This is a genomic window from Pantoea sp. XY16, from assembly GCF_025153065.1.
Taxonomy (GTDB): Bacteria; Pseudomonadota; Gammaproteobacteria; order Enterobacterales; family Enterobacteriaceae; genus Pantoea; species Pantoea alfalfae.
Genome location: NZ_JANZNP010000004.1, coordinates 571695 through 629365, shown reverse-complemented (window position 1 = coordinate 629365; position 57671 = coordinate 571695). Strand labels below are relative to the sequence as shown.

52 protein-coding genes and 1 tRNA gene (2 of these 53 cut by a window edge) are annotated in these 57671 nt (G+C 53.6%); 28 read left to right on the top strand and 25 right to left on the bottom strand.

What is annotated here, in order from left to right:
• The 8 genes from fliM to fliF all read right to left on the bottom strand — a co-directional run.
• Positions 1 to 956 carry the 5' portion of a flagellar motor switch protein FliM gene (fliM, locus tag N1689_RS07625; protein WP_013358287.1) on the bottom strand. It extends 52 nt beyond the left edge of the window, so 956 of the gene's 1008 nt are visible here — the first part of the coding sequence; its start codon is at positions 954 to 956; the stop codon falls past the left edge of the window.
• A gap of 4 nt (positions 957 to 960) precedes the next feature.
• On the bottom strand, positions 961 to 1446 hold the full coding sequence (gene fliL / locus N1689_RS07620) for a flagellar basal body-associated protein FliL (RefSeq protein WP_013358286.1): 486 nt from the start codon (positions 1444 to 1446) through the stop codon (positions 961 to 963).
• 127 nt (positions 1447 to 1573) lie between these two features.
• On the bottom strand, positions 1574 to 2857 hold the full coding sequence (locus N1689_RS07615; RefSeq protein WP_260058427.1) for a flagellar hook-length control protein FliK: 1284 nt from the start codon (positions 2855 to 2857) through the stop codon (positions 1574 to 1576).
• Entirely contained in the window at positions 2854 to 3297 is a 444-nt protein-coding gene (fliJ, locus tag N1689_RS07610; protein ID WP_003854478.1) for a flagellar export protein FliJ, read from the bottom strand. The genes N1689_RS07615 and fliJ overlap by 4 nt, the downstream gene beginning before the upstream one ends.
• Positions 3298 to 3316: 19 nt before the next feature.
• Positions 3317 to 4687, bottom strand: a complete 1371-nt coding sequence (gene fliI, locus N1689_RS07605) for a flagellar protein export ATPase FliI (protein WP_161736210.1) — start codon at positions 4685 to 4687, stop codon at positions 3317 to 3319.
• Entirely contained in the window at positions 4687 to 5379 is a 693-nt protein-coding gene (gene fliH / locus N1689_RS07600) for a flagellar assembly protein FliH (RefSeq protein ID WP_161736211.1), read from the bottom strand. The genes fliI and fliH overlap by 1 nt, the downstream gene beginning before the upstream one ends.
• Positions 5372 to 6364 (bottom strand): flagellar motor switch protein FliG, encoded by a 993-nt coding sequence (gene fliG / locus N1689_RS07595; protein ID WP_013358282.1) that lies wholly within the window; start codon positions 6362 to 6364, stop codon positions 5372 to 5374. Before fliG ends, fliH begins: the two co-directional genes overlap by 8 nt.
• Entirely contained in the window at positions 6361 to 8082 is a 1722-nt protein-coding gene (gene fliF / locus N1689_RS07590; protein ID WP_161736212.1) for a flagellar basal-body MS-ring/collar protein FliF, read from the bottom strand. The genes fliG and fliF overlap by 4 nt, the downstream gene beginning before the upstream one ends.
• A gap of 232 nt (positions 8083 to 8314) precedes the next feature.
• Between fliF and fliE the strand changes: the two genes are divergently transcribed.
• Positions 8315 to 8626, top strand: a complete 312-nt coding sequence (fliE, locus tag N1689_RS07585; protein ID WP_013358280.1) for a flagellar hook-basal body complex protein FliE — start codon at positions 8315 to 8317, stop codon at positions 8624 to 8626.
• 212 nt (positions 8627 to 8838) lie between these two features.
• The gene (locus tag N1689_RS07580) at positions 8839 to 9180 is read left to right on the top strand and encodes a hypothetical protein (protein WP_222925473.1); all 342 of its coding nucleotides are present in this window, start codon (positions 8839 to 8841) and stop codon (positions 9178 to 9180) included.
• Positions 9181 to 9209: 29 nt separating this feature from the next.
• On the opposite strand, the gene N1689_RS07575 is transcribed toward N1689_RS07580, so the two are convergent.
• Both N1689_RS07575 and N1689_RS07570 read right to left on the bottom strand, forming a co-directional pair.
• The gene (locus tag N1689_RS07575) at positions 9210 to 9566 is read right to left on the bottom strand and encodes a hypothetical protein (RefSeq protein ID WP_222925348.1); all 357 of its coding nucleotides are present in this window, start codon (positions 9564 to 9566) and stop codon (positions 9210 to 9212) included.
• Positions 9567 to 9978: 412 nt separating this feature from the next.
• Positions 9979 to 10179: a hypothetical protein gene (locus tag N1689_RS07570; protein WP_010247636.1), complete on the bottom strand. Its 201-nt coding sequence runs from the start codon at positions 10177 to 10179 to the stop codon at positions 9979 to 9981.
• Positions 10180 to 10498: 319 nt separating this feature from the next.
• On the opposite strand from N1689_RS07570, the gene N1689_RS07565 reads away from it, so the two are divergent.
• Complete coding sequence (locus N1689_RS07565; RefSeq protein ID WP_013358269.1) at positions 10499 to 10747, top strand: hypothetical protein; 249 nt, start codon at positions 10499 to 10501, stop codon at positions 10745 to 10747.
• A 65-nt stretch (positions 10748 to 10812) separates the two neighbouring features.
• On the opposite strand, the gene N1689_RS07560 is transcribed toward N1689_RS07565, so the two are convergent.
• A complete protein-coding gene (locus N1689_RS07560; protein ID WP_260058419.1) occupies positions 10813 to 11445 on the bottom strand; it encodes a helix-turn-helix domain-containing protein in 633 nt (210 codons plus the stop codon).
• A gap of 136 nt (positions 11446 to 11581) precedes the next feature.
• On the opposite strand from N1689_RS07560, the gene N1689_RS07555 reads away from it, so the two are divergent.
• The 3 genes from N1689_RS07555 to N1689_RS07545 all read left to right on the top strand — a co-directional run bounded on the left by N1689_RS07555 (position 11582) and on the right by N1689_RS07545 (position 12711).
• Positions 11582 to 11965: a hypothetical protein gene (locus N1689_RS07555; protein WP_161736521.1), complete on the top strand. Its 384-nt coding sequence runs from the start codon at positions 11582 to 11584 to the stop codon at positions 11963 to 11965.
• 82 nt (positions 11966 to 12047) lie between these two features.
• Entirely contained in the window at positions 12048 to 12293 is a 246-nt protein-coding gene (locus N1689_RS07550; RefSeq protein WP_237566756.1) for a hypothetical protein, read from the top strand.
• A gap of 151 nt (positions 12294 to 12444) precedes the next feature.
• Positions 12445 to 12711 (top strand): hypothetical protein, encoded by a 267-nt coding sequence (locus tag N1689_RS07545; protein ID WP_013358265.1) that lies wholly within the window; start codon positions 12445 to 12447, stop codon positions 12709 to 12711.
• 38 nt (positions 12712 to 12749) lie between these two features.
• Here the strand turns inward: N1689_RS07545 and N1689_RS07540 are convergent, their stop codons facing one another.
• The gene (locus N1689_RS07540; RefSeq protein WP_003854508.1) at positions 12750 to 12989 is read right to left on the bottom strand and encodes a DinI-like family protein; all 240 of its coding nucleotides are present in this window, start codon (positions 12987 to 12989) and stop codon (positions 12750 to 12752) included.
• Between the two features lie 175 nt (positions 12990 to 13164).
• Here N1689_RS07540 and iraP point away from each other — a divergent pair, with 175 nt between their 5' ends.
• Complete coding sequence (iraP, locus tag N1689_RS07535; RefSeq protein ID WP_013358264.1) at positions 13165 to 13464, top strand: anti-adapter protein IraP; 300 nt, start codon at positions 13165 to 13167, stop codon at positions 13462 to 13464.
• Between the two features lie 192 nt (positions 13465 to 13656).
• Here the strand turns inward: iraP and N1689_RS07530 are convergent, their stop codons facing one another.
• A complete protein-coding gene (locus N1689_RS07530; protein ID WP_008926858.1) occupies positions 13657 to 13980 on the bottom strand; it encodes a DUF6388 family protein in 324 nt (107 codons plus the stop codon).
• A gap of 241 nt (positions 13981 to 14221) precedes the next feature.
• Between N1689_RS07530 and yedD the strand changes: the two genes are divergently transcribed.
• On the top strand, positions 14222 to 14695 hold the full coding sequence (gene yedD / locus N1689_RS07525) for a lipoprotein YedD (protein ID WP_260058417.1): 474 nt from the start codon (positions 14222 to 14224) through the stop codon (positions 14693 to 14695).
• Between the two features lie 75 nt (positions 14696 to 14770).
• On the opposite strand, the gene amyA is transcribed toward yedD, so the two are convergent.
• The 4 genes from amyA to fliD form a co-directional block, all read right to left on the bottom strand.
• Positions 14771 to 16252: an alpha-amylase gene (gene amyA, locus N1689_RS07520; RefSeq protein WP_253418970.1), complete on the bottom strand. Its 1482-nt coding sequence runs from the start codon at positions 16250 to 16252 to the stop codon at positions 14771 to 14773.
• 102 nt (positions 16253 to 16354) lie between these two features.
• Positions 16355 to 16720: a flagella biosynthesis regulatory protein FliT gene (gene fliT / locus N1689_RS07515; RefSeq protein ID WP_161736517.1), complete on the bottom strand. Its 366-nt coding sequence runs from the start codon at positions 16718 to 16720 to the stop codon at positions 16355 to 16357.
• On the bottom strand, positions 16720 to 17127 hold the full coding sequence (gene fliS, locus N1689_RS07510; protein ID WP_110330520.1) for a flagellar export chaperone FliS: 408 nt from the start codon (positions 17125 to 17127) through the stop codon (positions 16720 to 16722). The genes fliT and fliS overlap by 1 nt, the downstream gene beginning before the upstream one ends.
• Before the next feature lie 11 nt (positions 17128 to 17138).
• Positions 17139 to 18554 (bottom strand): flagellar filament capping protein FliD, encoded by a 1416-nt coding sequence (gene fliD / locus N1689_RS07505; protein WP_222925352.1) that lies wholly within the window; start codon positions 18552 to 18554, stop codon positions 17139 to 17141.
• Between the two features lie 336 nt (positions 18555 to 18890).
• Here fliD and N1689_RS07500 point away from each other — a divergent pair, with 336 nt between their 5' ends.
• The 11 genes from N1689_RS07500 to N1689_RS07450 all read left to right on the top strand — a co-directional run bounded on the left by N1689_RS07500 (position 18891) and on the right by N1689_RS07450 (position 34951).
• On the top strand, positions 18891 to 20090 hold the full coding sequence (locus N1689_RS07500; protein ID WP_150014882.1) for a FliC/FljB family flagellin: 1200 nt from the start codon (positions 18891 to 18893) through the stop codon (positions 20088 to 20090).
• A gap of 208 nt (positions 20091 to 20298) precedes the next feature.
• Positions 20299 to 23820, top strand: a complete 3522-nt coding sequence (locus tag N1689_RS07495) for a glycosyltransferase (protein WP_260058409.1) — start codon at positions 20299 to 20301, stop codon at positions 23818 to 23820.
• Between the two features lie 116 nt (positions 23821 to 23936).
• On the top strand, positions 23937 to 27335 hold the full coding sequence (locus N1689_RS07490) for a glycosyltransferase (RefSeq protein ID WP_260058407.1): 3399 nt from the start codon (positions 23937 to 23939) through the stop codon (positions 27333 to 27335).
• Positions 27336 to 27505: 170 nt separating this feature from the next.
• A complete protein-coding gene (locus N1689_RS07485) occupies positions 27506 to 28474 on the top strand; it encodes an HNH endonuclease signature motif containing protein (protein WP_161736513.1) in 969 nt (322 codons plus the stop codon).
• Positions 28475 to 28616: 142 nt separating this feature from the next.
• A complete protein-coding gene (locus tag N1689_RS07480) occupies positions 28617 to 29339 on the top strand; it encodes an RNA polymerase sigma factor FliA (protein WP_003854529.1) in 723 nt (240 codons plus the stop codon).
• A gap of 50 nt (positions 29340 to 29389) precedes the next feature.
• The gene (fliZ, locus tag N1689_RS07475) at positions 29390 to 29893 is read left to right on the top strand and encodes a flagella biosynthesis regulatory protein FliZ (protein WP_222925356.1); all 504 of its coding nucleotides are present in this window, start codon (positions 29390 to 29392) and stop codon (positions 29891 to 29893) included.
• A gap of 202 nt (positions 29894 to 30095) precedes the next feature.
• Positions 30096 to 31082 (top strand): D-cysteine desulfhydrase, encoded by a 987-nt coding sequence (locus N1689_RS07470; RefSeq protein WP_161736969.1) that lies wholly within the window; start codon positions 30096 to 30098, stop codon positions 31080 to 31082.
• A 111-nt stretch (positions 31083 to 31193) separates the two neighbouring features.
• Positions 31194 to 31994: a cystine ABC transporter substrate-binding protein gene (gene tcyJ / locus N1689_RS07465; RefSeq protein ID WP_031593429.1), complete on the top strand. Its 801-nt coding sequence runs from the start codon at positions 31194 to 31196 to the stop codon at positions 31992 to 31994.
• The gene (gene tcyL / locus N1689_RS07460) at positions 31994 to 32662 is read left to right on the top strand and encodes a cystine ABC transporter permease (RefSeq protein ID WP_013358251.1); all 669 of its coding nucleotides are present in this window, start codon (positions 31994 to 31996) and stop codon (positions 32660 to 32662) included. The genes tcyJ and tcyL overlap by 1 nt, the downstream gene beginning before the upstream one ends.
• The gene (gene tcyN / locus N1689_RS07455; RefSeq protein WP_260058404.1) at positions 32659 to 33411 is read left to right on the top strand and encodes an L-cystine ABC transporter ATP-binding protein TcyN; all 753 of its coding nucleotides are present in this window, start codon (positions 32659 to 32661) and stop codon (positions 33409 to 33411) included. Before tcyL ends, tcyN begins: the two co-directional genes overlap by 4 nt.
• Before the next feature lie 463 nt (positions 33412 to 33874).
• Positions 33875 to 34951: an acyltransferase family protein gene (locus N1689_RS07450; RefSeq protein WP_161736967.1), complete on the top strand. Its 1077-nt coding sequence runs from the start codon at positions 33875 to 33877 to the stop codon at positions 34949 to 34951.
• 855 nt (positions 34952 to 35806) lie between these two features.
• On the opposite strand, the gene putA is transcribed toward N1689_RS07450, so the two are convergent.
• The gene (gene putA, locus N1689_RS07445) at positions 35807 to 39754 is read right to left on the bottom strand and encodes a trifunctional transcriptional regulator/proline dehydrogenase/L-glutamate gamma-semialdehyde dehydrogenase (protein ID WP_260058402.1); all 3948 of its coding nucleotides are present in this window, start codon (positions 39752 to 39754) and stop codon (positions 35807 to 35809) included.
• Positions 39755 to 40205: 451 nt separating this feature from the next.
• Here putA and putP point away from each other — a divergent pair, with 451 nt between their 5' ends.
• The 5 genes from putP to phoH all read left to right on the top strand — a co-directional run bounded on the left by putP (position 40206) and on the right by phoH (position 46511).
• Positions 40206 to 41690 (top strand): sodium/proline symporter PutP, encoded by a 1485-nt coding sequence (gene putP, locus N1689_RS07440; protein WP_033732967.1) that lies wholly within the window; start codon positions 40206 to 40208, stop codon positions 41688 to 41690.
• A gap of 191 nt (positions 41691 to 41881) precedes the next feature.
• Positions 41882 to 42706 (top strand): iron uptake transporter permease EfeU, encoded by an 825-nt coding sequence (gene efeU / locus N1689_RS07435; RefSeq protein ID WP_033783356.1) that lies wholly within the window; start codon positions 41882 to 41884, stop codon positions 42704 to 42706.
• 54 nt (positions 42707 to 42760) lie between these two features.
• Positions 42761 to 43873 carry an iron uptake system protein EfeO gene (efeO, locus tag N1689_RS07430; protein ID WP_222925359.1) on the top strand — a complete coding sequence of 371 codons (1113 nt, stop codon included), beginning with the start codon at positions 42761 to 42763 and terminating at the stop codon, positions 43871 to 43873.
• A 2-nt stretch (positions 43874 to 43875) separates the two neighbouring features.
• A complete protein-coding gene (gene efeB, locus N1689_RS07425; RefSeq protein ID WP_161735994.1) occupies positions 43876 to 45153 on the top strand; it encodes an iron uptake transporter deferrochelatase/peroxidase subunit in 1278 nt (425 codons plus the stop codon).
• Positions 45154 to 45722: 569 nt separating this feature from the next.
• The gene (gene phoH / locus N1689_RS07420; protein ID WP_161735993.1) at positions 45723 to 46511 is read left to right on the top strand and encodes a phosphate starvation-inducible protein PhoH; all 789 of its coding nucleotides are present in this window, start codon (positions 45723 to 45725) and stop codon (positions 46509 to 46511) included.
• Between the two features lie 316 nt (positions 46512 to 46827).
• Here phoH and N1689_RS07415 read toward each other — a convergent pair whose 3' ends face one another.
• The 7 genes from N1689_RS07415 to eptA all read right to left on the bottom strand — a co-directional run bounded on the left by N1689_RS07415 (position 46828) and on the right by eptA (position 53062).
• Positions 46828 to 47385 carry a serine acetyltransferase gene (locus N1689_RS07415; protein ID WP_161735992.1) on the bottom strand — a complete coding sequence of 186 codons (558 nt, stop codon included), beginning with the start codon at positions 47383 to 47385 and terminating at the stop codon, positions 46828 to 46830.
• A gap of 486 nt (positions 47386 to 47871) precedes the next feature.
• Positions 47872 to 47959: transfer RNA gene (locus tag N1689_RS07410), tRNA-Ser, on the bottom strand.
• A gap of 271 nt (positions 47960 to 48230) precedes the next feature.
• A complete protein-coding gene (msrA, locus tag N1689_RS07405; RefSeq protein WP_013358241.1) occupies positions 48231 to 48764 on the bottom strand; it encodes a peptide-methionine (S)-S-oxide reductase MsrA in 534 nt (177 codons plus the stop codon).
• A gap of 59 nt (positions 48765 to 48823) precedes the next feature.
• A complete protein-coding gene (locus tag N1689_RS07400; protein ID WP_260058399.1) occupies positions 48824 to 49390 on the bottom strand; it encodes a flavin reductase family protein in 567 nt (188 codons plus the stop codon).
• Positions 49391 to 49698: 308 nt separating this feature from the next.
• The gene (gene pmrB, locus N1689_RS07395) at positions 49699 to 50757 is read right to left on the bottom strand and encodes a two-component system sensor histidine kinase PmrB (protein ID WP_161733181.1); all 1059 of its coding nucleotides are present in this window, start codon (positions 50755 to 50757) and stop codon (positions 49699 to 49701) included.
• Positions 50754 to 51434 carry a two-component system response regulator PmrA gene (pmrA, locus tag N1689_RS07390; RefSeq protein WP_161733179.1) on the bottom strand — a complete coding sequence of 227 codons (681 nt, stop codon included), beginning with the start codon at positions 51432 to 51434 and terminating at the stop codon, positions 50754 to 50756. Before pmrA ends, pmrB begins: the two co-directional genes overlap by 4 nt.
• Complete coding sequence (eptA, locus tag N1689_RS07385) at positions 51434 to 53062, bottom strand: phosphoethanolamine transferase EptA (protein WP_260058397.1); 1629 nt, start codon at positions 53060 to 53062, stop codon at positions 51434 to 51436. The genes pmrA and eptA overlap by 1 nt, the downstream gene beginning before the upstream one ends.
• A 453-nt stretch (positions 53063 to 53515) precedes the next feature.
• Here eptA and otsB point away from each other — a divergent pair, with 453 nt between their 5' ends.
• The 4 genes from otsB to flhC all read left to right on the top strand — a co-directional run.
• Entirely contained in the window at positions 53516 to 54304 is a 789-nt protein-coding gene (gene otsB, locus N1689_RS07380) for a trehalose-phosphatase (RefSeq protein ID WP_161733175.1), read from the top strand.
• Entirely contained in the window at positions 54301 to 55737 is a 1437-nt protein-coding gene (gene otsA / locus N1689_RS07375; protein WP_222925363.1) for an alpha,alpha-trehalose-phosphate synthase, read from the top strand. The genes otsB and otsA overlap by 4 nt, the downstream gene beginning before the upstream one ends.
• Positions 55738 to 56755: 1018 nt before the next feature.
• Positions 56756 to 57109: a flagellar transcriptional regulator FlhD gene (gene flhD, locus N1689_RS07370; RefSeq protein WP_161733171.1), complete on the top strand. Its 354-nt coding sequence runs from the start codon at positions 56756 to 56758 to the stop codon at positions 57107 to 57109.
• On the top strand, positions 57106 to 57671 hold the 5' portion of the coding sequence (gene flhC, locus N1689_RS07365) for a flagellar transcriptional regulator FlhC (RefSeq protein ID WP_033732951.1). Its footprint extends 13 nt past the window's final position; 566 of the gene's 579 nt are visible here — the first part of the coding sequence; the start codon lies at positions 57106 to 57108; the stop codon falls past the right edge of the window. The genes flhD and flhC overlap by 4 nt, the downstream gene beginning before the upstream one ends.

The following is a 57671-nucleotide window of genomic DNA, read 5'->3' as shown; positions in this document are numbered from 1 at the left end:
TGTTCGACACGGAGCGCATACTGCCCATTCATCGTGCCATATTGGCTGGTTAAGACCGGTACGCTATCGACATGGGCGATAATGCGTTCCGGCTTCTCAATCGGCAGCACATCACCGGGTTTCAGCTGCAGAATCCGTGAGAGACGCAGTGACGTTTCGGCAAAGTGAGCAATCAGTTCCAGCTCAGAGTGCTGCACCTGTTTGACCAGGTTATCGCGCCAGTGGTTATCTTCCTGACGTGAGTTTTCGAGCGGTGGATTCACCAGCAGCTCGCGCAGCGGTTCAATCATTGAAAACGGGATGCAGATATTAAACTCACCCACCAGGTTACCAATCTCCACCTGGAACGGCGTGTTAACCACGATGTCGTTCGGTGAAGTGGTGATGTTGGTGAACTTTACCTGCATCTCTGAACGTACATACTCGACGTCCAGGGGATAAATAGCCTTCCATGCGTCGCTGTAACCATCCAGCGCCAGCTTCAGCATGCGGCGGATAACGCGCTGCTCGGTATGGGTAAACTCACGGCCTTCGACTTTCGTCGGAAAACGTCCGTCACCACCAAACAGGTTGTCGACGGCGATAAACACCAGGCTGGGTGAGAACACCACCAGCGCCGTGCCGCGCAGCGGTTTCAGGTGGATCAGATTCAGGTTGGTTGGCACCGGCAGATTGCGGGCAAACTCGTGATACGGCTGAATCTTAATCGCCCCGACGCTGATGTCCGGGCTACGGCGCAACAGGTTAAACAGCGTCATACGGAAACTACGGGCAAAACGCTCGTTAATAATTTCCAGCGCCTGCAAACGCTCGCGCACCACGCGGCGCTGGGTATTCGGGTCGTAAGGACGAATATCGCCTTCCGGCCCGTTTTGTTTCTTTTCTTCTTCCGCGCTGCCACTGTCGCCGTTTAAAAGGGCGTCAATTTCAGCCTGGGAGAGAATGCTATCGCCCATTGATTCACCTCAAAATGAAGGCAGTAAACAGCACGTCGTTTACGGCCTGCGGAGGTTGACCTTTTACCAGCGGAGGTGTCAGCGCCTGTTTGATTTGTTCAACAAGCGCCTGTTTTCCTTGCTCCGTCGCCAGCGCCGCAGCACTCTGACGCGAGAGCAGCAGCAGCAGACGGCTGCGCACCTCAGGCAGATAGTCATTCATCCGACTCCGGGACTCTTCATCGGCCAGACGCAGGGTAAAGCCTACGTAAAGCACGCGGTCAGGATCGTTGTCGGGATTGACCAGGTTAACCGTAAATGTATCAAGTGCAAAAAAGACCGGAGCGGGAGGCGGTTCAACTTTCGCCACCTCAGGCTTATCGCCCTCGTGTTTATTCATCATTCGCCAGACTGCATAGCCTGCCACGCTGCAAGCGGCCAGCGTCAGAATGATCAACACTGGTATTAAGATTTTACGTTTGCTGCCTTTTGCTTTCGCGTTATCAGACATGGTGCAGTTACTTCCTGTGAATTATGGGCAAGCCTCTCGGCTCACGGGACAGATTATCCGCGTCTTAAGTCAAACCAATGGGTAGAAAAGACGCGGGTTTTACGCTTACCTTCAGCGTTAGCCGCTGTCAGGCGAAAGTGTCGACGGCGCTGTTGCCGTTAACGCGAGCCTGAAGGGCTGCGGGAACGGCGATCGGCGTAATGTCGGTGTCACTGTCCTGGGTGAGGGAGAAGCGGCCATGCTGTCCATCGCGGCGCGCCTCCTGTTGTTGCTGGAATTGCTGGCCCTGCGCGGAACTGTCACTGCTCACCTGACTCTCGCCCAGGTTGATACCGCTCTCTGCCAGCGCGCTGCGCAGCTGCGGTATCGCGGCTTCCAGTGCCGATCTGACGTGGCTATGGCTGGAAACCAGACTAATTTGTGCCTGGTCGTTGTCCAGTTTCAGGCTGATCTGGATAGCGCCAAGGTCTTCCGGATGTAAACGCAACTCCGCGTTCTGCTGGCCGTTGCGGCTGAACATCACGATCTGCTGACTCAGCGCCTGCTGCCACTCGTCGCTGCCCAGCTGTGAATTCAGCATCGGGGTGGACGGGGTGCTGCTGGTCGCAGAGGCGGTCACTGGCGCGGGCAGGCTGCTGGCACTGGCGAACGGCGTGGCGCTGATCGCGTTGTCGCTGGTGCTGGCTTTGATCGCACTCTGATCATCCTGCTTCACCATATTGCTTAGCGCCTGCTGGAAGCTGCTGTCGAGCGTCAGGCCGCTGCTGGTCGCACTTTGCGCGGCGGGCTGACTCTGACTGGCGGAGCTGTTCACCGCAGGTGAATTCAGTGCGGCACCTTTAGCATCATGCTTCTCATCTTTACCCGGCGCAGGGCTATCCGGTGGGTGGCCCTGCTGCGCGCTGTTCAGCAGTTGCGTCAGCGCGGTCTGACTTTTCCGGCCGGTGTCGGTCTGGGCAATCAGCTCACCGGCTTCACTGCTGACCGGCGTCGAAGGCGTCGCTGTCGGCGTTACCGCACCCGGTAACATGGCAAACAGTGCCTGCACATTCTGCATGTCACTGGCGCTTAAAGGTGCGGCCTCCGGCTTGTCTTTATCATCGGCTGATTTTGACCCACCTTTAATATTTTCCGGCTTAAACAGAGCGGTCAGTTCAGCAGGATTATCCAGCGCCGCCATCAGCGCATTCAGCGGCGCCTTCGGGCGGGCGTCATCGGCAGTTTCTGCTTTGACGTCAGCGGATTGCGCCGCTTTTCCCGGTTGTTTCGCCAGGCCTGCCAACTGGTTTCCCAGCGTGGTCAGAAAGTCCTGTGGCAGGGCATCAGCCCCTGCTACCAGGTCCGTCGCGCCGGATGGTTCCGCGTCGGTTTTAGCCGCCGCTTTTATGCCAATGTGTGGCAGCGTAATCATTCGCCTCTCCTCGATGCGGCCCGTTGGGCAAATTCATCCATCCGTTTCTGATCGAGACGGTTTTCCTGTCGTAATGCATTTTCCGCTGCCCGCGTTATCAGGGTTTGATAGGCGTTCAGCCGCTGCTGTTTGTCGCGCCAGTTAATCAGCGCCTGCTCCAGCCGCTGATTCCAGTTATTAAGCTGGTTGCGATGCTGCTCAATCGCTTTTTCCAGCGTCTGAATAAACTGGTGATAGTTCGTCCAGCGGGTGCTGGCGATGCCGGATGACATGTCATCGTTGAGCTTGTTGCGATACTCGTCCTGATAATCGAGCAGCATCGTCAGCTGCTCGTTAGCGGCGTGCTGGCCGCGGCGCATATCGCCTAAATAGATGGCGGCACGTTCGAGATCCTGCTCCGCTAAGTCGCGCAGCGTATCAATGGCATTTGCAGTTTTCATTGCCGTTACCTCGCGTTAATTATTGTGACGAGCCAAACAGCGCATGCAGATGCAGGCTGGCGTCGTCATAATCGCTGCGCTCAAAGATGCCCTGTTGCAGGAAGGCTTCCATCTGCGGATAGAGCCTGATGGCTTTATCGAGCATCGGATCGCTGCCGGCGGCATAGGCCCCGACGCTGACCAGATCGCGGTTACGCTGGAAGCTGGAGAGCAACTGCTTGAACTGGCGCACCTGCGCATAGTGGTTCTCATCGATCAGTGAGGTCATCGCACGGCTGATTGAGGCTTCGATATCAATCGCCGGATAGTGACCCGCTTCGCCAAGCCGGCGCGACAGCACGATATGGCCGTCAAGGATGGCGCGCGCGGAGTCCGCGATCGGATCCTGCTGATCGTCGCCTTCGGTCAGGACGGTATAGAAGGCGGTGATCGAACCGCCGCCGTCGATGCCGTTACCGGCGCGTTCAACCAGCGCAGGCAGTTTGGCGAATACAGAAGGCGGGTAGCCTTTGGTTGCCGGTGGCTCACCAATCGCCAGGGCGATTTCACGCTGCGCCATGGCGTAGCGGGTCAGGGAATCCATAATCAGCAGCACATGCTTGCCGCGATCGCGAAAATCTTCAGCGATACGGGTGGCGTAAGCGGCACCCTGCATACGCAGCAGTGGCGAAACATCCGCCGGGGCAGCAATTACCACCGAACGGGCGCGGCCTTCAGCACCCAGAATGTTTTCGATAAAATCTTTAACTTCGCGGCCACGTTCGCCAATCAGACCGACTACGATAACGTCCGCTTTGGTGTAGCGCGCCATCATGCCGAGCAGCACGCTTTTCCCCACGCCTGAACCGGCAAACAGTCCCATACGCTGCCCGCGACCGACCGTCAGCAGGGCATTAATGGCACGTACGCCGGTATCCAGCACATCAGTAATCGGCGTACGCTGCAGCGGGTTAAACGGCGGGGTGATCAGCGGTGCGCGATAGCCGGTATCCGGCGACGGCAGACCGTCCAGCGGTCGGCCGCTACCGTCGAGCACGCGGCCCAGCAGTTCCGGCCCCAGCATCAGCTGTTTGCCCGCCTGCGGGTTATCGCCATTCTGACGCGCATAGACCCGCGCACCCGGTAAAATACCGTCCACTTCTTCCAGTGGCATCATCAGCAGTTTCTGACCGTTGAATCCCACCACTTCACTTTCGATTTCGCTGATGGTTTTGCCATCGTTGCGTTCGATGATGCAGGTCGCACCCAGCGGCAGCTGTAAACCCGTCGCTTCCAGCACCAGGCCGGTCGCGCGGGTCAGGCGGCCATAACGGCGCACCGGCTGCACCTGGGCGATGCGTTTTTCAAAGGCGTCGAGTGAGCCCAGCCAGCGGTTCAGACGGGTAGTCATCAGATTTCTCCTGGCGCAGCGAGACGGCAGAGTTCCTGCCAGCGCGTTGCGACGCTGGCATCCAGATCGCCATCTTCAGCGCTGAGTTTGCAGCCGCCAGGGTGCAGGGTGCTGTCTGCGATCAGCCGCCAGCCATGCAGATCCAGCGTCGGACCTAAAGTCTGCTCAATACGCTGTAAGTCGTCCGGGTGAACACGCAGCTGTGGTTTGCCGCTGAACATCGGTTCCTGCTGCAGCAGACCCTGAATCTGGCGCAGCAGGGCGGTACCATCTACCGTGGTGGCCTGGCCAATAACCGAGCGAGCCGCTTCCAGCGCCAGCTGCATCAGACGGGCAGCAATCACGCTGTCCAGTGACTCCAGCGTGTTCTGGAACTCCGTCACCAGTTGCTGCATCCGCGCCTGAAGCGGTGCCTGCTGCTGCCGGGCATCGGCCAGTCCCTGCTGAAAACCGGCGTCGTAGCCTGCTTTCTGACCTTCAGTCATACCCTGCTGATAGCCTTCGTTGTAGCCCTGGCCCTGCGCCTCTTTGCGCATCTGCTGCTGCAGACGTTCGAGCTGCTGTTGCTGCTCATCCACGCCGTCTTCAGCTTCGTAAATTTCTGGCTGCAGCTCCGGTTCAGGCTCGTCAAAACGACCTAAATCGGTGGGCTGCCACAGCTGCCAGGGGCGGGCAGAAAATGCATCAGACATAAGTTTCCTCGCCACCACCAATCACCATCTCGCCCGATTCGGCCAGGCGACGGACCACAAGCAGGATCGCTTTCTGTTCGTTCTCCACAGCGGACATACGCACCGGACCCCGGTTGGCCAGATCGTCGCGCAGGATATCGGCCGCACGGGCTGACATGTTTTTGAGAAACTTCTCGCGCAGTGGCTGCTCGGAACCTTTCAGTGCAACCAGCAGCTGTTCGGACTCCACTTCCTGCAACAGACGCTGGATGCTGCGGTCGTCCACTTCCACCAGGTTTTCGAACAGGAACATCTCGTCGATAATTTTCTGCGCCAGTTCGCCATCGAAGTCGCGTACCGCTTCGATAACGGCCTCTTCCTGCTGCGTTTTCATCAGGTTGATGATCTCGGCTGCGGTTCTCACGCCGCCCATCTTCGCGCGCTTGAGGTTGGTGCCATCCAGCAGGCCATTCAGCACTTCGGTCAGTTCGGCCAGCGCAGCTGGCTGTACACCACCAAATGTGGCGATACGCAGCATGACATCGTGACGCAGACGTTCGTCGAACAGCGCCACAATATCGGCGGCCTGACCACGCTTGAGGTGGACCAGGATGGTGGCGATGATCTGTGGATGCTCGTCGCGGATAAGGTCGGCGGCAGCCTGCGGCTCCATAAAGTTGAGCGTTTCCATCCCGCTGGTGGTTTCGCGCGTTTCGAGAATGTCCTCCAGCAGGCTGGAGGCGCGCTCTTCGCCCAGCGCACGGGTGAGCACTGAACGCAGGTATTCGTTGGAGTTCAGGCTCAATGCAGCAAACTGCTCAGCATCGGTTTCGAACTCACGCAGTATTTCAGTCAGCTGCTTGTGTGACACCTGACGCATATTGGCCATCGCCGCGCTCAGGTGTTGTACTTCGCGCTGGTTCAGGTGTTTGAAAACTTCCGCAGCGCGCTCTTCGCCGATGGTCATCATCAGGATGGCGCTTTTTTCGGTTCCGGTCAGACTCATAGCTCTTTACTCATCCATTCGCGAATCACCAGCGCAACAACGCGCGGATCGTTTTCTGACATGTCGCGGATGCGTTGACTCATCACTTCTGCGCTCATGCGGTTGTTAGACTTACGTTCCTGATCAAGCTCATCTTTGCTGAGCTGCACATTAAAGGCTTCTTCTTCTGGCTGTTGTGCAGCGGCGCGGGCAGCAACGGCTTCGGCAGCGGCTTTCTCGGCGGCCTGCTTACGAACCAGGTGCGGACGAACCAGTTTGCGGTAGAGGATAAAGGCGACCAGGGCAATCAACAGCCACTTACCGGCGTTCATCAGCTGATCAAAGAAGGACTGCTGTTGCCAGAAGGGCAGATCGGCGGTCACTGCTTCAGTGGTGTTGAACTGCGAGTTCACCACGTTGACGCTGTCGCCACGCGTCTGGGAGTAACCCATCGCTTCGCGGGTCAGGTCTTCAATCTGCTTCAGCTGCTGCTCGTTCAGCGCAACCGCTTTGCCTTTATCATCTGCACGGAAGTTCACGACGACCGCAACCGACAGACGCTGTACGTCGCCGACGTTAACTTTGGTATGACGAATGGAGCGATCCAGTTCGTAGTTCACCGTGTCATCACGACGTGAATTAGTCGGTCCTGAGCTGGCCGGTGCGGTGCTGGTGGTCTGGTTAGCGTTATTCGCTGCGTTGTTCTGACCATTCGCGGCCTGACCGTTGGCTGCATTGTTAGTCGTGACCGGCGCGGTGTTGGCTGGCGCAGGCTGGTTAGAGAGCGCGCCTGGCACGCCACCCGGATAAGGGCTGCCCGACTGGTCACTGGTGCTGGTCTGACGCGAACGGATCGCCGTGTTCGACGGGTTAGCGTTAGGCTGATATTTCTCGTCGGTTTGCTCGCTGGTGTCGAAGTTAATCTGTGCGGTAACCTGCGCATGCACATTGCCCTGGCCAAGAATCGGATTCAGGATCGCTTCGATACGTTGCTGGTAGCGTGCTTCAACTTCAGAAGAGTACTTCAGCTGCGCGTCATTCAGATCGCGACCGGCGTTATCAGAACGGGTCAGCAGGCGACCGGTCTGATCGACCACGGTGACGTTGCCCGGCGGTAAACCGGCGACGCTGCTTGAAACCATGTGGGCGATGGCCTGAATCTGGCCTTCATCCAGCGCACGGCCAGGCTGCAGGGTTAAGGTGACAGAGGCGGATGGCGCTTTCTGCTCACGCACAAATAAGGTGGGTTTTGGCATCGCCAGATGAACGCGGGCGCTTTTGACCGGACCCAGTGATTCGATGGTGCGGGCCAGTTCGCCTTCCAGCGCGCGCTGGTAGTTAACCTGCTCGCTGAACTGGCTGATACCGAACTTCTCTTTATCCAGCAGCTCAAAGCCCACCGATCCGCCTTTTGGCAGACCCTGCTGAGCCAGACGCAGACGCAGCTCATGCACGTTCGCTTCCGGCACCATCAGTGCGCCACCGTTTTCGGCGAAGCGATAGGGGATGTTCATCTGCGTCAGCTGGGTGACGATGGCACCGCCATCTTCATCAGTGAGGTTGTTATAAAGGACGCTATAGCTGGGCTGCTTGGCCCACAGCACCATCGCGATCACGATCGCCACCACGGCAGCCGCCGCGACGATTAAAGGAATACGCGGATTTGCGCGCAGGCGAGCGAGCAGGTCACCGAAGCCTTTCTTTTCTTGTTCTGTTGTGGCGGCTGTGCTCGCATTCATGACCGATTCCTGCCTGACGTAATTGACCGGGTAAGTTGAGATGGCAAAACAGACTCCCTGACCTGCGTAGATAAAATTTCCACTTCAATGCCAGGCATTATTAGGTGATAAGCAAAATTCGATGGCTGGATAAGGTAGGTTTTTTGCTGTCATTTAGCGGCTTTGTCTCATTGACAACGTGCTAACTTTTCCTCACATCAAAAATGTCATCCTCTTTAATAAGGTATCGTTCATGTCCATTCAGGCAATTGACGGCGTACTGCAGCAGCTTCAGGCGACCTCACTGCAGGCCAGTAACCGCAGCAGTGAAGCCACTAATCAGATCGATTTTGGCGCAACCATGAAAGCGGCGCTGGATAAGATTAGCGAAACGCAGACCACCGCCCGCACCCAGGCGCAGGATTTTGAGATGGGTAAACCTGGCATCGCACTGAATGATGTGATGGTCGATCTGCAGAAATCCTCCATCTCCATGCAGATGGGGATTCAGGTCAGGAACAAGCTGGTGTCGGCGTACAGTGAAATTATGAATATGCAGGTTTAGTTGAACTGATTTCGCTGCTCAATGAGCACCTGCCTGGTGGCGGATGAGGGTTGCCAGCAATATCCCCAGTTTCTTTGCTGAGTCTATGGGCCTGCACTGGCAATCATGCAGGCGTCATTGGCTATACTGCCTCTTATTATGAGCCGTGCAGCAGTGAACTCACTTTTTGGCACCGGCGATATTTCATCACCCATCAACAGGACGCCAGCCCGATGCTAAAAAAACTTATTCTGATAACGTCATTAATCGCCTTATCAGCCCCAGCTTTTGCCGCCACACAGTGCGGGCCGTTTTACCTTAAAGCCGATAAGAGTGGCTGGTTCTCCGTAAACGAAGAACGTGCGAAGACCCAGAAAGTCACGTTTTCAAAAGAGAAGGGTGATTACGACAACGCCACGATAAAGTTGCTGGTTAAAAACAGCAAAGCGCCGGGCATGGTAGATATGGAGCAGACGACGCGCGAGGGCAAAGGAATGTTACGGGCGCAAATCGTCCGCACCAGCCAGAGTCAGATCCGCATACGGGGACTCTATGATTGCGAACCCGCTAAATAGCCTGATCTGCGACCAGCCCGGCGATGCCGCTAACGCGTTGTTTTGCACGCTGCAATCATCGCTGAAACCAGTGCGCTGATATCCGGCGCTTTTGGATCGTAGTAAAACGTCGCGCTGGTCTGATGATGACTGAACTTTGCAATTTCAATCCAGGCTACGGTTTCATTATCCTTTTCGAGGTTATATCGCTTCGTGCCATCTGGCAGCGGATCATCCTGCTCCAGGTAGGACTGCTTATTCTGTGCCACTTCGGTAAGGCAGGACGCAACCTGATAAGGATGACCGTCGAACCAGGCGGTCTTCGTTTCCGGGTGCAATCCAACTCGTCCCGTATCTACACATCCGCTCAGCAAACTTACGCTCAGAGCGATTATTAATCTATTCATGGCATCCACGCTCGTTATCATTTTTCCGGCTAATCTGCGCCCTTTAAGGCTCTGTCACGAACCTGTGATTAAGTCAGCGAGAGCAGAGGGTACAACACTCAGCGTCACCGATTCATGAACACAATACATACCTGCCTCACTTTGAGTTAACGGAGGGCGAATGGAAGGATCAATTTACGGGTTACGGGAAATGAACGAAAAATTTGCGAAGCGCTACTTCAAATTGAACCTTCGGGGTTTAATGAACAGTCTGTCAGGCGGTTTTTGCCGTAGTAAAAGCAGGAACATAACGAAACGGTGAGAAATGCTATTACGCAAAAACTTTTCTGCCCTGAAGGTGTGGCGTACTCTTTACCTGAAGCTTCCCTGAGCAACAGGAAACAGCGCGCCTGTCGGGCGCGCCATCTGCACATCAACTCGCTTTATAGGGATCTTTTTTATCATCCTGGCTGTCATCATTTTTGCGCGGCACTTCACCATGATCTTTCGGTGCGTCAGTGGCAGGGTGATCATCTTCTTCATAAGCATTGCCCGCATTTGGCGCAGCTTCGGGCAGGCTCTTGCTGACATCACCTTCTTTCTTACGTTCTTCATTTGTATTGTGCTTAAACATAACTCACTCCTTTTTTTCCAGTGCCTTAAGTCTAGACCAGCCCTGACATCCCGCCTTTACATTGGATTACAGAGCGAAAAAAAGCCCGCCAGAGGCGGGCTAATCGGAGTTTCTCTCATACTGAACACGTCATTTTTCGATGTTTGGGTGTGTGCAGCACAATCATGCTAACGGGAAAGGTCTGATGCAGAAATGGACAAACCTGTCATATCGACTGCGGCAGGTCACATTCCCGACGATAAAATCTTCGATTAATAAATTCGATTGAACTGATTAATAAAAAGCATATAGTGACCTGCGTTACCAGGAGATAGAAATTATGTTACGAGACTATTTAAAGATTGAAGCTGAAGACCAGCTAATTGAACAACGCACACTGAGTCTGAGAAATCGTGGTCAGGAAGAGGTGACGGAATGGATTATTGTCAGCCGTCAGGGTGTCAAAAAAGGCGGCGTGACCCTGTTCGATAAACTCAGCACCCGCCGCTCATGGCCAGTCAACTATCGCATTATGCAGACCGACCTGCAGGGTAAGGTCGTAGTGGATCAACTGGTCGACGCCCTGTAGTTGCATGGCTATTACTCTAACTACAGTTTTTCGCTGAAAAGCTAACCCGCACCCGGCGGGTTTTTTTATGGCTGCCGATAGCGGCGCAATTCCACCAGCGTGCCTATCAGCTTCAGGCTGTCACGGCCTGAATGCAGCTCGGGAAAGTTGATATTGACCGGTGCCAGTTCAAACTGCGTAACACCATCCTCACTGCCGCGCTGGCGCCAGGTGCGCAGCAGGACATTCTGTTGCTGTAATGCCAGTACGTAGTCACCAGGCTGAGGTGACAGGCAGGGATCAATAATCACCACATCCTCCCGCAGAATAGCGGGTGACATGGCCTGTTCTTCCACCCGGAAGGCAAAACTCTGTTTCGACAGCGCCATATCGTTGTGCATCAGCAGCTGATGCCGGACAGCACCGGCATCGTTCAGCCACTGTGCGACGTTACGCTGAGCAAGCAGCGGGATCTGGTGCAGTCCTGCCCAGCTATTTTCGCTGAAAACAGGACCATCCCCATCTATCAGATAAGCCGGTGCACAGCCCAGCGCTTCGGCAAGCCGAAGCAGGTTCTCACCGCGCGGCAGCGTCTCCTCTTTTTCCCATTGCGAAATAGCCACATGGGAGACTTTTACCTGTTGTGCCAATTGCTTCTGCGTTAATTGCAGTGATTTACGTCGGAGTCGGATGCGGTCACCCAGCGTTTCATTTTTCATCAGCTTGACTTTTTGATTGAGAGTGACTTAAGTATACTTAACCCTGGTATTTAAGCAATCTTAAATTCAGGGTTGAGGACGTGGCTGTTCTGCACGCAGTGTGTTCCAGAGACCTTACCGGACAAAGGGGTGTGGCATGGAAAGTAGTCTGATTACCAGTATGGGTGCGTTGGTTCTGGGTGGGGGGGCAGCAGCACTGTTCTGGAAACCGTTATTGGCGGGTATTGCGTCAATCGTAACCAGTAATCGAGCCGGCGGCGAAATTATTACCAGCTACAAAGAGCAGGTGGTGTTGCTGAAAGAGAGCAACCTGATGATACGGGAGGAGAACGATGAGTTACGTGAACGTCATGACAGAAATTTGCGACGTATTGCGACACTCGAAACGGATCTACGGTTAATCAAGAATGCCGTAGGTATTTTACTGGCGATGACCGAAACCGATCAGAACGATAAATTTCGTAATGAGATTAATCGGCTGATCTCAACTCTGGAGGATCGCAGCGATGACAACAATTAACAGCCTTAAGGCTCCTATGTTACAACGGCGCAAAGTTATCCTCGGCTGCATTCTGCTGAGCTGTTCGATGATTTGCATTCTGATGACAATTATTTTTCTCTACGTCAGTAACACGGCAAATAAGCGGGTTGAGGAGATCCGGGCAGATTATCGGGTCATTGCAGCGCGGCGTGATGAGCGGGTGGATTTGCTGACCAGTCAGGTTGCAGCATTACAGCATAAGCTTGATGTGATACCTGATCGCGTCGCCGACAAAACGATCACAAAAGTAAAAGAAGTCGTGATTGAGAATGAGGTGCCATCCGCGAAACCCACCGGGAAACCGTAACTTCCGATTATTCTTAGTGCGGATTCGCTATGATCGACTAGTTTTAAATCTCCGGACGACATTTTGTACCTGAACTGACGTCCGCTGATTGGCCGGTTGATGAACCGCTAAGCCTAAACACTTTTGATAACTGACCAGAAGGAAATTTAGCATGAGCGATTCAACAGAAACCAAAACCAAAAATGACTATCTGCGCGATGTGACTTCGCAGCTTAAAGAGATGCGCCACTACGCGCAGACCAACACCGAAACCCTGTCCAGCCATTGGTTAGCGTTTGATGCTGGTGAGTATAAAGATAAGACGAATGCCGACCGTATCGATGCGTTGCTGAATAAGCAGGGGAAACTGCTGGAAGATCTGGATGCCGCTATTCAGGACATCGAGATTGAAATTAATCACAGTGAGCAGGAGAGCTGATTCATCTCCCGCTGACTGATACGGTGGCCGCTAAGAGATTAGTCGGCCACCAGCCACATTTCCGCTTCGTCGAACATCTCTTCAACAATACGCGCAACTGTCGCCTTATCGTTCTTACTCAAATCAGTATCAATCGCGTTACGTTCCATCGGCTTGACCTTAACTTCGATGTCAGGAAACACCCGATGTACCCGCTTTTCCAGCTCCTCACGAATCATCTCGCGAGCACCCGGTAAACCGGCAACGTTGCGCTTGTCATAAATCAACTCAACAAACATGATGGCAATCCATTCAGGGCAAAATCGCTGATATATAATACTGTAAATAAAAACAGTAGCAAGGCAGTGCGCCTGATTTCGCGTAAATTTTTATCTCGCGAAAACCTCCATCTTCGACTAGCAAAATGCGCACGCATCGCGACATAATGCTGGCTTACTTTTCAGGAGGTCCGCGATGCGACAACTGGTCATTGATATTCTGCTAAAGCTGGCAAAGATGGACGTCGATGCAAAAGAGCTGACGGCGCAGCTTGAAGCGCAGTCCCTGCTGGTTGCAGCGCTGCTGGTGCAGGCGAAACAGGACAACTCGCTGACCATTACAGAAACGGTGCAGGATGCCATCATTACCGCTTCGCAATCGTCGACTGAGTTTCTGCAGTCGGATGTTGATCTGCTGCTGACGCATATCAATCGTCTGCTGGCGGTTGCAAGCTATGTAGAAGTGAAAGGCAAAGCCACGGAAGAGCGAGAGTAGGGCCATTTTTCAATACACCTCCGGAGAGGAAAGCCCGGCAATCTCTCCGGAGGCAGTGCAGTTGCTTTGCCCAAAAGTGCAATCATCACCTGCGGCTTAACGTGAAGGTATCGCGTTTTTGCTTTACTGCTCTATCCGATGCCGTGCGACAGTCTGAGAGGTGTCACTTATACCTCTTCAGTGCAGGGAACGTTACAGCTCGTTTTTGATGCAGAACTCTTCCCAGCTCATTCCCAGCGACTCAGCATGAGATTTGAGATAGGTCTCGATAGCCTCAGCCGCTACCGCTTTATCGGGCTCAGCGAGCTGAATAGAAAAAATCATCCCATCCAGATTCTTCTGCCGTAAAAAGGCCGCATAGATGCGTTCGGCGTGCCATTCACGCAGCTGTCGCAGCGACAGATTAGCGGCACGGGCATCGCTCTCCGTTAACTCATCCAGTGCTGACTGAAAGTCGGGATGCGCGGTAAAAAACATTTCACGTGCCTGGGCATAATAGGCTTCTGGCGTTTTCATATTTATATTCCTGAAAGGCTGATGCAGCGCGTCAGTGTATCGGGTTGTCTTCCGCTTGTCAGGCGTGCCAGAGCCCATTCAGACTGCCAGTAGCCGATTAAAACGCTGACCGATGTCCTGGCTCATGAGTAAATTCTGCTGCAATCGGCCGCTTGCGGGTGTCTGAACAGCCAGATACCTTGCGCTGCGCGGTGAAAAAATTATAACGTAGCCGCCATTGACGCGATCTTAGGGATTAAACATGAAAAAGTGGATGCTGATAGCCGCGCTGGCACTGAGTGGCTGTGCGCAAATCAACGATTATGAAAATGCGGTACAGGCGCCGGCACCGGCTGATCTGCAGGGGAACTGGCAAACCGTCGGCCCACAAAGCAGCCTGATCAGCGGACAGGCAATAGCCAGTCTGATTATCAATGCGGATGGCAGCACGCTGGATTGCCGCCAGTGGATGCGTGTGATTGCGAAGCCAGGCAAGCTGACCCGTCTGAACGGTGACTATGTCAACGTCACGCGAAAGATTCGGGTGATGCCGCTGGTCGTCGATAACAGTGAACTTAAGTATGACGGGCTGACCCTGCGCAAAGTGGCGCGTCCGACAGTAGAGTGTCAGCAGGCACTGGAAGAAGTGGCAAAACAGCCGAAAGCTGCTGTCATTCAGAATATTGAACCGCAGCTGCTGCGCACGCCGATTACTGAGCATAACGCGCAGTCCTAACCGCAGCCCATAAAAAAACCGCCCCGGCAGCACGCGAAAGCGTCCGGCAGGGCGGTTTTACGCTTATTCAGTCACTTATTCTGCTACTACCCAGACGCTGACGCTGCCACCGTTACAGGCAAAGACGGCTGTACCGTGCTCGTCAGCCGTAATGGTCTCTTCACGGTTCCCCAGATGATCGCGCCAGACCTTACCGGCAAAGCCTTCGCCCATCGGCACACTTTTCTCGCCCGCATCGCCGTTCGACATGATCACCACACAGCCTGGCTGCGTTTCGGTGCCGCTGCGGCTGAACGCCACGCAGTTAGGATGATCAAAATAGTCGGTCTGCACGCCCCAGCCATACTGCTGACGTGCCCGGATTAATCCTTCCAGTTCAGGAATGACCGGCATCTCAATTTTGTGCGTCTCGCCGTCGCCGCCCTCATCTTCATAAGTCGCCCCGAAAAGGTCAGGATAGAAAATGGTTGGCACGCCCTGCTCACGCAGCAGGATCAGCGCATAGGCCAGCGGTTTGAACCAGGCCTCAACCGGCGCTTCGAGCGACTGCAGCGGCTGGGTGTCATGGTTAGCCACGATGGTCACGGCATGCCACGGATCCGCCACCACCAGCGAGTTAGCAAAAATCTGGCTCATATCGTAGGCGCTGCCTGCGGTAGAGGCCTGATGGAAGTTCATGTGCAGTGGCGCATCAAACAGCATGGTTTTGCCTTCCACCTGATGCACGTACTCCTGCAGCTTCTCGGTTTCAAACGACCAGTATTCCGCGACGATAAACATCGGTTCTTCAGCGACGTCCTGAATATGATCGATCCACTCTTTATAGAACCAGGCCGGAATATGTTTTACCGCATCCAGACGGAAGCCAGTGCAGGGTACCTGTTCCATCACCCATCGTGCCCAGTATTTCAGCTCTTCCCTGACCGCATTGTTGCGGAAATCGATGTTGGCACCCATCAGATAGTCGAAGTTGCCCAGCTCGTTATCGACCTGATCGTTCCAGCCTTCGGCGGTGTAGTCGTTGATGATTTTGAATACGCCGTTCTCGTCCGGGTTTTCGATGTGGTCTACGCCGCTAAAACATTTGTGGTCCCAGACAAATTTCGAATACTCACCTTTCCGCGCCGGAAAGGTGAATTTCGTCCAGGCTTCACAGTCGACGACCTCATCATAAATTTCATCTCGGTTGTCCGGATTGACGCGGTTAACGCTGATCGCCTCTTTCTCGTCCGCGCCCATTTTGTGGTTCAGCACCACATCCAGCAGCACCCCAACGTTGTGGCTACGCAGGGCTTCCATGGCAGCCAGTAATTGCGCTTTATCACCATATTTGGTGGCAACGCCGCCTTTCTGATCAAATTCCCCCAGGTCGAACAGATCGTAGCTGTCGTAACCCACTGAATAGCCCCCCGACCCCCCTTTGTAGCAGGGTGGCAGCCATGCCATAGTGATACCAATTTCGCTGAGCCAGGCCGCGCGATCGGCGACTTCCGGCCACAATTTGCTGCCATCCGGGTAATACCAATGGAAAAACTGTAATAACGTTGGGTTTTGCATGTACCACACTCCAGGGGGATGATGAAAATCAAGTATGGAGTAAGCGGCAGAAAAGAGACGCCGCGCAGAAAAATAAATCTGGCGGCGTAGCAGAGCAGGGGATCAGGAGAGGGTTTCGCGCGGTACCATCACAATGCCGCCCTGGTTGGCATAGGCGGACATCACCGATTTCTGACGGCTGTTCTGACCGACCAGCGAGGCCAGCTCATCCATCCGCGCCTGCAGCAGGCGTTTTACTTCGCTTTCGTTGTCGAGAATACGGCGCAGTACCGGACGTAACTGCTCCTGCGTCTGTGATGAAGGCGATACTGCCTCTGTCGACTGGGCTAAGTCCTGCACCGCATTGACATACTCCATCTCCCGGCTGATCAATTCATCCCATTCGCCCTGTGCGGCATGACGCAGCATTCCCTGGCTGAGATCGAGTAACTGTTGGTAAACGGCAATCAGATGCGGTGCAGTAGTCATTAAACGGCGTCCTGAATCAGGTTAGGTTGAACCACTTCTTTCCACGCGTCCGCGATGTTGCGCAGCAGGCCTTCGACCTCCTCGACCGCGGCAACATCATTGTGCAGGTTGGCCTGCAACAGGCGACGCGTCATGTAGTTGTAAAGATCCAGCAGATTGTCTGCCAGCTCATCACCACGGTTTTCAGCCAGGCCCTCTTTCAGACCCGCTTCGATAATATTGATGGCTTTGGAGATGGAGCTGCCTTTGCCTTCAATATTGCCATCCTGCATAAACAGGCGGGCGCGGATTAACGCGCTCAGTGCGCCGTCGAACAGCATCACGACCAGCTGCTGCTGGCTGGCGCTCATCACGGCGCTTTCTACGCCAATTTTTGCATAGGCTTTGGTGCCTGTAGCGCTGTACATGGACACTCCTGTTATTTTTTAGACGAATCTGACGTATCGAACTGCTGTGTCAGATAGGTACTGGTCGAGTTAAGTTTACTGATAGCCATATCCAGTTGGGTAAACTGTGTTTTATAACGCGCAATATCCGCATCGATGCGATCGCTGGTGGTGTTATAAAGGGCGGTTAAGGTATTCAGTGTTTTACTGACGCCATCAGTCGCAGCCTGGACAATCCCTTTGGATGCCAGCCAGTCAGTCAGTTTGCTGTCGATTTTCGCAGTAATGCCAGTTTTACCGTCACCCACGATCATCTCTTTCACGCCCGCCGCATCTTTATCCAGGGCGGCACTCAGCTTGGTCGAATCCAGTTTTAATGAACCGGTGGTGGGATCGGTAGTAACACCAATCTGACCCAGTGATTTATAGGATGATGAGCTTTGCGCGTTGGTCAGCATCGTCTTGAGCTGCGTCTCAATCGTCCGTAACGTACTGTCACCCAGCAGGGCGCCATTACTGGAGTCCTGTGAATCCGTATTGGTATCAACCTTGGTGTATTTGGTCAGGGTGTTGAACTGATCCAGCAAGGTGTTGTATGCATCCACCCAGGCACTGATGGCGCTGGAGGCTTTTGAGGTGTCTTTGGTAATGGTCAGCGTCTGACTGCCAACCGTCTGCGCAGTCAGATTTAACGTAATCCCTTCCAGTGCATCACTGATCTGGTTGCTGCTGTTTTCAATTGCAACGTTGTTTACCGTAAGCTGAGCATTCTGCGCTTTAACGCTTTCTGTCATTACATTGCTGCTGGCGGATGCGTCAAAGCCCACAATTCCCTGCAGCGTGTTGTCACCGGTGACGGCAATCGTTGCCACCGCATTGTCGCTGCCGGTTTTATTGGCGCTCATAGAGAGTCGGAAACTGCCGTCTGACACCTTAATGATACTGGCGGTGATACCCGCATTCGCGCCATTAATAGCGTCACGCATACCGGTCAGCGAGGTCTGATCGGCCGAGAGCGTCACGCTTTTGCTGGTACCATCTTTTAAGGTAATCGCAATGCTGCGGCTGGCGACTGAGCTGTCACCCAGTGCGGTAGTGCTACTGCTCTGCACAGCTGAGGTCAAAACCTGCGCCTGCGCCAGCTGCGTTACGTTAATCGCATATTTACCGGCGACGGTGCTGCTGCCAGAGGTCGTGGCACTGAAGGCCGTGGAGCTGCTGGTTGCGGTCGTTGCGGTAAACAGGTCCGCACTGTTCAGCTTGGTGTTGGCCGTCTGGAATGTTGTCAGAGAACTTTTCAGGGTGGCATAGGCACTGAGTTTGGACGTATAAGCTGACTGCTGTTTTGAAATGGGTGTCAGTGCCGCTTTTTCCGCGGTGGTCAGACTGTCAAGCATGGTACTGAGTGGCAGGCCGGAACCCACACCGAGATTACTGATACTGGCCATGTTAATTCCTTTATAAGGTCGACAGGGAAATTGATACCTGGGTTATCGGCCTTGAATAGGTAAAGTTTAACGTTATTTGCCTTAGGGTAATGAGGTAAATAAGCACTATAGAGAAGGGTAATTCAGTGACTAGAAAATTAATGAATTAAGTCTAAAGAAGTCGGGACGGGTGGCGATAACTTAAAACGTGACAGGCTGAAGCAGAAAAATTCGCCTGGTACTAAAAAAATTCTAAAGGTTGTTAAACGGCAGACGATAACAACTTTGACGGCGCTGAAGCCGGCGGGTTGAAGCCCACACCTTAACCGAAAGACTTGATTAACAGGAAAATTTATCATGGCCCAAGTCATTAATACCAACAGCCTCTCGCTGATCACTCAGAACAACATCAACAAGAACCAGTCAGCTCTGTCTACTTCAATGGAGCGTCTGTCTTCTGGTTTACGTATCAACAGCGCGAAAGATGACGCTGCTGGTCAGGCGATTGCCAACCGTTTCACCTCTAACATCAAGGGTCTGACTCAGGCTGCTCGTAACGCCAACGACGGTATCTCTGCTGCGCAGACGACTGAAGGCGCGCTGTCAGAAATCAACAACAACTTACAGCGTATCCGTGAGCTGACTGTACAGGCTTCAAGCGGTACTAACTCAGATTCTGACAAATCTTCAATCCAAGACGAAATCAAATCACGTCTGGACGAGATTGACCGCGTATCGGGTCAGACTCAGTTCAACGGCGTGAACGTGCTGGCTAAAGACGGAAAAATGAACATCCAGGTTGGCGCTAACGATGGCGAAACCATCACTATCGACCTGAAAAAAATCGACTCCAAGACCCTGGGTCTGGATAGCTTTAACGTGAACGGTCCTGCTGGTACCCCAACTGCAGCTGGCGCAACAGAATTTAAAGCTGCTTACGGTTCTACTACCAACGTAACTGGCGCAACTGTTGCTGAATCAACTGCTGATGCCCTGTCTACCCGTCTGGGTGTGGCAACTTCAGGTGTGACTGTTGACACCGGTACTGTGTACAAAGATGACAACGGCAAAATGTTTGCTAAAGTCACTGTTGCATCAGCAAGCGCTGCTGAAACCAACAACCTGAAAGCAAATGGCTTTGATATCGCCAGCGGCGCGTCTCAGTCCTTCTTTGTCGCAGTTGACCCACAGTCAGCCGATACTGCAACGACTGCAGGCACCGCAGCGTTCAAACTGGACACCTCTAACATGAGCCTGTCCAGCCTGACTACGGGTGCATCATCAAGCCCACTGGCTAAACTGGATGAAGCGATTGCAAGCGTGGATAAGTTCCGTTCTTCACTGGGTGCGATTCAGAACCGTCTGAACTCAGCCGTGACTAACCTGAGCAACACCACGACCAACCTGTCAGCTGCACAGTCTCGTATCCAGGATGCTGACTACGCAACTGAAGTTTCAAACATGTCTAAAGCGCAGATCGTACAGCAGGCTGGTAACTCAGTGTTGGCAAAAGCTAACCAGGTTCCACAGCAGGTTCTGTCTCTGCTGCAGGGCTAATCGATTCCCTCAGAATCCACGCAAAAACCCCGCCTCGGCGGGGTTTTTTTATGGCTGGAGAATAGTCCAGCGTTGCCGTTCTGGCAGATTAGGCCCTCTTTGCTGTTTTACTTCTCCGATTGAACCCAGGCACAAAGATTATGCTAAAGCAAAATGTGCGCTGCTCTCAGTCGGTCATGACTCAGAGGAGTCAGTGAGAGAGAGTAAAATGCATCAACATGATCTTGTCAGCATCATCATTACCGCCGGCGCTTCAGCCTGGTTTACAAACGCACTCGACAGCGCGCTCAGCCAGGATTACCCGCAGATTGAAATCATTGTGGCTGATTACAGTGACGCGCCTTTTATTCATAAGAAGCTACAGGGTTATCTTGCCCGATACGGCCATCTTCTTCGCTATTTAAAAATAGATGATAGGACGGTACCGGTTTATCAGGCTGCCGTCAGCGCAGCGCGCGGAAAATATATTAAATTCCTGTCAGATGCCGATCTCCTGAAACCTGCCTGCGTCTCCACATTAGTCTCAGGCCTGATGACACAGCCTGAGTGCCGTGTGGCGGCCTCCCGTCGGGAGCGGGTAGGTCCACAGGGTGAAGTGCTGCCCGAGCTTATCTCAACATCGGCTTTGTACAGTGAAAACAGCATTATCAACGGCCAGGATTTGCTGCGTAATCAGACACTGAAAGCGTACAGTCTGCCGGGAGAAATGACCGCCGCGCTGTTTTACCGCGAAGATCTCACCAGCAGCCTTATCGATCATTCACTGCTCACCACCGGCGATCCGGCATTACAGGCGGTTCCGGCGCTGGTTATTTTTCACCATTTATTGAGGCACAGCCACCTTCTCTGGTTTGCCACGCCGTTGTGTAGCATTCGTGCTTCAGATGTGGAATTTCAGCCTCATCAGCGTGAAAGTAACGATATTTTCAGAGACGGACGAGAGGCGTTATATGAAAAGATCCGTAACGAAAGCTGGTTTAATGATGTCGACCATGAGCCACATCTGGCGCGCGTTGCTTCCACGGAGCGACCTGATCTGTTTGGCATTAAAAATCTTTCTGAAGAGCAGCAGAAGAACTTTACCTTAGACACGCTTGCGACGTGGAGAGCTTCACGCACCCTGAATCCATTGCAGCATAATATGCTGGTGGATCTTGCCGCGACGCACACGCATCCCGTCAGCGTGCTGGTCGTGATTACGGTTACAGAAGAGACCGTCACCGGTCTGGATATACTTTTGAAATCAATCGGCCAGACAGCGACAGTGGGCATCCGGTTTGAACCGGTTATCGTTGCCATCGACGTAACGCCTGACACGAACGCTGAATGCTATGCCGCAACAGAGCAGAGCCGAATCAGTGTCATCAATCAAATCATCCATGAACGTGAAGACCAGTGGATCATGTTTCTTGAGGCGACCACGATTCTGCACGCCTCCGGTATGATCGCATTGAGCAAAATGCTCCTCGTTCAAAACCATTATTTAGCACTCTATGCGGATGAATTTTTTTATATCGATAATGCACCACTCGGTGCCGCTTTCAGGCCCGATTTTAATCTTGATTTACTGCTCAGTTCGCCCAAAACGATGGCGCAACACTGGTTGTTCCGGCGAGAGCTGCTGTTAGCGGCGGAAGGACTGGATGCCGATTATCCCGCTTCAGCAGAGTTTGATCTCATTCTTAAGCTGATTGAATCTCAGGGGTTTGAGGGTATCGGTCACCTCGCTGAGCCATTGTTAACAGGCCATCTGAAAAGCAGAGATATCCTTGAAGATGTGGCGATCATTGAGCGGCATTTGCATAATCGCGGCTACCCGGATGGACGGGCGGCATTAGATAAATTCTTCAATTACCGTTTACGATACAACCATCCCAATAAGCCAGTGGTTTCAATCATCATTCTGGCTAACTGGGATCTCGCCTCGCTGATTAGTTGCGTCACGACCGTGCTGGAAAAAACCACCTGGCACCAGTACGAGATGATCATCATCTCTGATAACCAGGGGACGACTGAGCGGGATAAATGGTTGTCAGATATTGCAAAAGTTGATCCTGTCCGTATAAAAACGGCAAGCTTTAACGGCGCATTCAGCCACAGTGCTATGGCTAATCTCGCCGCTGAACAGGCTACAGGAGACTATCTGCTTTTCATGCATTGTGAAATGGCGGTCACTGACGGTGAATGGCTCGATAATCTCCTGAATCATGGACTACGGCCTGAAGTCTTTGCTGTGGGTGGAAAGCATCTCTCATCTGACAATAAGATCAGGCATGCGGGTTACGTCCTGGGGGTAAACGGTGCAGTGGGTGAAGTCTTCAGAGGTAATGACGACAAAGACGCCAACTATCTGGGGCGCATGAATGTCGATCAGAACTACAGTGCCGTTTCGGGTGATCTGATGCTGATGCGCAAATCGGTATTCGACGAGCTGGGAGGATTTGATCAGGATAAGCGCTTATATGCTGACGTTGATCTGTGCCTGAAGGCGCGGGAGCAGGGCTATCTGACGGTCTGGACACCTTATGCCCGTCTGCATCGTCCCGCAGCACGCACCAGCCCGTTCCCGGATGAAACCGTGCAGACGTCCAGTAAATTAAAACAGCTGGAAGAAGACAAAATTTATGCTGAATGGATGCCGGTCGTGGCCAGTGACCCTGCGTATAACCCAAACCTTTCAATGCGAAGTCGTCACTTCGAATTACGAAATGACGATGTTAACTGGCTGCCGGTCAGAGCAGAAAATCTGCCCACCTTTCTTGCGCATAATGCCGATATTTACGGTTGCGGACATTACCGTATTACTCAACCGCTTGAGGCGATGATAGCGGAAGGCGTTGCTCAGGGGAAAAGCGGCATGACACTGCTGACATTGAGTGAGATGGGGCAGTTCAGCCCCGATAGTCTGATTATCCAGCGCCGGTATGCACCAGCATTTCATAACTGGATGGAGCGAGTCAGTAAACTTCACAACGTATTTAAGGTGTTTGAACTGGACGATTACATCATCAATCTGCCCATGAAACATCATGGCCGTCACGCTTATAAGCAGGAGACGGCAAAATTAATACGTAAAAGCCTGAGCTTTTTTGACCGCTTTGTGGTCTCTACCGCACCACTGGCCGACGCGATGCGTGATATGCATCCGGATATCGTTGTGATGAAAAATCGCCTTCCTTCAGAGGCCTGGGGCAGCCTTCGCTCACTGCGTCAGCAGGGTAAGAAACCCCGTGTGGGCTGGGCTGGCGGTGTCAGCCATCGGGGCGATCTTGAAATGATTTTCGACATTGTCCGGGAATTTTCTAAAGACGTTGAATGGATCTTTATGGGTATGTGTCCGGATAAACTCCGTCCTTATGTGCACGAAATACACAGTGGCGTTGATCTCACACTTTATCCTGCAGCGCTCGCGTCGCTCAATCTCGATCTGGCGCTGGCACCGGTTGAAGACAATATCTTTAACGCCTGTAAAAGTAATTTGAGGTTACTGGAATACGGTGCCTGCGGAGTGCCCGTTATTTGCAGCAACGTTGCCTGTTATCGGGACGATAATCTGCCGGTTACCCGTGTTAATAACCGGTTCATTGACTGGCGCGAGGCTATCCGGATGCATCTGGCTGACCCGGATGCCAGCGCAAAAATGGGAATGGAATTGCAGGCTGAGATCCGACGTAACTGGATGCTGACCGGTGAGACCCTGCGGCTGTGGGCAAAAGCATGGCAGCCCTGATTCCTTTCGGCAGCTGTTAACCTTTCAGGCTATCTGATCAAAATTTCAGATGGCCTGAAACAGCGCAGAGCACAGAACGGTTAAGTGATTTCATCAACCTGGCGGGCGGAGTTGCAATGTCTGAATTTAAACATCCTTATTATATATTTTCACCTGATTATCGGGAGTCGTCCGGCGGTATTCAGGCTTTGCACAAACTCTGTCATCAAATCAATCTGCATGGCGGCAATGCATGGATGGTAAATAGCGATATCACCAATCCTGCCTGGAATACGCCTAAGCTGGATGTTGAAATTTATGATCAGCATAAAAAATCGGAGCTGATCCCCATCGCTGTTTATCCTGAAATTTATTCTGGTAATCCGATTAAGGCTGACGTCTGTGTGCGCTACATGTTAAATCATGAAGCGCTGCTCAATGGTAATCGTCTTAATGAAACAGAAGAGGATCTCTTTTTCTGGTATAGCTCACAGCTGATTGTGAAAGAACCTGACGTTGATTTTTTAACGATGGTAGGCCCGGATTTAGCGATGTTCTCGGATGACGGCAGAGTAAAAACGACAAAACTTCTCTATCTGAATCGGGTACCCGAAGAGAAAGTCGATTTTACTGCTTTACCCGACGATATCACGATTATATCGGTTAAAAATCCTCGTCCTCTGGCAGAGCTGGCAGAAATTTTAAAGTCGGCCACGGTGATGTACACCTTTGAATGGTCCGGAACCTGTAACCTGGCTGCATTGTGTGGGGTGCCGGTGGTTTCTCTGGTCGCCCCGGGTTATGAAAAACTCGCCATCTCCGATGCTTCGATTCGCGATATGGGTGGGGCGGGTGTCTGCTTTAGTGACGATCCCGCGGAACTGGAGAGCACGCGTGCCGGGCTTTATAACGTTCGCGACCACATGCGAAAATTTGAAGCAAATTTCTCGCAGCAGTTAACGCACTTTTTTAGTAAAACGCAGACGGCTGCAGAGAAGAAAAGTGAAGAGAAGTTTGTCTCAACGGAAAACTGGCTGGCCCATTATCCCGTGCCTGAAAAATCTCTGGCTGAGACGGATGGCGGTCTGTCCCTCAGCGTGGTGGTTCTGGATGACAACTCATCGCAGCAGGCACTTGATATTACACTCACCTCACTTCATACGCTGTGCGTGGATATTAACATCTACGCCACTGTGGAAATGAGTGAAAAGGATTCAAAACCGAATCACTTCAGCCGCTGGTTAAGCCAACTGCTGGCTGAAGACCAGAATGAATGGATACTGTTCCTCCATTCTGGCGACAGAATTTTCCCGAATATTTTCAACAGTCTCTCTCTTTTCAGCGAAAAAATCACGACCTCGCTGGCATTTTATACAGACCGTATCTGGCTGGATTCGGATGGGGAGACTTCGTCACTTTTTCTGCCCGATTTTGATCCTGATTACTTTTTAGCGAAGCCAGAGTGCTTTGCCAGGGGGGCTTTCTTCAGACGTGAATTGTGTATGGAGATAATTAAATCACGTGACATTTCACCCCGGACGGTTGAAATCGATTTTTTATTCCCACTGCTCAATGCGCGAATGATGGCTGATATTCAGCATATCCCGCTGCCTGTGTTAGAGGTGTTATCAGCAGACAATAATAATGACGAGTTAACGCAGGCTTTACTGGCAGAGCACCTGACGCTGAGAGGGTACAGCAATGCTTCAGTTGAAAAAAATAAGAACGTGTTTGCTATACATTACAATACCTCAGCAATTAAAAAGCTTACCGTCGTTCTTATCGTAGACAATGAAATTGATCAGGTTAAGCGGACGCTGTCGACGTTTGTCGACACCGTCACTGATACAGCCTATGAAATCATTTTTATCGATAATCTGTCAGAAGACGAGAGCGTCAGAGCATGGCTATCTTCACTCTCAGAAATAAATGAAGATATCTTCAGAGTCTATTTCGTTGATGAGAAAATCAGCAGCGTCAGTGCGCTGAATTATGCTCTCTCTGTGGCGCGCGGTGAATTTACACTTTATCTTTCCTGTGGGGTTTATTTTAATAATAAAGCCTGGCTGAACGCATTGCTGAACCATTGCGGGCGTTCTGAACTCCTCGCCTGTGCGCCATTTTTAACTGATAAACGTCACCACCTCTACTCCCCGGGCATTATTGATGGGACGGTACGCTGCCACTATGATCAGTTCAACGCAGCAGACGGGACGTACAGCCCGGAACAGATTGTTCCGCAACGCTATTTACTGCTCAGCAGCGAATGTATCATGTTGAGAACCGCAGCCTGCCATCAGGCAGGAGGGCTTAATGAAAAGTTCACTACCGTCCATGAGGCAGTCAGCGATCTGCTGTTAAGGGCGTCAGAAAAAGAATCTGTCATGTTAGCCGTTCCTCAGTCACGGGTATGTTGCGATGAAATCATGTCAGAAGCAGAACTTATCCCCGGCACTGCGCTCTTTACAGCCCAGTGGATCGACCGGTTAGCCCGTGACCCTGTTATGAATCCTAATCTCTCCTGGAGTGGTGAGCGTTTTGTACGGGAAAATAATAGCGCGCTGATAGCGGCCCGGCTGGGCTTAAAATCCGATTCGCTATTTTTGTCTGATCCCGAAGACTTCGCGGAAATTCAGCGTGTCAAAGATCGTCATCAGGCGATTACCCACTCCGCAAGCGGCTTACACACTCTGGTCACTCATCGTTTATCTGCTGGTGAACTTTACAGACTAAAACCTGAGTATGTTGTGCTGAGCGATGTGATGGCCAACAGACAGGTGCGGCTGTTACAGAACCGGCATCTTTTCCCTGACACCCGTTTCATTGTTGACATAACCCGGGCGTCGTTTAGCACGAACAGTCATCAGCGTGATCGTGATGCGATTATGCAGGGCGCGGACATGCTGGTGGTCAGGAATGCCGCTGCGCTGAAACTTTTCAGCCACAAAAACATGCTCCTTCAGGAGGATAAGCTCGGCACGGACTGGCAGGGACTCGTTCAGCCTGATTATCGTTCAGCCGAAAATGACGCAAAGCCCAGAGTGGGCATCGTGCTGACGGATTTGCACCCGGAAGACTGGCGGCACATTGAGGTGCTTATCAAGGAGATGTGTGAAGATGTCTGCTGGATTGTTTACGGAGCCTGTCCTGACGCATGGAAAGCCTCTATCCATGAATATCATCGCAAAGTGCCGCAAAACAGGATTGCGCCGTTGTTTCAGTCCTTAAATTTAAACCTTGCGCTTGCACCTCTCTCAGATTCGTTACTCAACCAGGCGGAAGGGCATCGTGTTATCGCGCAGTTAGGTGCCTGCGGTTACCCGGTGCTGGCCAGCGATCACGATGCTTATAAAGAGATAATGAGCGTTGAGCGTATTAAAAATAAAACGTCGCAGTGGCGATTTATGATTAACAAAATGATCCGCAATCCGCTTTTAATGCAAAGCCTCGGTGAAAACCTCTATCAGGAAGTTAACAGACGCTGGATTTACCAGTCGGGAGAACTGCCGGTATGGCTTGCCCGTAAAGATCGCTGATACCGGGAAGATGGGTACGTATACGTACCCATTCGGTGCATGGATTTCCACAGCCTGGCACAGTCAGCCAGATAATGACGATCATCCCTTCCGTTACAGTTCCCCTCCAGCCTGCCGATAACTCCTCACAGAACAACATCATTTTTTGATTTTAACTTTGTGGAGTGTCTATGCGCTTCAATTATGACCTGTTACCGGGCGAGCGGCTGACCTTCGAGGAGATCGCCCGGCGTTATGCGCTGCAATATCCTGATGATAAAGAGCTGACGGCGCGCGCCTTGCTTAGCCCGTCTACCGGCCTGCGCACGCTGAAAATCCGTGCGGTGTTCGCACGCGAAGAGAGCAACAGTCCGCTGGAAGATCTGCTGTTCATCTCCCATGACAACGAGCGTAAAAATTATCTGCGCCGCTTTGAGCACTACCTTAAGCAGAATCTCTCATTCCTCTATTTTCGTCGCAGCGACAACGAGAAGCGCGACAATCTGTGGAAAGTGATGGGCAGCAGTCAGGTCTTCGCAATGATCGATCCACAATCGGCCACGGCACAGAATCTGTTAAACAGTCGCGGCTATAAACTGGTGCTGATGCATCAGGATGATGAGGACATCTACTGGCAGCTCTTTAATCCGCAGGCGGACCCCTGTTTTCCGCAGTCGCAGCGTATTCAGTTCATCGTGGTGCTCAGTACGCCGCAGCACAAGGTCCCTGCAGCGGTGATGCCGGGTACTGAAGTCGGCCGTCGCGTCAAAGCACGGGTGCTGCAGCGTGCCAGCCAGGCGGAATTCAGCGCCGGTGTCAAAGCCCGCTACGGTGCCTGCGTGATGACCGGCACCGAGCTGACCGAACGGCACAACTGGCCGTGGGTGGAAGCCTGCCATATCGACACGCAGGAAGGCGATGATGGCGTCCTGGCAGACAACAGCATCGATAACGGCCTGTTTTTACGCAGCGATCTGCAGCGGCTATTTATTAACCGACTGATTAGCATTGATGCTGAATCAGGCGCGATTCAGGTGCATCCCGGCGAGGAGGCGCGGCAGCACATTGCGCCCTGGTATCAGGAGCTGGAGGGGCGTATCTGCAGTTTGTGGGCCGCGGTGCCGCCCGCCACGCGGCAACGGCTGCGCGCCCGTCGTTAATTCCAGGAGGCGTGCAGAAATAACTGCACGCTGACTTAACAAAAATCAAATAGCCTCGTTTTACCCCGCCTATTCAGCCAATCGAAAACGCTACAGAATTGGATAATCATGCCGATAACTTCATTAACGCAGGGTAGTCAACGTGAACGATTTCTATACCGCCGAAGGCGTGATGGACAAGCATTCGCTCTGGCAGCGCTACGTGCCGCTGGTGCGCCATGAAGCGTTGCGTCTGCAGGTTCGCCTGCCGGCCAGCGTTGAGCTTGACGACTTGCTGCAGGCGGGTGGGATAGGGCTGTTAAATGCCGTAGAGCGTTACGACGCGCTCCAGGGCACAGCTTTTACCACCTACGCCGTGCAGCGTATTCGTGGCGCAATGCTCGACGAGCTTCGCAGTCGGGACTGGGCACCACGCAGCGTGCGTCGTAACGCACGTGAAGTGGCGGGCGCAATGCACAGAGTGGAACAGTCGCTGGGGCGTTCTGCTTCCGAGCAGGAAGTGGCGCAGCAGCTGAATGTTTCCATGGAGGAGTACCGGCAGATCCTGCTGGACACCAACAATAGTCAACTTTTCTCCTACGACGAGTATCGGGAAGAGCACGGCGACAGCGCGGAACTGGTGACGGAAGGCCATGAAGAGGCTAATCCGCTTCACCAGTTGCTTGAAGGGAGTCTGCGTGAGCGCGTCATTGAAGCGATCGAAGCGTTACCCGATCGTGAAAAGATGGTGCTGACACTGTACTACCAGGAAGAACTGAACCTGAAAGAGATTGGTGCGGTACTTGATGTGGGTGAATCCCGTGTCAGCCAGCTGCACAGTCAGGCGATTAAACGCCTGCGGGCCCGACTTGCGGGAGCGCGCTAGCAGTATCAGTTCCTGGCGATTCAAAATTATAAGAAACCGGGGACTCAGTAATGGGAGCCAAGACCAAGGCCAGACCGTTAAGTCGTTATCTTAAAGACTATAAGCACAGCCAGAGCAACTGTTCACACTGTGGCAAGATATTAGATCGAATGGCGCTCGTTTTTCGTGGCCAGATCATCAATAAAGAGGCCATCGCACGGATGGACCAGATGATTGATGAGCAGCTGTGGCTGAAACTTCAGCCCGAACTGACCGCGCTTTGTCGTTTTTGTAGTGATATTTTTTGTAATACCCATCCTAATTACTTCGACATTATGGCGTTTAAACAATATTTGTTTGAACAGACAGAGATGAGCCCCAGCACGATTCGTGAATATGTGGTGCGTCTGCGTCGACTGGATGAGATGCTAAAAGCCAAAAATTTCCCGGCCGACAGGCTTAAAGGAAATAGCTGGCATCAGTGTCTGGAAAGCGATCTGCCCGATGCCGGTAATAACAATTACCGTATCGCGCTGCGCAAGTACGATCAGTTTTTAGGCTGGCAGCAGGCGTAGGCCTGTTCTGCACCGATTGCTCCCCCGCGTGCCTGCCGCACGTTCTCCCTTACCTGCCCGCCAGGGAAAAGGGAAGGGGGAGCACGGCGCTTCTTTCTTCTCACCTCTATTACCACATCTGCGGACACCGGAATCAGGGTGATCCTTTGCGCATCTTCTGCAACACTGTAAGGATAATTTTCATGCCCGACCGGAGGCAGCATTGTCTTTACATCTGTTACATCAATTCCCGCGTCTTGAACTGCTTGGCGCACCGACGCCGTTAGAACATCTGCCACGGCTTTCCGACTATCTGGGTCGCGATATTTTCATCAAACGTGATGACTTCACACCAGTGGCGATGGGCGGCAATAAGCTGCGCAAACTCGAATTCCTGGCAGCCGATGCGCTGCGCGAAGGTGCAGACGTGCTGCTGACCGCGGGCGCAATCCAGTCTAATCATGTGCGTCAGACGGCGGCCGTCGCGGCCCGGCTTGGCCTGAAGTGTGTGGCGCTGCTGGAAAACCCGATTGGCACCCATGCTGAAAACTACCTGAGCAACGGTAACCGTCTGTTACTGGACCTGATGGACGCGGAAGTGATTAGGGTGGATGCGTTGCACAACCCCACTGAACAGCTGGCTGAAGAGGCCACGCGTCTGGAAGCCCAGGGATTCCGCCCTTACATCGTGCCGGTCGGCGGCTCAAATGCGCTGGGTGCACTAGGCTATGTAGAGTGCGCGCAGGAGATCGCCCATCAGAGCGAAGGCGTAGTCGATTTCGCCGCCGTGGTTGTCGCCTCGGGCAGTGCCGGCACCCATGCAGGACTGGCGGTAGGTCTGGAGCATCTGCTGCCGGAAACTGAGCTGGTCGGCGTCACCGTTTCACGCCAGGTCGACGCGCAGTTGCCGCTGGTTGAGCGGCTGCGTCAGTCGCTGGCAGAGACGCTGGAAGTGGAGGCTAAGGCACCGATCACGCTGTGGGATGACTATTTTGCGCCGCGCTACGGCGAGCCGAATGATGAAGGCATGGCGGCGGTGAAACTGCTGGCGCAGCTGGAAGGCATTCTGCTCGACCCGGTGTATACCGGCAAGGCGATGGCCGGATTGCTGGATGGCATCAGCCAGAATCGTTTCCGTCGTGAAGGCCCGTTGCTGTTTATTCATACGGGCGGCGCACCGGCGTTATTTGCTTATCATCCTTCGGTCTGAGACAAGCGAATAAAACAGTTTATACTCCGTGCGTTATCATTCTGGACTGGCAGCAGCTCGCGGTGCTGCCCTTATAAGAACACACACAATACTGTCAATAATGGGGTGAATATGTCCTTTTCTCGTGCAGGTCGTCAGATGGTGATGGGCGTCATGGCTGTGGCGCTGATCGCAGGCGTCAACGTTAAAACCTTTGCTGCCGAAAACCTGCTGAACAAAATTAAAGAGCGCGGCACGCTGCTGGTGGGGCTGGAAGGCACCTATCCGCCATTCAGTTTCCAGGATGAAAAGGGCAAGCTGACCGGCTTTGAAGTGGAGTTCGCGGAACAGCTGGCGCAGCACATGGGCGTTAAGGCGAGCCTGAAACCGACCAAGTGGGACGGCATGCTGGCCTCACTCGACGCGAAGCGTATTGATGTCGTCATCAACCAGGTCACCATCTCTGATGAGCGTAAGAAGAAGTATGACTTCTCCACGCCATACACGGTCTCCGGTATTCAGGCGCTGACGATGAAAGCCAACGCGAACACCATCACCAAACCAGCCGACCTGGCGGGCAAGAAAGTGGGCGTGGGTCTGGGCACCAACTATGAACAGTGGCTGCGTGAGAACGTGAAGGGTGTGGACATCCGTACCTATGATGATGACCCGACAAAATATCAGGATCTGCGCTCTGGGCGTCTGAATGCCATTCTGGTTGACCGTCTGGCTGCGCTGGATCTGGTCAAGAAAACCGGCGATACCATGGCGGTTGCGGGTGATGCCTTCTCACGTCAGGAATCGGGCGTGGCAGTGCGTAAAGGCAACGACGATCTGCTGAAAGCGATTGACCAGGCGATTGCTGACATGCAGAAAGATGGCTCGCTGAGCAAGCTGTCTCAGAAATGGTTTGGCGCGGACGTGACGAAATAATGCAGGAAAGTCTTCAACTGGTGCTGGATTCAGCACCTTTTTTATTAAAAGGCGCGCTGTTCACGCTGCAGCTCAGCATCGGCGGCATGTTCTTTGGTCTGCTGCTGGGCTTTATTCTGGCGCTGATGCGTCTGTCGCGCTTCTGGCCGGTTCGCTGGCTGGCGCGGATCTATGTCTCGATTTTCCGTGGCACGCCGCTGATCGCCCAGCTGTTTATGATCTACTACGGCCTGCCGCAGTTTGGCATCGAGCTTGATCCAATCCCCTCCGCGATGATTGGTCTTTCCCTGAATACCGCCGCGTATGCTTCAGAGTCACTGCGCGGCGCGATTGCATCGATTGAACGCGGACAGTGGGAAGCGGCGGCGAGTATCGGTATGACCCGCTGGCAGACCCTGCGCCGGGTGATCCTGCCGCAGGCGGCCCGCACCGCGCTGCCTCCGCTGGGCAACAGCTTTATCAGCCTGGTGAAGGATACCTCGCTGGCGGCGACCATTCAGGTGCCGGAACTGTTCCGTCAGGCGCAGCTGATCACCTCACGTACGCTGGAAGTCTTCACCATGTATCTGGCCGCCTCGCTGATTTACTGGGTGATGGCAACGGTGTTATCTGCGCTGCAGAACCGGCTGGAACAGCATGTTAATCGTCAGGATTCGGAGTCGAAATGAGCGCCATCGAAGTCAGAAAGCTGGTGAAATCTTTTAACGGCCAGAGGGTGCTGCACGACATTGACCTTGATGTGGCCGCCGGTGAAGTGGTGGCAATTATCGGTCCCAGCGGCTCGGGTAAAACCACGCTGCTGCGCAGTATCAACCTGCTGGAAGTGCCGGACAGCGGCACCATCCGCGTTGGAGAGATCATCGTAGATGCGGCGCTGGCACAAAGTAAGCAGAAAGAGCAGGTGCGTCGTCTGCGTCAGCAGGTCGGGTTTGTCTTCCAGAACTTCAATCTGTTTCCGCACCGTTCGGTGATGGAGAATATCATTGAAGGACCGGTCATCGTTAAAGGCGAACCGAAAGCGGATGCGGTAGCCCGCGCCCGTACGCTGCTGGAGAAGGTCGGTCTGCATGGTAAAGAGGAGAGCTATCCGCGTCGTCTGTCGGGTGGACAGCAACAGCGCGTGGCGATTGCGCGTGCGCTGGCAATGCGACCTGAAGTGATCCTGTTTGATGAACCGACCTCGGCGCTGGATCCGGAGCTGGTGGGTGAAGTGCTCAGCACTATTCGCGCGCTGGCCAAAGAGAAACGCACCATGGTCATTGTGACACATGAGATGAGCTTTGCCCGCGACGTCGCTGACCGCGCTATTTTTATGGATCAGGGGCGCATTGTGGAGCAGGGCGAGGCGAAAGCGTTGTTCAGTAATCCTCAGCAGCCGCGTACCCGTCAGTTCCTCGATAAGTTTCTCAGTCAGTAACCTCACTGCCTTCCCGGGAAGGCAGTTTTAACCGACTCAATGGCCTCACTTTTTAACGATAACGGGCGGCTGTCAGCATAATGCGTGCCGTAATAGCACAACCCATTATTCAGCTGTTAAACCTTTTGCCACATCTGACAAATCTTTTCCTTTCATCGGATATTTAATGGTTTTTCCCGATACCGCTTTCTCTTATTTATATTCCCTGCAATATGAAACATTATTATCATTTATCCTGGCTGTGGCGCTGATAATTAGCGTATTTGCATGTTGATTAATAAGTGTAAGGAAACGTTCTGCAGAGTAAATAACTGTGGCATCAGGGCCACCCGGCGGCTTTTAAGAGTTTCGCTACATTCATCATCGGCTCAATGGCGAATAATCGCTGGATAATCATAAAAGCAATACTAATTTCCTCGCTTTTACTTTCCAGCATTCTGACCTACATAGCAGGAGTCATTGAATGAGCCAGACTAAGTCAGACCAGATCCTGTGGGTAGATACCCTTAAGGGCGCCTGCATATTGCTGGTGGTCCTGTATCACACGGTATTACCGGGTTTTGAAGGGACGATGAAATACCTCACTGCCGGATGGATCCCCGCCGAAATATGGATACAGTTTAATACGGTCCTGTCGCCGCTGCGTATGCCCGCCTTTTTCTTTGTGTCAGGATTGCTGGCGACCAATGGCATTATTAACCGGCCCTGGAAACAGGTGTTTACCAGTCGCATCACTAATCTCTTTTATCTCTATATTCTGTGGGGATTTATTCAGTGGTGGTCCATCATTGGCATCTCAACTGAAATTACCGGCCAGCGGATTTCGCAGAATCTGAATGCCGCCTATGCCGGTTCGCTGTTTGAATTTCTCAAGCTGACCTTTATGGCCATGAGTACCTCGTGGTATCTCTACGGGCTGGGACTCTATTTCCTCTGTGCCAAAGTTTTTCGCCAATATAAGCTGGCCCTGGTGGCGGTGGCGATTCTGCTGAATTATCTGGCGGTCGAAAAAGTGATCCCGTTCTGGGGTCCGCAGAGTCTGGCGCAATATTTCCTGTTCTTCCTGTTAGGTGCGTTCTGGAGCCAGACCATGCTGCGCCTGAGTGAATGGCGGCGAGAGAATCTGATGCCCTGGGCGCTACTTGCTGCGGTCGCCGGTATTCATGTGATATTCGGTCTGGATAAGAGTCTGTTCCTGTGTGTGCTGGCGGTGTTGTTCAGTATTGCTGCATGCCGTTGGCTGAATCAGCATTTCAGCATGCGCTATCTCAACTGGGTGGGCCGCAATACGCTGCAGATTTACGTCATTCACCGTATTTTCATCGAGTTCTTTGGGATGTCCGCGATTCTGTTCGCGCAGCGGCATCATCTGTTCGAGCAGGCATGGTTTTCGTTTCTTTGGGCCTGTTTCTATCCGGTGGCCATCGTGGGGCTCTGTTCGGTCTGTTCAGTGGCAATCTGGTCGCTGACCAATCGCGGGGTGGGGCAGTCGCTGTTTGTGTTTCCGACGCTGATGAAGAGGGTGCCTGGCGGCGGGTGAGGGGCGCTTTGCAGTGGGAAGAGGACGCTGTGCAGCGGGCGGGCACTGAGAAGATTTCGCCCGCCAGGTGATGGGGAGTTTCAGGTTGCCTGTGCAGGCGGACGCGTTAAGGGGCGGATGCCCGCCCCTTAACAATCCCGGCGTCCGGCAGCCTGCGCGCCCCGCTCTGCGGGGTACCTTCGTCACGCCCTGCGGCCAGCGGACCGTCCTTTCGCCGACGTCCTGTCGGCTCATCCTGGCCTCCGGTTGTTCCTCAGCGCTTCGGATGCCTCTGGCAAACCCCCGCCTGTTATCTCTTTTGTTTTCTCTGGTGCTGTATTGTCTGCTGACCTGAAAAGCCACAGCCAAAGCCAAAGCCAAAGCCAAAGCCAAAGCCAATCCCGGAAACGTAAAGCGATAAAGTAACCAACACACAAAGAAGAAATAACAGCGAGGGGTCAGGGAGGCCATCTGAACCGCTGAGCGGATGAGGGATTTCAGGACGAGCGACAGGGATGTCGCGAAGAGGCGGGTTCGCGCCAGGGATGGCGCGTCCCGGTGTTCCGTGAGAAATCCGGAAGAAGCGAAGGGACCGCGAAGCGGCGGTGAAGCAGGCCGGAGCCGGGGGTCAAGGGGCGCGGCGACTGGCGCCCCTTGTCGGTCGCCTGCAGAGGCGTGTCTGAAACTGCCCAACTGATCAGGCGAACGAAACCCTTCTCAGAGCCCGTTCGCGCAGCGAACCACCCCAGCTTTAGCGCATGCATCCGCCAGGCGAACGAAACCCCTCTCAGAGCCCGTTCGCGCAGCGAACAACCCACAGCAACAGCTCAGCTGTAAGCCCGTTCGCGCAGCGAACAAGCCCCTTAAGCTTCAGCGCTACCCAATGGTCATCAGACTCGCATTACCACCCGCCGCCGCGGTATTCACACTCAGCGAGCGCTCAATCAGCAGACGCTCAAGCAGCAGATTGGTTTCGCCACGGGCAAAGCCCTGCACCGAGACAATCGCGCCGTCACGCGCTGCAATCTGCTCGCACAGCGTACGCAGCTGATCGGCATCGCCGTGATAGATCACCGCATCAAACTCTGCCGCTAACGGATCACGTGCCAGCGTGATGCGCGCTTTCACGGCATCAGGCAGCGAGGCGCGCAGGGCGCGATGCAGCTCATCATCCTGCCACAGCGCTTTACTGCCCACGCTGGTGACCGCAGCCAGCTGGATCAACGCATCCTGCTCATTATCCGCCAGACAAAGCACCTGATCACGCGGCAGCAGCGAGAAGGTATTGCGCTCGCCGGTCGGGCCAGGCAGCAGACGGACCACGCCCGCCTGGGCCAGCTCGTCATAGTGCTGGCAGAGTTCAGCCAGTTCAGGCTTATCTTTCGCCCAGTTGCTCAGCGCCTGATGCGGTGCCAGCAGAGACTGACGCAGCGTGCTGTCTGCCGGACGCTCGGCATCCTGACGATCAAAGGTCAGACGCAGCGCGCCATCCGGACGACTGGCCAGCAGGCGGTAGAGATAGAGCGGACCGCCCGCTTTCGGACCCGTTCCGGATAAGCCTTCCCCACCAAACGGCTGCACACCGACCACTGCACCGACCATGTTGCGGTTAACGTAGAGGTTACCGACACGGGCGTTGGCCGTAACCTGTGCGATGGTCTCGTCGATGCGGGTATGCACACCCAGCGTCAGGCCATAGCCGGAGGCGTTGATCTGCTCAACCAGCTTCGGCAGGTTATTGCGGGTGAAGCGCACTACATGCAGCACCGGTCCAAAAATCTCTTTATCCAGATCGCTGACCTGATTCAGCTCAATCAGCGTCGGTTTGACAAAGGTGCCGCTGGTCCACTCTTTGCTGTCCTGCGGGTTATCCTGTACCGCCTGGTAAACCGTGAAGCCCTTGTTACGCATCGCCTGAATATGGCGATCGATATTGGCTTTTGCCTCGGCATCAATCACCGGGCCGATGTCGGTTGAGAAGCGCTCCGGATTGCCCATGCGGCACTCCGCCATCGCGCCGCGCAACATCTTCAGCGTATGGTCGGCGACATCTTCCTGAATGCAGAGCAGGCGCAGGGCTGAGCAGCGCTGTCCGGCACTGTCGAAGGCCGACGCGACGATATCGATCACCACCTGCTCAGTCAGCGCCGACGAGTCAACGATCATCGCGTTCATCCCGCCGGTTTCCGCAATCAGCGGCACCGGACGACCGTGTTGATCAAGGCGACCGGCCAGATTCCGCTGCAGCAAAGTCGCGACTGCGGTTGAGCCGGTAAACATCACGCCACGGACCCGATTGTCCCCGGTCAGCTGCGCGCCTACGGTTTCACCCTGACCCGGCAGCAGTTGCAGTACGCCTGGTGGCACACCCGCATCCAGCAGGATCTGAACTGCCTGTGCAGCAATCAGCGGTGTCTGCTCAGCCGGTTTAGCCAGCACGCTGTTGCCTGCTGCCAGTGCAGCCGCAATCTGGCCGGTAAAGATCGCCAGCGGGAAGTTCCATGGACTGATACAGACCACCGGACCCAGCGGACGATGGGTTTCGTTGTCGAAATCGTCACGGACCATACCGGCGTAATAATAGAGGAAATCCACCGCTTCGCGCACTTCCGCGATGGCATTGTTATAGGTCTTGCCTGCTTCACGCACCAGGATGCCAAGCAGTTGCTGCATCTGGCCTTCCATAATCTGTGCGGCGCGTTCCAGAATCGCCGCGCGCTCCTGCGGCGGGGTGGCAAACCAGATCGGTCCGCTGCTCACGGCGGCATCCAGCGCCACAGAGACTTCCTGCTCTGTGGCTTCACGTACCTGACCCACACGATCGTTTGGTGCAGCCGGGTTCAGAATGTCGCGCAACTCACCCGCACCCGCTTCACCGTCGATCATCGGCCCGGCCAGGCAGGGCTGTGCCGCGCTGCTCAGCAGGGCGCTGGAGAGGGAGGCGAGACGGTGCTCGTTGGCCATATCCAGACCCGCTGAGTTCACGCGGTTCTCGCCATACAGCTCGCGCGGCAGCGGGATTTTCGGATGCGGCAGCCCAATGGTGCCTTCACTGGCCCCCAGTTTCTCGACGGCGGTCACCGGATCGGCCACCAGCTCATCAATCGGCAGCGAGGTATCGGCAATGCGGTTAACGAAGGAGGTGTTGGCCCCGTTCTCCAGCAGGCGGCGCACCAGATAGGCCAGCAGGGTTTCATGGGTGCCGACCGGCGCATAGATACGGCAGGGGCGATTCAGCTTGCCGTCCGCCACTTTGCCGACGACCTGCTCATACAGCGGTTCACCCATGCCGTGCAGACACTGGAACTCATACTGCCCCGGATAGTAGTTGTTGCCTGCCAGCTGATAAATCGCGGCCAGGGTGTGGGCATTGTGCGTAGCAAACTGCGGATAGATCAGGCTGGGAACAGAGAGCAGTTTGCGGGCGCAGGCCAGGTAAGAGATATCGGTGTAAACCTTACGGGTGTAAACCGGGTAGCCTTCCAGACCTTCCATCTGGGCGCGCTTGATTTCGCTGTCCCAGTACGCGCCTTTCACCAGACGGATCATCAGACGACGGCGGCTGCGCTGCGCCAGATCGATTAGCTCATCGATCACAAACGGACAGCGTTTCATGTAGGCCTGAATCACGAAGCCGATGCCGTTCCAGCCTTCCAGCTCTGGTTCGAAACAGAGCTTTTCCAGTAAATCCAGCGACAGTTCCAGGCGGTCAGCTTCTTCTGCATCGATGTTGATGCCGATGTCATAGGAGCGGGCCAGCAGCGTCAGTGATTTCAGAATAGGGTAGAGCTCTTCCATCACGCGCTCATACTGTGCGCGGCTGTAGCGGGGATGCAGGGCTGAGAGCTTGATGGAGATGCCCGGGCCTTCATAAATGCCACGACCATTCGACGCTTTACCGATGGCGTGGATCGCCTGCTGATAAGAGAGCAGATAGGCTTTAGCATCGCCTGCGGTCAGGGCCGCTTCGCCCAGCATATCGTAAGAGTAACGGAAGCCTTTCTCTTCCAGCTTGCGGGCATTGGCCAGCGCTTCAGCAATGGTTTCACCGGTGACGAACTGCTCACCCATCAGACGCATCGCCATATCCACGCCTTTGCGGATCAGGGGCTCGCCGCCCTTACCGATGATGCGGTTGAGCGAGCTGGAAAGATTCGCCTCGTTGTGGGTCGAGACCAGCCGGCCGGTAAACAGCAGGCCCCAGGTCGCGGCGTTGACAAACAGCGACGGGCTGCGTCCCAGGTGAGACTGCCAGTTACCGTTGCTAATCTTGTCGCGGATTAACGCATCGCGTGTCGGCTTGTCAGGAATACGCAACAGCGCTTCCGCCAGACACATTAACGCCACACCTTCATGTGAAGAAAGCGAGAACTCCTGCAGCAGGCTTTGCACCATGCCAGCGCGTCCGGTTGCACCTTTCTGGTGCCGCAGCCTGTCGGCGAGCTGATAAGCCAGCTGATGGGTTTTCTCTGCCAGCGCTGCCGGTAAGCGCGCCTGCTCCAGCATCATTGGCACCGCATCGGTCTCCGGGCGACGCCAGGCGGCGGTCACTGCTGAACGGGTCACGGACTGAGGTAAAATCTGCTCTGCAAAGTCAAGGAACGGCTGATGCGTCTCCTCTGGCTGGGTGTCGTCAGACTCGGCCGCCGCCTGGGCAGAAAGCGGGATCTCCGGCACGGCATCGCCGCTCTCCAGCTGGCCCAGGTAATTAAAGATGGCCTGTTTAATCAGCCAGTGTGGCGTGCGATCAATACGCTGCGCAGCCAGTTTGATGCGCTCGCGTGTCGCGTCATCCAGTTTCACACCCATGGTGGTTGTAGCCATGACTCCAGAGCTCCTTAATAGTGGTTCGGTACGGCGTTGGCTGCACTATCACTTAAGTTGCAACTTTGTGCAACCGTGTTAAATGTGAGCCAGTTAACACCCTTCTTACATCGGCAATTGTTAAATCCCGCAATGCGGCACGGATATTGCTGCAAGATCCTCGCCAGGTCGGCAGGCCCGATAAAAAGCGGGTTTACGGCCGGTTATACAGAGGTACAACCGGATAACTGTGAGCGAGTGCAACCTATCAGCACGTTTTCACAAACGGTTAGTGAAATCACTGTAACGCCTGTGTTAAATCCATTGTGCGCGGAACGCCTTTCCGGCAGGATACCGCGCCGCTGGGAAATGACTGACGCCCTGACGAAGAAAATCGACCCGCTTTGCCCCGTTCCGGCAGGCGGGTAGCTGGCGATTTCTCTGGGATATCAAATAATAAGTGGAGAGACAGATGAGTGTAAGTACACCGATGCTGGTGACCTTTGTGGTTTATATTCTTGGGATGGTATTAATTGGTTTTGCGGCTTATCGCTCGACCAAAAACTTCGATGATTACATCCTCGGTGGCCGCAGTCTGGGTAGCGTGGTCACGGCACTCTCTGCCGGTGCATCCGATATGAGCGGCTGGCTGCTGATGGGCTTACCGGGAGCCATTTTCATTTCCGGCATCTCTGAGAGCTGGATTGCGATTGGCCTGACGATCGGTGCCTGGCTGAACTGGAAAATCGTGGCCGGTCGCCTGCGTGTTCAGACCGAGCATCACAATAACGCGCTGACCCTGCCGGACTTCTTTACCAGCCGCTTTGAAGACCACAGTAAAATTCTGCGCGTCATCTCCGCTATTGTGATTCTGGTATTCTTCACCATCTACTGCGCCTCGGGCGTGGTGGCCGGTGCGCGTCTGTTTGAAAGCACCTTTGGTATGGACTACCAGACGGCTCTGTGGGCGGGTGCAGCAGCGACCATTCTCTATACGCTGGTGGGCGGTTTCCTGGCGGTGAGCTGGACCGATACCGTTCAGGCAAGCCTGATGATTTTTGCGCTGATCCTGACCCCGGTGTTTGTCATTATCGCAGTAGGCGGCTGGTCCGATTCGCTGACGGTGATTGAGGCGAAAAGCCTTGAAAACCTCGATATGCTCAAAGGGCTGAACTTCGTCGCGGTCATCTCCCTGCTCGGCTGGGGTCTGGGCTACTTCGGGCAACCCCATATTCTGGCGCGCTTTATGGCGGCAGATTCGCATCGCTCTATCCGCACCGCACGCCGTATCGGTATGGCGTGGATGGTGCTCTGTCTGGCGGGCGCGGTGGCCGTCGGTTTCTTCGGTATCGCCTACTTCCAGAACAACCCGACCCTGGCAACCGGCGTCAATGACAACGCTGAGCGCGTCTTTATCGAGCTGGCACGCATTCTCTTCAACCCGTGGATTGCCGGTATTCTGCTGTCAGCGATTCTGGCAGCCGTGATGTCCACGCTGAGCTGTCAGCTGCTGGTCTGCTCCAGCGCCCTGACCGAAGACCTCTATAAAGGCTTCCTGCGCAAAAATGCCAGTCAGAAAGAGCTGGTATGGGTAGGGCGTCTGATGGTGCTGCTGGTGGCGTTGATTGCGATTGCGCTGGCGTCAAACCCGGAAAACCGTGTGCTGGGCCTGGTAAGCTACGCATGGGCGGGTTTTGGTGCGGCGTTTGGTCCGGTAGTGCTGTTTGGCGTCTGCTGGAAGCGTATGAACCGCAACGGTGCGCTGGCGGGGATGATCATCGGTGCGCTGACCGTGCTGGTATGGAAACAGTATGGCTGGCTGGGACTGTATGAAATCATCCCTGGCTTCATCTTCGCCAGCATCGCGATTGTAGTCTTCAGCCTGATGGGACGTGAACCTTCAGCCGAAGCGCAGCAGCGCTTTGCTGCCGCAGAAGCGGAGTTCCAGACCAAATAAGCGAAGCGTTAGTCATGAGAGCCCGCCCCGTAAGGAGCGGGCTTTTTTTGTTACAAAGATAAATCACCCAAAGATGAAATTATCTCCGCCAGTAACTTGTTTTTTTCGCAGCGATAATGATAATCGGTATCGTTTACACTTTACCTGATTTTACTGTTCATTGACGCTGCTTAACATTCAAGAGGTTGGCGATGTTTGTTCCATTTCTCATCATGCTGCGCGAAGGGCTTGAAGCCGCGCTGATAGTCAGCCTGATAGCCAGCTATCTCAAGCGCACCCAGCGCACCCAATGGTTTCCGGCAATGTGGGCTGGCGTGTTTATCGCCGCTGCGCTCTGTCTGGGTCTGGGTCTGTTTATCAATGCCACTACCGGTGAATTCCCGCAAAAAGAGCAGGAGCTGTTTGAGGGCATCGTGGCGGTGATTGCGGTGGTGATCCTGACCTCAATGGTGTTCTGGATGCGCAAAGTCGCACGAAACATCCGGGTCGAACTTGAGCAGGCGGTCGATCAGGCGCTGCAACGTTCCGGTCGGGGCGGTCTGGCGCTGGTGCTGATGGTATTTCTTGCCGTGGCACGTGAAGGGCTGGAGTCGGTGTTCTTCCTGCTGGCGGCCTTTACGCAGGATGTCGGTTATGCGCCGCCGATCGGCGCGGTACTGGGTCTGGCAACCGCCGTGGTGCTGGGCATGCTGCTTTACTGGGGCGGTATACGCCTGAACATGGCGCATTTCTTCCGCTGGACCAGCGTCTTCATCCTGTTTGTCGCAGCGGGCCTGGCAGCCGGTGCGATTCGCGCCTTCCACGAAGCAGGATTGTGGAATCGCTTTCAGGATGTGGCCTTCGATCTCAGCAATACCTTATCGACCCATTCGCTGTTCGGTACGCTGCTGGAAGGCATTCTGGGTTATCAGGAGACGCCAAGCGTGAGTGAAGTGACGATTTACTTCGTCTATCTGATCCCGGCGCTGATTCTGTTCTTTATGCCTGCGCGGCCTGCAGCGTCGGCAACGGTCTAATCAGACATTTTTAGGCGCGCCCGCCGCGCCTGCAACTTAACAGGGAATATCGAGATGACAATGCGTTTCCGCCGCAAGGCGCTGCTGCTTCCTCTGCTGGCAATCTCCGCATCGGCTACCGCAGCGATTCCTCAGGTTACCGTAAGCGTCAATGACAGGCAGTGTGAGCCGATGAACCTGACGGTCAAGGCTGGCAAAACCCAGTTCCTGATTAAAAATAACAGCCAGAAAGCGCTGGAGTGGGAGATCCTCAAAGGCGTGCTGGTGGTGGAAGAGCGTGAAAATATCGCACCGGGCTTCAGTCAGAAGCTGACCGCTAATCTGGAAGCGGGTGAATATGAGATGACCTGTGGCCTGCTGAGCAATCCAAAAGGCAAGCTGATTGTAAAAGGTGAGGGCGCAGCGACAAACAGCACTTCCGCACGTATGCAGCTCGAAGGGCCGATCACCGAATATAAAGCTTATGTGACGGAGCAGGTGAACCAGCTGGTGAGCAGCACTCAGGTATTCACGGACGCGGTTAAAGCGGGCGATGTGGAAAAAGCCAAAGCGCTGTTTGCCCCAACGCGTCAGTACTATGAGCGCATTGAGCCGATTGCTGAGCTGTTCTCCGATCTCGACGGCAGCATTGATGCCCGCGAAGATGACTACGAAAAGAAATCAGCCGATCCGAAGTTCACCGGTTTCCACCGTCTGGAGAAAGCGCTGTTTGCTGATAACAGCACCAAAGGCATGGCGGACTACGCTGAGCAGCTGAATAAAGATGTGAAAGATCTGCAGGTGCGCATCAGTGAGCTGGCCTTTCCGCCAGCCAAAGTGGTCGGCGGCGCAGCCGGTCTGATTGAAGAAGTGGCCTCCAGCAAGATTTCCGGCGAAGAAGATCGCTACAGCCGCACCGACCTGTGGGATTTCCAGGCCAATATCGATGGCGCACAGAAAATCGTTGAGCTGCTGCGCCCTCTGGTGAGCAAAGCGAATCCGCAGCTGCTGGCCAAAGTTGACGCCAACTTTAAAAAAGTGGATGCGATCCTGAGCAAGTACCGCACCCAGACCGGTTTCGAATCCTATGAGAAGCTGACCAGCGCCGACCGTAACGCGCTGAAAGGGCCGATCACCGCGCTGGCGGAAGATCTTTCATTACTTCGTGGCACTCTGGGTCTGGATTAATCATGAGTCGTAAGGAAGATGACGCGCAGCCTGCGCGCCGTCGTTTACTGAAAGGACTGGGTCTGCTGGGCGGGGCAGCGGCCATCGGCGGCGGCTGTCCGTTCCATACCGCTGCCGCTGACAGCTTTTCGCCAGGTACGGTGACGCCGCAGGCGCGACAGCAGACGCAGCCGTTTTATGGTCAGCATCAGGCGGGGATCACGACGCCCCAGCAGGCATCAATGATGCTGGTGGCGTTTGACCTGCTCAGCAGCGATAAAGCCGAACTGAAGCGTCTGTTTCAGCTGCTGACCCAGCGTATCGCCTTTCTCACGACGGGCGGTCCGGCACCTGCGGTCACCAATCCGCAACTGCCACCGATGGATTCCGGCATTCTGGGGGCGACGATCGCGCCGGATAATCTGACGATTACCGTATCGGTCGGGCATTCGCTGTTTGATGAACGCTTTGGTCTGGCGCCGCGTAAGCCGAAAAAATTGCAGCCGATGACGCGCTTCCCCAATGATTCGCTGGATGCCAGCCAGTGTCATGGGGACCTGCTGTTGCAGATTTGTGCCAATACGCAGGATACGGTGATTCATGCCCTGCGTGACATCATCAAGCATACGCCCGATCTGCTGGGTGTACGCTGGCGGCGTGAAGGCTTTATCTCCGACCACGCGGCACGCAGTCAGGGGCAGGAGACGCCGATCAATCTGCTGGGCTTTAAAGATGGCACCGCGAATCCGGATACTCACGATTCTGCGTTAATGAAACAGCTGCTTTGGGTGACCGCGGACCAGGATGAACCTGCCTGGGCACGCAACGGCAGCTATCAGGCCGTGCGGCTTATCCGCTTTCACGTCGAAATGTGGGACCGCACGCCGCTGGGTGAGCAGCAGACTATCTTTGGACGCGAGAAGCTGAGCGGCGCGCCGCTGGGGATGAAGCATGAGCGTGACGTTCCGGATTACGCCCGTGATCCGGACGGCGATGTGATTGCACTGGATGCGCATATCCGTCTTGCTAACCCTCGTACACCTGAGACGGCCAGCAGCCTGATGCTGCGACGTGGCTACAGTTACTCGGCGGGTATCTCCGCATCCGGCCAGCTGGAGATGGGGCTGCTGTTCGTCTGCTACCAGCACGATCTGGAACGTGGGTTTCTGACCGTGCAGCAGCGTCTGAACGGTGAAGCGCTGGAAGAATATATCCGGCCTTTTGGCGGCGGTTACTTTTTCGTTTTACCCGGTGTCCCCGACGCCAGCCATTATTTAGCACAGTCGTTGCTGGAAGCCTGATTAAAATTTAACCATCGCAGGCGGCTTATCCTCAACCGCCTGCCTTTTAGGTTTCAACGCTTTGCTTACTGAGTTTTAGCTGAGATTAAGCCATGCTCTGGCATATATCAAATAAGCTAATTCACTGTAATCTATGGATTTTACATTTCGCCTTAAAAGAAATAGTTACGTGTGATTAGCAATTCCTTTGCCAGCAGGTAAAATTACTATTGCAAAGGTCCAACGAAATGATGCACTTTATTCAACAGGCGTAATCGGATGTGTCGATGTATCACACTGGAGTTCGCGCATGGGTCGAGTCTTTTATGGAACGTTACTGTCACTGAATAAATTGCGCCTGACCGCGAGGGCAATTCTGCCTCGTTATTTCTCCCTTCCTTCAACCATTTCTTTCGTCTTAGCACAGCCTGTTTTATCCGGTGTTCAGCCACGCTATTGCGCTGCTGTATACCCACTATCCTGTCCTGTCATGGCTCAAAAGGAAGCCAACTGAAACCTCTAAAGCGTTCACGTAATCGCAACGGGCCACCGGCCTGCGCGGGAAATGAAACCAACTGAAAGGTGCCACTATGGGAAGACAGAAAGCAGTGATCAAAGCGCGTCGTGAAGCAAGAAGAGTGCTTCGTAATGACTCCCGGAGTCATCGTCAGCGTGAAGAAGAGTCGGTCACTTCGCTGGTGCATATGAGCGGACTGGATGCCATTGGCATGGCGCGCGATACGCGTGACCGGTTGCCGATTGAAGCCCGTAATGAAGCTCAGGCGCACTATCTTAACGCCATAGAGAGAAAACAGCTGATCTTCGCAACCGGTGAAGCCGGGTGCGGTAAAACCTGGATCAGTGCTGCGAAAGCGGCTGAAGCCCTGATTAATAAGGATATCGACAGGATTATCGTTACGCGCCCGGTACTTCAGGCAGATGAGGATTTGGGATTCCTGCCCGGTGATATTTCTGAGAAATTCGCCCCTTATTTCCGCCCGGTTTATGACATTCTGGTTAAACGTCTTGGCACATCATTTATGCAATATTGTCTGCGTCCGGAAATTGCCAAGGTAGAGATTGCGCCCTTCGCCTATATGCGAGGCCGCACCTTTGAAAATGCTGTGGTGATTCTGGACGAGGCGCAGAACGTGACCGCCGCGCAGATGAAAATGTTCCTGACCCGACTGGGCGAAAACGTCACGGTCATTGTTAACGGCGATATTACCCAGTGCGACTTGCCCGCTGGGGTGCCTTCCGGTCTCGCGGACGCGCTGGCGCGTTTTGAAGAGGACGAGATGGTTGGCATTGTGCGCTTTGGCAAAGAGGATTGTGTGCGTTCTGCGCTTTGTCAGCGCACCCTGCACGCATATAGCTAGCGTTCGATTGAGTAGAAGTGTAGCGCCCAAACCCGGCTCCGGCCGGGTTTTCTTTTGTCTGTTCAGGTTAGGGCGCCAGGACGGAGTGGATGTCAGAATAACAGGTGACGTCGTTAATGATGGCACCGCAGACTTTGATATAAAAAAGCTGAGGCAATGGATGTTGCCTGACGGACTTAATAACAGGCTGATGCTGATAAGTCAGGCATTAAAGGCTTAATCATGACTTCGTATTAATGCAGGCTGGCATTCAAAGGTACGCCCTGCATAGCGTTATGCAGGAAACTTTCGTGCAGTTTAACCACAATGCTGGCTGTTATTTACCGCGGATGACCAGAATTTTTTCGGTATAAACAACGCTATTGTCCGGGATGCTTTTATTGATAAATGACATCGCGCCGATAGTCACGTTACTTCCTATGACCAGGTCGTCCCCAATGATGCAACTTCCGGCACCCACTTCAACGTTATCGCCAATAACGATGCGGGCGGATGTGCTGTTATCTGTGCGGCCGGGGATGCCGATCGTGGAGTTCTGACGGATTTTGAAATTACGGCCAATAACGGTGCATTCATTTATCACCACCGATAAGAAGTGGCTGACGGTCAGTCCCGGTCCGATTTGGGTGCCGGGCTGGATTTCAGTGTTGTACTTCTGAATTAATTTGCGATTAATTTTCTTCGCGAGCCTCTTTGAGGTTTTACTCTCGGAATGGTACAGAAATGAGACAATCCGCCACCAGAAGTTAAATCGCCTGTCCGGACACTTTAAGGCTTTATGAAGCGTACGTGTCCAGCTAAAAGGTTTCTCACTCATCATCACTTCGAAGCGTAAACATTCATACAGGTGTTTTTTTAATTCATCTTTTTTCATCGTTCATTATCAGCGTCTTGCAAATTTTTAGCCGCGTATAGTAACAGGCTATAGCAGATGCCTTTTGAGGCAGGTCATTTAATGTGTCGCAGAATTAAATATAAACTTTCCAGTTTGAGAATTACGTAAATTTAATTAATGGCCTCAAATAAGAATAATGAGCAAAGGATAGGAAAATTAAAGAAGAGAACATCAGCGAAGAGAGGAATTCGCTCAGCATGCGATCGTTTCCACTGTGGGGCTTCTCACCCCCTCTCGTAGTGCAACAGGCAAAAAAAAGCCTGAACATTTGTTCAGGCTCTTCTTCAGAATGTGGCGGTGAGAGGGGGATGGATTCGCTGCGCTCACTCTGCGGGCAGCGTCGCAGGCTCTGCTGTCCAGCAGGTTTCACCTGCTGTCGAACCCCGGCGGGGGTTCTCACCCCCTCTCGCTGTGCAATATGCAAAAAAAAAGCCTGAACGTTTGTTCAGGCTCTTCTTCAGAATGTGGCGGTGAGAGGGGGATTCGAACCCCCGATACGTTGCCGTATACACACTTTCCAGGCGTGCTCCTTCAGCCACTCGGACACCTCACCACATTTACTTCGCTGACCGCGCTGGGTCAACGGGGCGCTACTATAGGGAGTCGGCTGAAAAGGGTCAAGCACTATTTTTTTCTTTCGATCTATTCGCTTAAGCTCTGAACGAATCGATTTACTGCGGCTTAAAACCGGCCGTTTATGCGCCATATTCCACAGTAACAAAGAAGCAGACCGGGTCATTTTCAGGGCTGCGTTACGACTGAAATAACCCGGTGCGGCGTCCGGGCCTGTATCCCAGCCGGGCGCCGCACCGTCAGACGCTAAATCAGCTCTTCACCCGATTAGCGAAGCTCTTGCGCAGCTTCTGCAGTTTCGGTGGGATCACGGCCATGCAGTAGCCGTTGCGCTGGCCCGCGCCTTCCCAGTAATCCTGATGATAAGCCTCGGCGGGATACCACTCTTTCAGCGGCTCAATCGTGGTGACCACGGGCACATCATGGTCGGCCTGGGCGCGTTCAATGGCGGCACGCGCTTCTGCTTCCTGTTCTGCATTCGCAGGGAAAATGGCGGAGCGATACTGGGTGCCGATATCATTGCCCTGACGGTTAAGCTGGGTCGGATCATGCGTGACAAAGCTGATATCCAGCAGATCGCCGTAGGTTACCTGCTCCGGATCAAAGCCAATGCGGATCGCTTCTGCATGACCGGTTGCACCGCTGCAGACCTGCTCATAGGTCGGATTAGGACGGGCTCCGCCGGTATAGCCGCTTTCAACCGACTCTACGCCGATCACGTCCTTAAATACCGCTTCGGTACACCAGAAACAGCCGCCAGCGATAACTGCGTATTCGATTGCCATAATAATTTACTCCTGTCAGGTCGAAAGAGGTGAATGGGGGCGCAGCAGAGCGCTTTCAACTAGATGAGCATCTCCGGTTTAAAATCTCCGCTTTTATCCAGCATTTTGTCGCCCATCACGCTGAAGCGGCCTTCACCGGTATAGTGCAGGGTAGCGGGATATTCGGGCTCCCCGACGACATGCGCTTTGACGATCTCAAAAATAAACAGGTTGTAGCGGGCGACCATAGAATCGTCATAAAGCTGACATTCAAAGCTGGCAAAACATTCGGCAATCATTGGCGCAACCACTACCTGAGCCGGTTCCGGCGTCAGGCCAAACGCCTCAAACTTATCAATACTGTCACCGTGGCTGTTGCCGACAGCCACCACTTCATTAATCAGCGAGGCAGAAGGGATATTCAGCACGCACTGACCGCTGTTGCGGATCAGTGCGTGGCTGTGATTCATGCCGGCAATCATGCAGCCGACCAGTGACGGAGAGAACTCCAGCACCGTGTGCCAGCCGAGCGTCATAATGTCATGCTGATCCTGATACTGCGAACTGAGCAGCAATACCGGTCCGGGCTCAAGATATTTACGGGCTTTGCTGACCGGAAAAGCATATTTGTGCATGCGTTGGCTCATGGCGTAGCTCCTTTAACGGAATGGTGCCATTAAGTGTAGAGCACCCTGCGGGTGCGGCAGGAAGGTTAGCGGGCATAAAGGGGGCCATGGGAGAAACAGGACAGAGCAGACATTTTCACCGATCGTCTCGCGAGCTTAAGGTTTCCTTAATATGCAGGCGCGATACTGCCTGCTTCAACGGAGGAGAATATTATGAAAACTGCCCCTGCTACCCTGGCTGTCACTCCGACACGTCCGATGAGCGAATATACGGCTCTGCTGATTGCCGCAGCAACAGTTGTACTGTTCCTGTTTGCCTGGTTTACCGCTTAAAACTTAATGACGGCCCGGCAACCGCTCCGGTCGCGACGGTTCTCTAAGAAAAACTGAAAACGGTGTAACTGGACGATGCGGCTGACAATGCTCAGCCCGAGTCCGATACCGCCATAGCGACTGTCCATCCGGATAAACGCTTTACTCAGCTCACCACTTTTACTTTCATCAATTCCCGGTCCCTCATCTTCCACCACCATCATGGGCTGTGGCACAGACAGCAGCTGCACGCTGATAGTACTGTTATCCGGGCTGTAGCGATGGGCGTTCTCCACCAGGTTACGCAGCAGCATCTTCAGCAGGGTGGCATCACCACGCACAAACTGCGCCTGCGGCAGATCCAGAACCAGCGTCTGCTGATGCGCCTCCAGCATGATACTCAGCTCCGCTTCCATCGGCAGGATCACATCTTCGATCAGCCCGACGTTCTGATAGGTGCCTGAGGTAAATGACTGTCCGGCGCGCGCCAGATTCAGCAGCTGCGATACGCTGTGGGTCATCTGATCCAGGCGTTGCACCAGCGGCTGAACTTTGACATCGCTGTTGCGTTCGATTAACTCCAAGTGGAGCCGTAATCCCGCCAGCGGCGTGCGCAACTCATGCGCCACGTCGGCGGTAAACAATCTTTCGCGCTCCAGACTGCTGTTGAGGCGGGCGACCAGCTGGTTTATCGCCTGAGTTACCGCATCGATCTCATGAACCTGACTGTGACAGGTGACGGGATCGAGATTCTCTTCGCTGCGGCTTTCCAGTTCCCGCTGCAGCTGATACAGCGGTCGGGTGACCCATTTCACCGCCTGATAGCAAAGCAGCAGCGTTAGCGTAATCATCACCAGACTCGGCACCGCCAGGCTGGCCACTGCTTCGTGGATTTCACGCTTCACGTGGCTGTCCATGTTGCGCTTCTGCAACTGCGCTTCCACCAGAAACTGAATCTGCTCTTTACTCTCATGCCACAGCCAGACCACGCTGATCACCTGGAATACCAGCAGGATCAGACCAATAGTCAGGATCAGGCGAAAGCGCATACTGCGGTGATCGAAACGTTTTATCATGTGGCCTCGCGAACGCCATCCTGCGTCACCAGCGCATAACCAAATCCGCGCACGGTACGAATGGCGCTTTTGCCAATTTTGTCGCGCAGATTATGGATATGCACTTCCAGCGTATTAGTAGAAGGCTCGGTCTCCCAGTTATAGATGTCCTGGTAGAGAATTTCACGGTGAACCGGATTGCCGGCCTTCAGCATCAGTCGTGACAGAATCGCAAACTCTTTGGGCGTCAGATCCAGCAGCATATCGCCGAGGGTGATCTGACGATGGGTCATATCCAGCGCCAGCGAGCCGACTCTCACCTGGCTGTCGCCCTGATTGACGTGACGGCGAATCAGGGCGCGGATGCGCGCCAGCAGCTCATCCAGCGAAAACGGTTTAATCAGATAGTCATCAGCACCCGCGTCGAGCCCGGCAATGCGCTCGCTGATGGTGTCGCGCGCGGTCAGGATCAGCACCGGTGTCATCTTCTTCTGCCGCCGCAGGCGTATCAGGAAGTGCAATCCATCTTCATCCGGCAAGCCCAGGTCCAGCACCACCAGACTATAGAGACCGCTGGCGAAATGCGCTTCTGCATCGCGTACCCGTTTCACGCCATCGCAGACATAGCCTTCGCCCTCCAGCGCCAGCATAAGGCCCTGCAGCAGCAGAGCATCATCTTCAACAATCAGTATCTTCATTAAGGTTGGCTCCGACACGGCGTCAAAATATCATCCGCAGGCACATATTCGTGGGTCGCGGTGCCGGTTAATCCCAGCATGGTTGAAAAGAGATTATCCTGTGAAAAATCATCTGTCGCCGCCCGTTTATTCAGACAGCCGCGATTAACCGCATAACGTTTCTGATAATCATCAGAGAGCCAGATCAGCATCGGCACATGTTTCTGCGTATCCGGGGCAATAGCATAGGGCAGACCATGCAGGTAAGCCCCATTTTCACCCAGCGATTCACCATGATCAGAAAGATAGACCAGGCTGGTGGTGAAGCGATCCTGATGCGCGCGCAGGACATTGATGGCCTTATCGACAATATGATCCACATTGACCAGCGTGTTGTCATAGGTGTTGATCAGCTGTTGTTGCGAACAGTCCTGAATCTGATTAGTGTCACAGGTCGGTTCAAACTGACGGAACTGTGGGGGATAGCGATGGCTGTAGGTCGGGCCATGACTGCCAATGGTGTGCAGGACAATGACCCCGTTACCTTTCAGCTGGCTGATGTAGTCGTCCAGACCGTGGAACAGCACGTCGTCATAACATTCACCATTAATACACATGCCGGGCAGGTTCAGGCTGGTCATGTCCTGATGCGGCACCCGGTCACAGGCACCTTTGCAGCCACCATCATTTTCATTCCATAACACGCTGATGCCGGCGCGCTGAATAATATCCAGCAGTCCCTCCTGATGGGCAGCCAGCACATCATCATAATGCGCGCGCGGCATGTTGGAGAACATACAGGGCACAGAAACCGCCGTCGCCGTGCCGCACGAGGTCGTGTGCGGGAAGTAGATCACATCGTCTTTCGCCAGTAGAGGATTGGTCAGACGACGGTAACCGCCCAGCGAGAAGTTTTGCGCGCGCGACGTCTCTCCCAGCACCAGAATGGTCAGATTCGGCTTACCGCTGCTGCGGCTGGGCTGCAGATGGGCATCTTCACCAATGCGTACCAGCGGCACATTCTGCAACTGCTCATGCTTATACCAGGAGAGCGTTGCCGCAATGCTGTTAGAAGGGCTGAGCGCTTTAACCAGCTCGCGGTTATTGCGAAACAGCGAAGCGTAATCTTTATAGAAGAGCAGGGCAACCAGCACGATCAGCGCGGCGGAAAGCAGCACGCTGAGCAGTCGCGCCAGCACGCCACGCCACTGCTGCCGTTTTATGCGCGGCCAGAAAACCAGTAACGCCATCAGCACGCCCGAGGTGAGCAGGGTGAAGAGCAGCTGCGGCGTAATCAGCGCAAAGGATTCGGAAGCTGTGGTATCCATCATGTTGGTGATCATTGAGCGATCGACCACGATGTTATAAGTCTGAATAAAAAACTGTGCCGACGCAGAGAGCAGAATAAACAGTGCGGCCAGCAGCCGATCCAGCCAGACAAATGAGGCCAGCGTAATCACGATGTTAATCACGCTAAAGGCAACGAATGGCATTGATAAAAACACCAGCGTGGTATGCAGGTTGTTCAGCGGCATTACCGCCAGCACCTGACGGTAATAAGCAATATTAAGGAAAACCGCGATATAAACCGCAGCCAGGATCAGCAAGCTTAGGCGGCTAATTAGCGGCCTCTTCAGGGTAAACGCCATGTGAGCAGGAACCAGAGTAATAAAAGTGTCACGAGATTGCGCTTTCTATATTAGGAATACCTTAAGAAACTTAAGCTTTGAAGAATGTCATTTGTTCCGGGTGAGTAAAGAGCATCACTCCAGCCTGATGCGGACCGATACCGCTACGATTATTAAAAAAGGAACAGATGTGAATGGCGCTTTTCTGCTGACTTAACCGCAGCGGCTGGCATGAAAAGTGCATATTTCTGGCATAACCCCTGTTAATGACTACACTTATTGTGAAGATGTTCTCAGTTAGCCAGTATTGTCAGCAATGCGCTTGCAAGTTTGAGGAGAGTGACCTATCCAATCACCGCGTTTTACCCCTCAATCACCGCTTTATCAGAATTTCCCGCTTGCTGACCTGACTGCGTCAGGACATTCTTGTTTTAACTCAATGTTTTATTAAATTTGATTTTCAGGAGAAGTAACGTGACCCAAGCGGCAGACACCTATGCCAGGTACCCGACATTAAGCAGCGGGCAGTACGCCTTCTTTTTTGATGTCGACGGCACGCTGGCAGCGATACAGTCCCGTCCCGAAGCGGTATTTATTCCTGAGCAGGTCATCGCACAACTTCAACAGCTCTCTGCGCTTTCTCAGGGCGCACTGGCGCTGGTCTCCGGCAGACCCATCGAACAACTGGATGCGCTGGCTGCGCCGTGGCACGGCCCGGCGGCGGGCGTGCATGGTGCTGAGCGTCGTGATGCAGAGGGTAATGTGCAGCGCATCAGCCTGCCTGTTGAGGTTGAACAAAATCTCAGGAAGGAATTGCAGGATGCGATGGCTTGCTGGCCTGGCACTCAGCTTGAGGTGAAAGGCATGGCCTTTGCACTTCATTACCGCCAGGCGATGCAGCATGAGCAGGATGTGTTGCGACTGGCTGAACAGTCAGTGAAGCGTTTCCCGGGACTGGCGCTTCAGCCAGGGAAATGTGTCGTTGAGATTAAACCTGCAGGCATCGATAAAGGCGCGGCAATCAGCGACTTTATGCAGCAGCCCCCTTTTGCCGGGCGTACGCCAGTCTTTATTGGCGACGATCTGACGGATGAGAAGGGCTTTCTGGCCGTTAATGAACGGCAGGGCGTCTCAGTTAAAGTCGGCGAAGGGGCAAGCCAGGCCAATTATCGACTCAACGATGTCGATGACGTTTACGGCTGGCTGGAAAAAACATTATTACTATTAGATCAAGACAACGTCGGTAAGGAGTTTAGGTTATGAGTCGTTTAGTGGTTGTATCTAACCGTGTCGCCATGCCAGATGGGTCTAAAACCAGCGCTGGTGGCCTGGCCGTCGGCATTCTCGATGCATTGAAAAGCACCGGTGGAATGTGGTTTGGCTGGAACGGTGAAATCAGCGAGTTCACAGGCGAAGACGTTGAAGACGTTAAGGTTCAGGAGCATGAGGGTATCGAGTATGCCTCGTTCCCGCTGAGTCAGAACGATTACGATCTCTATTATTGCCAGTTCTCTAATACAGTTATCTGGCCCGCCTTCCATTACCGCCTCGACCTGGTACAGTTCCAGCGTGAAGCGTGGGAAGGGTATTGCGACGTCAATGATTCGGTGGCGCAGCGTTTAAAACCGCTGATCAAGCCTGATGATATTGTCTGGATCCACGATTATCACTTTTTACCTTTTGCCGCCGCACTGCGTCGGGCCGGTATTAATAACCGCATCGGTTTCTTCCTGCATATTCCATTCCCGACGCCTGAAATCTTCAACGCATTGCCTCCGCACAAAGAGCTGCTGGAAATGCTGTGTGAATATGACCTGCTGGGCTTCCAGACTGAATCCGATCGGGTGGCGTTCCTGGACAGCGTCAGTCAGCTTACGCAGCTACAGAATAAAGGCGACAAAAAGCATCGCGCGTTTGGCAACACCTTTATGACTGAGGTTTATCCCATCGGGATTGAGCCAGACAGTATTAAAGAGATGGCAGAAGGGCCGCTACCGCCAAAAATGGCGGCTATGAAGAAAGAGCTGGGCGATGCACGCAACATTATTGCCTGTGAACGTCTCGACTATTCCAAAGGTCTGCCTGAGCGTTTTCTTGCTTATGAAGCGCTGCTGGAGAACTTCCCGGAGCATCGCGGTAAGATCCGCTATTCGCAGATCGCACCCACCTCACGTGGCGATGTGCAGGCCTATCAGGACATCCGTCATCAGCTGGAGACTGAAGCAGGGCGCATCAACGGTAAGTACGGTACGCTGGGCTGGACCCCGCTCTACTATCTCAACCAGCATTTCGACCGTCGTCTGCTGATGAAGATCTTCCGGCTGACCGATGTGGGGCTGGTGACGCCGCTGCGTGACGGCATGAACCTGGTCGCGAAAGAGTATGTCGCAGCGCAGGACCCGGACGATCCGGGTGTACTGGTGTTGTCGCGCTTTGCCGGCGCCGCCAACGAACTGACCTCAGCGCTGATAGTGAACCCGTATGACCGCGATGAAGTGGCCGCTGCGCTGGATAAGGCGATTACCATGCCGCGTACCGAAAGGATTTCACGCTACAACGATATGATGGCGGTACTGCGCAAAAACGACATTACCGCCTGGCGTGAGAGCTTCCTGAAGGACCTGGAGCGCATTGACCCACGCAGTGTTGACCACAGTACCGTTAATAAGGTGGCGACCTTCCCGAAACTCGCCTGACCTGAGCCTTTAGGGCAATAATGGAAGCAGCGATACTATGACGGTATCGCTGCTTTTTTTTAAGCCCAGCTCACAGAAAACTCGCCCGCTATCTGTTAACGACTCTGCGTTGCGATTTTGTGCCGATGACCTCAGTAGCGGCTGAGTGTGGCCGGATCTATGCAATGACCCCCGAAAACCCTGTCATACCACTGCCTGCCGCTTTCTTTAGCTACTTTGCTAAAGTTCTTCTTCAGACTGCCGATAGTGATAGTGCCAACGCATAACCTGCCGTTAATTCATTCGTCTTTCTTATGTAACCCCTTGTTACATTGGGTTTCGGAGCCTGAACGTCCCGCTGTCGCTGTTAACACCAGGTTGCCAGAATCCCCCCTTACTGCCGTAGAAGCCTTAACGATTTCATTACTCACACCCTGCGACACTCCCCTTAAGTAACTAATTTAACAGCAAATAACCTCCCACCTTACCAGCATAATATCCTGATAACCTTCGTTTAGGTGGTTCTAAATAGGGTGTTAAAACGATTAACACCCGATAATCATTCCGGACTGCGCAAAGCGACGAATAGCGATGCTTTTACCCCCTATTAAACCTTTCTCAGGACGAATTGGACTTAAAAACACACTTTTTTGTTCAAAAAACGACCAGTCAGTAAGCAATCGTAAAGGATTGCTGAAGAAATTTGCGTTAAAAGTGTGATCTGCGTCACACTTTATCTAAAATTTCATCCGGCTGTCGTTGTATGTCGAAATCAGACGATATAGATTTGCGTTGTTTTCGGAATAGTCCTAAAAAATGTAAGAAGACGTCACGGAAGATGTCCGGAACTTGAAAATAGAATGGCATGGATTTTCGACCTTCAGTGGGTCTGAAACCCGCGAAAATAGAAGGCGAAAAACAGTGACATTAAAATTATGTGAAGTTTTTTTTGCCATCTTTTGATTTAACAAACAGCAGCTCGAACCGCAGATTTTAATCTGCGATACAGTTACGTCGCATCTCTCAGGATGGAAAAATAATGGGCAACTCTGAAGTACTGAAACATATTTATGATCTCAACTTGTCTTATTTACTGCTCGCGCAGCGTTTAATTAACCAGGATAAAGCTTCTGCAATGTTTCGCCTCGGCATTGACGAGAAGATGGCGAACGCATTATCTGAATTAACATTGCCTGAGATGGTGAAAATGGCGGAAACCAATCAGCTGGTTTGCCACTTCCGTTTTACCGATAGCAGCACTATTAATCGCCTGACGCAGGAATCACGCGTGGATGATTTACAACAAATCCACACCGGCATTTTATTATCGAGCCGTTTACTGCGTAATGCGTCTAAAGATGAAGCGCCTGCTAAAAAGAGAGCAATGTCATGAGTGAGAAAAGTATCGTTCAGGAAGCACGTGATATTCAGCTCGCTATGGAGCTCATCACTTTAGGTGCGCGCTTACAGATGTTAGAGAGTGAAACTCAGCTGAGCCGTGGTCGTCTGATCAAGCTCTATAAAGAATTACGTGGCAGTCCGCCGCCAAAAGGCATGCTGCCGTTCTCCACGGACTGGTTTATGACATGGGAGCAGAACATTCATGCTTCTATGTTCTGTAACGCCTGGAAATTTTTACTGAAAACTGGCCTGTGCAGCGGTGTAGATGCCGTAATCAAAGCCTACCGCCTGTATCTTGAACAGTGTCCTCAATCGGACGAGGGCCCGCTGTTGGCGCTGACTCGTGCCTGGACCCTGGTCCGATTCGTTGATAGCGGTATGCTGGAACTGGCGGATTGCAAATGCTGCAACGGCAGCTTTATTAATCATGCGCATCAGCCGGTTGGGAGCTTTACCTGCAGCCTGTGCCAGCCGCCATCACGTGCCGTAAAAAGACGTAAACTTTCTGCAGAACCTGCCGATATGTTTCCACAACTGCTGGATGAACAGGTTAA

Coding starts and splice junctions, on each gene's coding strand:
- fliD (WP_222925352.1), bottom strand. CDS start 18,554: ATGGCCAGTATCAGTAATCTCGGTGTGGGTTCCGGCCTGCCACTCAGT.
- efeO (WP_222925359.1), top strand. CDS start 42,761: ATGACAATGCGTTTCCGCCGCAAGGCGCTGCTGCTTCCTCTGCTGGCA.
- fliE (WP_013358280.1), top strand. CDS start 8,315: ATGTCCATTCAGGCAATTGACGGCGTACTGCAGCAGCTTCAGGCGACC.
- N1689_RS07570 (WP_010247636.1), bottom strand. CDS start 10,179: ATGTTTAAGCACAATACAAATGAAGAACGTAAGAAAGAAGGTGATGTC.
- putA (WP_260058402.1), bottom strand. CDS start 39,754: ATGGCTACAACCACCATGGGTGTGAAACTGGATGACGCGACACGCGAG.
- iraP (WP_013358264.1), top strand. CDS start 13,165: ATGCGACAACTGGTCATTGATATTCTGCTAAAGCTGGCAAAGATGGAC.
- N1689_RS07615 (WP_260058427.1), bottom strand. CDS start 2,857: ATGATTACGCTGCCACACATTGGCATAAAAGCGGCGGCTAAAACCGAC.
- tcyL (WP_013358251.1), top strand. CDS start 31,994: ATGCAGGAAAGTCTTCAACTGGTGCTGGATTCAGCACCTTTTTTATTA.
- N1689_RS07560 (WP_260058419.1), bottom strand. CDS start 11,445: ATGAAAAATGAAACGCTGGGTGACCGCATCCGACTCCGACGTAAATCA.
- N1689_RS07530 (WP_008926858.1), bottom strand. CDS start 13,980: ATGAAAACGCCAGAAGCCTATTATGCCCAGGCACGTGAAATGTTTTTT.
- fliF (WP_161736212.1), bottom strand. CDS start 8,082: ATGAATGCGAGCACAGCCGCCACAACAGAACAAGAAAAGAAAGGCTTC.
- pmrA (WP_161733179.1), bottom strand. CDS start 51,434: ATGAAGATACTGATTGTTGAAGATGATGCTCTGCTGCTGCAGGGCCTT.
- phoH (WP_161735993.1), top strand. CDS start 45,723: ATGGGAAGACAGAAAGCAGTGATCAAAGCGCGTCGTGAAGCAAGAAGA.
- N1689_RS07495 (WP_260058409.1), top strand. CDS start 20,299: ATGCATCAACATGATCTTGTCAGCATCATCATTACCGCCGGCGCTTCA.
- otsA (WP_222925363.1), top strand. CDS start 54,301: ATGAGTCGTTTAGTGGTTGTATCTAACCGTGTCGCCATGCCAGATGGG.
- fliI (WP_161736210.1), bottom strand. CDS start 4,687: ATGACTACCCGTCTGAACCGCTGGCTGGGCTCACTCGACGCCTTTGAA.
- amyA (WP_253418970.1), bottom strand. CDS start 16,252: ATGCAAAACCCAACGTTATTACAGTTTTTCCATTGGTATTACCCGGAT.
- N1689_RS07485 (WP_161736513.1), top strand. CDS start 27,506: ATGCGCTTCAATTATGACCTGTTACCGGGCGAGCGGCTGACCTTCGAG.
- N1689_RS07540 (WP_003854508.1), bottom strand. CDS start 12,989: ATGTTTGTTGAGTTGATTTATGACAAGCGCAACGTTGCCGGTTTACCG.
- N1689_RS07580 (WP_222925473.1), top strand. CDS start 8,839: ATGCTAAAAAAACTTATTCTGATAACGTCATTAATCGCCTTATCAGCC.
- efeB (WP_161735994.1), top strand. CDS start 43,876: ATGAGTCGTAAGGAAGATGACGCGCAGCCTGCGCGCCGTCGTTTACTG.
- N1689_RS07400 (WP_260058399.1), bottom strand. CDS start 49,390: ATGAGCCAACGCATGCACAAATATGCTTTTCCGGTCAGCAAAGCCCGT.
- msrA (WP_013358241.1), bottom strand. CDS start 48,764: ATGGCAATCGAATACGCAGTTATCGCTGGCGGCTGTTTCTGGTGTACC.
- pmrB (WP_161733181.1), bottom strand. CDS start 50,757: ATGATAAAACGTTTCGATCACCGCAGTATGCGCTTTCGCCTGATCCTG.
- N1689_RS07545 (WP_013358265.1), top strand. CDS start 12,445: ATGAGCGATTCAACAGAAACCAAAACCAAAAATGACTATCTGCGCGAT.
- fliJ (WP_003854478.1), bottom strand. CDS start 3,297: ATGAAAACTGCAAATGCCATTGATACGCTGCGCGACTTAGCGGAGCAG.
- fliZ (WP_222925356.1), top strand. CDS start 29,390: ATGGGAGCCAAGACCAAGGCCAGACCGTTAAGTCGTTATCTTAAAGAC.
- fliG (WP_013358282.1), bottom strand. CDS start 6,364: ATGAGTCTGACCGGAACCGAAAAAAGCGCCATCCTGATGATGACCATC.
- fliT (WP_161736517.1), bottom strand. CDS start 16,720: ATGACTACTGCACCGCATCTGATTGCCGTTTACCAACAGTTACTCGAT.
- flhD (WP_161733171.1), top strand. CDS start 56,756: ATGGGCAACTCTGAAGTACTGAAACATATTTATGATCTCAACTTGTCT.
- N1689_RS07575 (WP_222925348.1), bottom strand. CDS start 9,566: ATGAATAGATTAATAATCGCTCTGAGCGTAAGTTTGCTGAGCGGATGT.
- fliS (WP_110330520.1), bottom strand. CDS start 17,127: ATGTACAGCGCTACAGGCACCAAAGCCTATGCAAAAATTGGCGTAGAA.
- N1689_RS07565 (WP_013358269.1), top strand. CDS start 10,499: ATGTTACGAGACTATTTAAAGATTGAAGCTGAAGACCAGCTAATTGAA.
- efeU (WP_033783356.1), top strand. CDS start 41,882: ATGTTTGTTCCATTTCTCATCATGCTGCGCGAAGGGCTTGAAGCCGCG.
- yedD (WP_260058417.1), top strand. CDS start 14,222: ATGAAAAAGTGGATGCTGATAGCCGCGCTGGCACTGAGTGGCTGTGCG.
- N1689_RS07500 (WP_150014882.1), top strand. CDS start 18,891: ATGGCCCAAGTCATTAATACCAACAGCCTCTCGCTGATCACTCAGAAC.
- fliL (WP_013358286.1), bottom strand. CDS start 1,446: ATGTCTGATAACGCGAAAGCAAAAGGCAGCAAACGTAAAATCTTAATA.
- eptA (WP_260058397.1), bottom strand. CDS start 53,062: ATGGCGTTTACCCTGAAGAGGCCGCTAATTAGCCGCCTAAGCTTGCTG.
- N1689_RS07415 (WP_161735992.1), bottom strand. CDS start 47,385: ATGAAAAAAGATGAATTAAAAAAACACCTGTATGAATGTTTACGCTTC.
- N1689_RS07490 (WP_260058407.1), top strand. CDS start 23,937: ATGTCTGAATTTAAACATCCTTATTATATATTTTCACCTGATTATCGG.
- fliH (WP_161736211.1), bottom strand. CDS start 5,379: ATGTCTGATGCATTTTCTGCCCGCCCCTGGCAGCTGTGGCAGCCCACC.
- N1689_RS07550 (WP_237566756.1), top strand. CDS start 12,048: ATGACAATTATTTTTCTCTACGTCAGTAACACGGCAAATAAGCGGGTT.
- N1689_RS07450 (WP_161736967.1), top strand. CDS start 33,875: ATGAGCCAGACTAAGTCAGACCAGATCCTGTGGGTAGATACCCTTAAG.
- tcyN (WP_260058404.1), top strand. CDS start 32,659: ATGAGCGCCATCGAAGTCAGAAAGCTGGTGAAATCTTTTAACGGCCAG.
- N1689_RS07555 (WP_161736521.1), top strand. CDS start 11,582: ATGGAAAGTAGTCTGATTACCAGTATGGGTGCGTTGGTTCTGGGTGGG.
- putP (WP_033732967.1), top strand. CDS start 40,206: ATGAGTGTAAGTACACCGATGCTGGTGACCTTTGTGGTTTATATTCTT.
- tcyJ (WP_031593429.1), top strand. CDS start 31,194: ATGTCCTTTTCTCGTGCAGGTCGTCAGATGGTGATGGGCGTCATGGCT.